The organism is Microbacterium sp. sgz311019 (assembly GCF_056135325.1).
In genome coordinates this window covers 287577-345247 of sequence record NZ_JBWAXO010000003.1, presented here as the reverse complement: position 1 = coordinate 345247, position 57671 = coordinate 287577, and the positions used below count along the sequence as shown (strand labels likewise).

Below are 57671 nucleotides of genomic sequence, written 5' to 3'. Positions count from 1 at the left end.
CAGTCCGGGACAGGCCCAACTGTCGTGGAGTGGTGGAAGGGTGTGTCGACGATCTCCGCAGCGACGCCGATCGCCCTCAAGACCGGTCAGATGGTCCGGAATGTCGATGTGAACCTCTCCCCTGCTGGCGGGGGCGTTGCAGAGGCCTGGAACGCATCGATCTCGGGTGTTCTGACGGACGGGCTCGGGCATCCGATCGCCGGGGCTGCGGTCATCGCCGCGTCCTCCTACATGGGTGATATCGCCCAGACGGATGCCAACGGCGCCTGGTCCATCACGAGCCTGGCGGCGGGCGACTACCGCGTCTCCTTCACCGCGGACGTGGGCGGCGCGCACATCGTTCAATGGTGGAACGGCGCCTCGAGCCGCGACACGGCGACACCGGTTGCATTGGGAAGCGGTGAGCAGCGGACCGACATCAACGCGTCCCTCGGCGCCGGAGCTCTGCCGGCCCTGCGCTCGGCGCAGCCGAAGATCACAGGACCCATTCGGGTCGGCGCGCTGCTCAAGGCGAACGCGGGATCGTGGACGAATGGCACGCAGTTCGCGTACCAGTGGTTCGCCGACGGCACGGCGATCGGTGGTCAGACCGCTGCATCCCTCTCGGTCACTCCCGATCTCGTGCACAAGCAGCTGACGGTCCTGGTGACCGGCACGTTGGCCGGGTATCAGAGCGTCTCGCGGTCTTCGGCCCCGACCTCACCGGTGCCGGCTCCGTAGCGGAGACAGAGAAGGGGCCGGCTCATCGCGTCAAGATGAGCCGGCCCTTTTTCGGGGCGTGCCCCCCGTGACCCCCTGACGAGCCACCTCCACGCGGCGGTTAGGCTCGACGCATGGCCCTTTTCTCGCGTCGTCCGAAGCCGTCCTCTGAGCAGGACGCGGACACTCGCGATGTCGCGGCCGCCGAAGAAGCCGCCGTCGAGGAGGCCGCTCCGGTCGAGGACGCGCCGCAGGTCGGCATCTCGGTCTCGTCGTTCGCGGGCCTCGGCGCCACCGCGCCGGCCGCCGCGGCTCCGACCACCGAAGAGCCCGGCATCCCGGGGCTCACCGACAATGTCCTGCTCCGCGACGCGATCGCGGCCCTCCCCGAGGATGCCAACGGCACGCAGGTCGTCGGCGTCGCCCGGCAGATCCTGCAGGGCCAGCTCTTCCTGCGCGTCCGTGGCGATGCCCGTGCGCTCGCGGCCGAGGGCAAGGAGCTCCCGCTGGCGGTCGCATCCATCGAGGACACGCCGTTCGTTCTCGTCTTCAGCGGCGGTTCGGCGCTCCAGGCTGCGGTGCGCCTCGACGGGCAGGTCGACTCGTCCGTGATGGCCCAGGAGGCAGGGATCGTGCTCCGCTCGGTCCTTGCCGGGCCGTACGGCGGCATCATCCTCGACCACGCATCGCGCCAGACGCCCGTCGTGCTGCCCCGTCCCCTCATCGAGCGCGCCCTGGAGGAGGGGGACGACGAGTTCACCGTCAAGAACCTGCTGGCCGCCGAGCGCACTCCGGATACCCCCGCGCTCGTGGCCGCGGCGCTGCCGAACGTCCCCCTCTGGCTTGCGGCCAACCGCGCGAGCGAGGCCGACGACTGGGGCCTGGCAGAGTCGCGCAACGCAGCGGGTGAGCGTTTCCTGGAGGTCTTCACGCACCCGCTCGAGGTGCTCGCGATGGGGCGCGGCGATCAGCCGATGCCGATCCGTGTCGATCAGCTCGTCTCGGGCTTCGAGGGCGACGATGGCCTCACGGGCATCGTCGTCGACCCCGGCGGTCCCTGGATCCAGCTGTCGCGCGCCGACCTCGCTCCCGTGTTCGCCGCGGCAGGCGAGTGATATATGCAGGCTGACTGCGCAGTTAGCCTGTAGAAGTGTTACGCTCGGTCCATGGCCGAGATCGATGACATCGCCGCTGCGGTGCGCTCGTCCGCGTCGCGCCTCGCGCGCCGGCTGAGGGCCGAGGCGGGGCACGCCGAATACACCACCGCGCAGGTCGCCGTCATCCGCACCCTGCTCGAACGGGGCTCCGCGACGACCTCGGAGCTGGCCCGGATCGAAGGCGTTCGCCCGCAGTCGATGAGCGCGACCGTCGCCTCGCTCGAGAACATGGGCGTGGTCGACCGGCGGCCCGACCCCTCGGACGCGCGAGCATCCCGTGTGTTCCTCACTCCCGAGGGGGAGCAGGCCATCATCGCCGGACGCGCCGCCAAGCAGAGCTGGCTCATCGAGACCATGTCGGAGCGGCTCACCCCCGAGGAGCAGCAGATCCTGGGCCAAGCCGCCCTCCTCATCGAGCGGATGCTGCAGCCCCGTCTCACCGAAAGGGCATCATGACCGTCACCGCCCTCGACCCGCAGTCCGCGCTCGTCGTGATCGACCTCCAGCAGGGCATCGCGGGCATCCCCGCGGCTGCGCCGGTCGTCGCACAGGCGGTGCGGCTCGCGGAGGCCTTCCGCGCAGCGAGCCTGCCCGTCGTGCTCGTGAACGTGACCGGGGGAGCGCCGGGGCGCGTCGAGCGCCCGCGGCCCAGCAGCTCACGGCCGGAGAACTGGGCCGAGCTGCTGCCGGAGCTCCGCCCGGCGGCACCCGGGACGATCCTCGTGACGAAGCAGACGTGGGGCGCGTTCCACGGCACCGACCTCGACGAGCGGCTGCAGGATGCGGGTGTGACCCAGGTCGTCCTGGCGGGCATCGCCACGAGCGCGGGCGTCGAGTCGACCGCGCGTGCAGCCCATGAGCACGGCTACAACGTCACGATTGCGACGGATGCCGTGGCCGACATGGACCCTGTGAACCACGAGCACGCGTTGACCCGCATCCTTCCCCGCATCAGCGAGACGGGCTCGACCGACGAGATCCTCGAGTTCCTGGCGGCGAACGTCCGGTGACCACGCGGAGCGCTGACGCGCGAACGCGAGGCGAGGGCACGCCGCATCCCTTCGGGGCGCGCTTCGTCACGCCGCTCCTGTGGGGCACGTCGCTCAACCCGATCAACTCGTCGATCCTCGCGACTTCGCTCGTCGCGATCGGCACTGCCTTCGGCGTCGGCGCCGGGCAGACCGCGGTGCTCGTGGCGGCGGTCTACGTCGCGAGCGCCGTCGCGCAGCCCGCGATGGGGCGGCTCGGGGAGCAGTTCGGCGCGCGCCGGGTGTTCATCGCCGGACTCGTCGTGCTCACGATCGCCGGCATCGTCGGGACGTTCGCCCCGTCGTTCGCGTGGCTGATCGTCTCGCGGGCGCTCATCGGGGTCGGCACGGCGGCGGGCTATCCCACGGCGATGGCGATGATCCGCCGTCGCGCGGACTCCGCGAAGGTCGGCATTCCCGGCGGGGTGCTCGGCGGCGTCTCGATCGCGGCCCAGTCGTCCGCCGCGCTCGGACTCCCGCTCGGCGGCGTGCTGGTCGGCGTGTGGGGCTGGCCCGCGGCATTCGCGGTCAACATCCCGCTGGGGCTCGTCGGTCTCGCGATGGCCCTCATCTGGCTGCCGAAGGATGCCGCGCTCCCACGCCGGGGCGGGCGTGAGCTCGCGCGGGTTCTGGATCCGCTCGGCATGCTGCTGTTCGCAGCATCCGTCGTCGCGCTCATCGCCGTGCTCTCCGACGTACGCGAGCTCGCATGGTGGCTCGTCGCAGTCTTCGTCGTCGCGGTCGCCGCATTGATCCTCTGGGAGCTGCGCGCGTCGCAGCCCTTCATCGACGTCCGGATGCTGCGCCGCAACGGACCCCTCTCGCGCACGTACCTGCGCCAGACCATCGCGCTCGCCGCCGCGTACACCGTGCTGTACGGCTACGTGCAGTGGCTCGAGGACAGCCACGGCTACCCGGCGAGTGTGAGCGGACTGATCATGCTGCCGATGTCTGTGGTCGCCGCCCTGGGCGCCGCCCTGATCGCGCGTCGGGCGCTCATCCGCGGTCCGTTGACCATCAGCGCGGTCGCCCTCATCGGCGGCGGCGTCGCGATGATGTTCGTCACGAGCACCACGAACATCGTCCTGCTCGTCGCACTCAGTCTGCTGTTCGGCGTCGCGCTCGGCTTCACCGGCACGAGCAACCAGGCCGCGCTCTACACGCAGACGACGGCCGATCAGATCGGCGTCGCCTCCGGCCTGGCGCGCACCGCGTCGTACCTCGGCGCGATCTTCGCGTCGGCCCTGATCGCACTCGCGTATCCGGGGCGGGCGACGGATGCGGGTCTCCACGTGTCCGCACTCGTCGTACTGGTCGCCGGTATCGCGGTTCTCGCCCTCGTGCTGCTCGACCGACGGCTGCCCTGGCGCGGGCACTGATCCGCCGCGCGAGTCGCGAGACGTGGTCCGTCACCTTCGGCGGCCCTGGCGTCGTGTCCGATCCGATCGATAGCGTGAACGGGTGGCTACCGAGCGCATCACTCTGACCGTCCCCGGCCCGCACGGCGATCGAGAGGTCGGGGTGTCGAACCCGAACCGGGTGATCTGGCCCGAGCAGGGGATCACGAAGCAGGAGCTGGCTGAGTACCTCATCGCCGTGTCCGGCCCGTTCCTCGCAGCGAACGGCGACCGGCCGGTGTCGCTCGAGCGCTTCCCCGAGGGCGTCGGCGGCGAGAGCTTCTTCTCGAAGAATCCGCCCAAGGGCGCGCCCGCATTCGTCGAGGCGGTGACCGTGACCTACAACAGCGGTCGCCGGCATCCACAGCTCGTCCTCACCGAGACCGCCGCCGCAGTCTGGGCCGTACAGATGAACACGATCGTCTTCCACCCGTGGGCGTCGCTCACGTCGAACACCGACAACCCCGTCGAGCTCCGCATCGACCTCGACCCGCAGCCGGGCACCGGATTCGCCGAGGCCGCCGCTGTCGCCCCCGCGCTGCGCGAGGTGCTGGCAGAGGCGGGGCTCGAGGCGTGGATCAAGACGAGCGGCAGCCGCGGCATCCATGTCTTCTGTCCGATCGAGCCGACGCACGAGTTCCTCGACGTCCGCCACGCGGTGATCGCCGCCGGGCGCGAACTCGAGCGGCGGCTGCCCGACAGAGTCACGATGAACTGGTGGAAGGAGGAGCGCGGCGACCGCATGTTCGTCGACTTCAACCAGGCGAACCGCGATCGAACGATGGCCGGCGCCTACAGCCCGCGCGCATTGCCCGGAGCGACCGTGTCGACCCCGCTCTCATGGGACGAGCTGGATGCGGCGGACCCGGCGTCGTTCACCGTGCGATCGGTTCCGCAGCGGCTGGCGGACACGGGCGATCCCTGGGCCGAGTTCGGCGCGAAGCCCGGGCGCATCGACACCCTGCTCGAGTGGTGGCAGCGCGACCTGGAGAACGGACTCGGCGAGCTGCCGTTCCCGCCCGAGTTCCCGAAGATGCCGGGGGAGCCGCCGCGCGTGCAGCCGAGCCGCATCAACCCGGAGAACTGGCCGAAGGGCGAGTGATTCAGCCCTCGAGGACGTCGGCGAGGTCGTAGGCGGCCACCACTTCGAGCTGGTCGTACGTGCAGGAGCGCGCGTCGCGGTCGGGGCGCCACCGCTCGAACTGCACGGTGTGACGGAACCGCCATCCCTCCAGCTGGTCGTAGCGCACCTCGAGCACCTTCTCGGGGCGGAGCCGGACGAACGACGAGTCTGCCCGACCCGCCTGGAATCGGGACTTCTCGCCCTCGCCACGGATCGCCTCGCCGGACTCGTCGCGTTCGACGAGCGGCGCGAGCTCGTCGATGAGCTCGAGGCGCCGCTTGTCGCTCCATGCGGCCACGCCGCCGACGGGATACAGGGTTCCGTCTTCGCTGTAGAGCCCGACGAGCAGTGAGCCGACGCCCTGACCGGACTTGTGGATGCGGTAGCCCAGCGCGACGACGTCGGCCGTGCGAGCGTGCTTGATCTTGAACATCGTGCGCTTGCCCGGCGCGTACGGCTGCGCGAGCGGCTTCGCGACGACGCCGTCGAGCCCGGCGCCCTCGAACTCCGCGAGCCACTGGCGGGCGAGCTCGGCGTCATCCGTGGCCCGCGTCAGATGGATGGGCGAGGGCACCTCGCGGAGCAGGTCGACCAGGGCCGCGCGGCGCACGGCGAACGGCTCGCCCTGGAGGTCCCGGTCGCCGACGGCGAGGAGGTCGAAGGCGATGAACATCGCGGGCGTCTCCTGCGCGAGCTTGTTGACCCGCGAGGCCGCAGGATGGATGCGCTGCGACAGCGCCTCCCAGTCCAGTCGCCGCCGTCCGCCGCGATCGACGGGCACGACGATCTCTCCGTCGAGGAGGCACGGCTCGGGCAGCAGGCGAGCGAACGCCTCGACGAGCTCCGGAAAGTAGCGGGTCAGCGGCTTCGCGCCCCGCGACCCGATCTCGACGTCCGTGCCGTCCCAGGAGATGAGCGCGCGGAACCCGTCCCACTTCGGCTCGAAGCTCAGGCCTTCGTTGCGGGGGATGTCGGCGACGGCCTTGGCGAGCATCGGCGCGGGGATGGCGTACGGCATGGCTCCATCCTGCCGGGCGCCGCCGACAAAGGGGAGGTCGGCGTGATGCGCCGGGCCGGCTGCTGTTCGCAGCGAAGAGTCAGGCGAACGCGCTCATCCCGGTGATGTCGCGGCCGATGAGCAGCGCCTGGATGCTCTCCGTCCCCTCGTAGGTGTGGATCGCCTCGATGTCGGCCATGTGCTGCATGACCCCGTTCTCGAGCAGGATCCCGTTCCCGCCGAGCATGTCGCGGGCGACGTTCGCAATGCGGCGCGCGGCCCGCGTGTTGTGGTGCTTCGCGAGCGACGCCTGCGTCGGACGCAGCTCGCCGCGGGCGTCGAGGTCGGCCATCCACCGGCAGTAGAGCTGCATCGCGGTCAGCTCCTCGAGCATCTGCGCGAGCCGCTCCTGCACCATCTGGAACCTCGCGAGCGGCTTGCCGAACTGCACCCGCTGCTGCGAGTACGCGAGCGCCGCCTCGTAGCAGGCCGTGGCGTGTCCGAGTGCGGACCACGCGACACCGGAGCGCGTCGCGTACAGCACGGTCGACGCATCCTTGAAGGAATGCGAGCCGGGGAGCGCGGCGGACAGCGGCACGCGCACGTGGTCGAGCACGATGTGTGCCTGATGGATGCCGCGCAGCGACGCCTTCCCGCGGATCACGGTGCCGAGATATCCAGGGGTCGACTGCTCCACGAGGAAGCACCGCACCGCACCGTCGTCCGGATCACCCTCCGCCTGGACGCGGGCCCACACGAAGGTGATCCCGCCGGATGCGCCGTTGCCGATCCACTTCTTCGTGCCGTCGATGACCCACTCGTCGCCTTCCCGGCGCGCGATGGTCTCGAGGGAGACCGAGTCGGATCCGTGGTCGGGTTCGGTGAGGGCGAAGGATGCGGGGACCTCCCCGCGAGCGACCGGCACGACCCACCGCGCCTGCTGCTCGTCGCTGCCGAAGAGCGCGAGGGTGCGCAGCGCCAGTCCTCCTTGGACGGCGAGCACCGTGCCGAGTGATCCGTCGCCGCGGGAGATCTCCATGTTGACGAGGCCTGCGGCCAGCGGCGAGAAGCGCGTCAGCGCCGGGTGGTCGATGCCGTCGTTGAAGAGGTCGAGCTCGCCGGCGCGCATCGCGATGTCGAGCGGATAGTCGCCGGTGTCCCAGGCATCCTGCATCCGCGTGCCGACTTCGTCGATGTACGCCTGTGCGCGCTCCCATGCCGCGCGGTCCTCGTCGGGGATGTCGGCGAAGACCCGGTAGTAGTCCGTGCCGCGTCGCTGGGTGACGGCGTAGCCGTCGACGCTCTGGCCGAGGCGGGGGAGTGTGAGGTCGGTCACGGCGGACTCCTGATGCGAGGGTGAGGGGCGCGGGATCCGGATCCGCGGCGAGAAGCGTGGAACTGAATCCCACGTTTCATAGTACTCAGTCTCACTGTGCAAGCTGAATACGGCGAACGCGCGCAACCCACGAGGGATGGCGCGCGTTCGGAATGCGCTCGGACGACCTCAGTGCGCGGCGCGGCGTGTCCGCGCGCGACGGATCCACTTCAGGAGCTCGATCACGACGGGCACGATGAGCGCGAGCCCGAGCGCTCCGAGCCACTCGTTCCCCGTGAGGGCGGTCGTCCCGACGAGGCGCTGCATGAACCCGACCTCGACGGCCACGACCGTGAGGAGAGAGGGGATGGCGAGCCACTTGATCGCGACGACGATCGGAGCCGAGAGCCCCGACTCGGGGTCGCGCCGCATGACGAGCCCGCCGAAGATCGACCCGAAGGCCGCGACGACGAATGTCATGGTGACCGGCACGTTCGGCTGTGTGGAGCTGAGCTGACCGGGGAAGAGCAGCAGCGGCACCAGCGACGTGAGGAAGATGAGGCCGCCGTAGACGAACCACAGGATCACCGCGCCGACGTTCGCGATGGGCTTCTTCGGGTCGCGCGGCGGCTTCAGCATGATGTCGTCTGCCACCGGGTCGAGCATGATCACGATCACGGGGAAGATCGTGATGAAGAAGTTCAGGAACAGCACCATGATCGGCGTCAGAGGTACACCGTTGTTGATGTCGAAGATGGTCGCGACGAGGAACAGCAGCACCAGCGAGAACAGCTGCGCCATCTGGTACCGGACGTAGCTCACGATCTTCTCGTAGATGGAGCGTCCGAGCCGGACGGCGGTCACCAGCGTGCCGAAGTTGTCGTCGACGAGGATCATCTTCCCCGCCTGCTTCGTCACGTCGCTGCCCGAGCCCATCGCCACGCCGATGTCCGCCTGCTTGAGGGCGGCGGCGTCGTTGACCGCGTCGCCGGTCATGGCGACCACCGCACCCTGCTCCTGCATGAGTCGGGCGAGACGCAGCTTGTCTTCGGGGGTGACGCGACCGAACACGTGGAGCCTCGGCAGTGCGGCCTTCAGCTCGTCGTCGCTCATGGCCTGGATCTCGGCGCCGCTCGCGGCGCCCTCGCCGAGGCCGAGCTTGGCACCGATGGCAGCGGCGGTGATGGCGTGGTCGCCCGTGATCATCCGCACCTCGATGCCGGCCTGGCGGGCGATGTGCACAGCATCCCTCGACGAGGGCCGGAGCGGGTCGATGATGCCGACGAGGCCCACGAACGTCAGGTCGACGATGGATGCCATCGGATCGGCGGGGGTCGGAACGCCCGGGTCGAAGCGACGGAACGCGAACGCGAGCACGCGCAGGCCCTGCTCGGACAGCGACCGGTTCGCATCCAGCACGGCATCGCGCGCCTGGGCGATCGGCACCGGGCCGTCGGCGGTCAGCACGGATCCGCAGCGGTCGAGCACCACGTCGGGGCCGCCCTTGACGAGCGCCACCAGCTGGGTCGCGCCGTCGCGCGTCACGTCGTGGTAGGTCGCCATGAACTTGTAGGCCGAGTCGAACGGCACTTCCGCCACCCGCGGGTGGGCGGCGCGGGTCAGCTCGGCGTCCGCTCCCATCTTGGCGGCCAGCACCACGAGCGCGGCCTCGGTCGGGTCGCCGATCACCGCCCCGTCGTTGGACACGGTGGCGTCGCCGCACAGCGAGAGGGCGAGGGCGAACTGGGTGAAATCGGGCGTCGCGCCTCCGGCCACTCCCCGGATGTCGCCGGCCTTCTCATACCCGCTGCCGCCGACCGTGTACCAGTCGCCCGCGAAGTAGAGCGACTCCACCGTCATCTCGTTCATCGTGAGAGTGCCGGTCTTGTCGGAGTTGATGGCGCTCGTCGCGCCGAGCGTCTCGACGTCGGTCAGGTTCTTGACGACGGCCTTGTGCTCGGCCAGCTGGCGCGAGCCGTAGGAGAGCATGGCCTGCACGAACGACGGCATACCGGTCGGGATGGCCGAGATCGCCATGGAGATGCCGAGCAGGATCACCGCGGAGATCTCCTGGCCGCGCAGCAGGCCGGCGACGATGATGATGGCGACGGCGCCCCACGCGATCCATCCGAGCACCCCGGTCAGGGAGTCGAGCTCGCGCTGGAGGGGAGACTTCGCGGGCTTGACGGCGGACAGCATGGATGCGATGCGACCCATCTGGGTCTGCATCCCCGTGTCGGTGATGATCACGCTCGCGGTGCCGCGCGTGACCTGCGTGTTCTGGAAGACCATGTCGGTGCGATCGCCGAGCGTCGTGCTGGGGTCGGTGAGGGTGCCCGGATCCTTCGCGATCGGCGCGCTCTCCCCGGTCAGCGCGGCCTCCTGCGTCTCGAGGGTCGCCGAGCGGATGATGCGGGCGTCGGCCGGCACGATGTCGCCGGCCTCGAGCGCGACGAGGTCGCCGGGCACGAGGCTCGTGGCATCCACCTCCAGCAGCGATCCGTCGCGGATCACCTTCGCCTGCGGGATCTGCATCTTCGCGAGCGCGTCCACCGACGCCTTGGCCTTGAGCTCCTGGCGACTGCCGAGCACCACGTTGAGGATGACAAGAGCGCCGACCAGGATGCCGACGCTCACCTGGTGGATGACGAGGCTGATGACCGCGACGGCGACGAGCATGACGTTCATCGGATCGGCGAGCTGTCGCAGGGCGACCTGCCAGACCGAGGGCGGCTTCTCGGCGGCGATGGAGTTCGGCCCGTGCTCCGCAAGCCGCTGGGCGGCCTCGGCGGCGGTCAGCCCGCGCTCGCGGTCGCTTCTGAGGGCGGCGACGACGGCATCGGGATCCTGGGTGTACCACGGGGTGTCCGCGGGCTTGTTGGCGGGGGCCCCGGCGGTTGTGTCCACAGCGCTCATGGGGTCAACATACAGCCGCCCGGTGGCGGGGGCGGGACCTTTTTCCGGTCAGTCGTCGAGGTGCTCGCGCAGCCGGCGGGCCAGCTCGGCCGTCGGCATCCTGCGGGGGAAGACTGCCACCACGACCTCGTCCTCGGCGGGGCCGTTCTCGCCGTCGGGGAGCACGCCGAAGCGACGTCGCGCATCGTCGAGGGCTCCGCGGAGGACGGCGATCGGGACCTTCTTCGATCCGCGCAGCAGCGACCGCAGCACATGATTGTGGATCGCCGTCACGAGCGCGGCGAAGCCGACGGCGTCGACCGGGTCCAGACCGGGAAGGGAGGCGCGGAGGTACTCGTCGAAGAGCCGCTCGTATCGGAAGACCGTGATGATCTCGCGGTCGCGCAGCGCCGGCACTCCCCGCACGACGGCATACCGACGCCGCGCGAGCTCGGGGTCGGCCGCGAAGTGCGCGTAGACGAAGAGGGATGCCTCGCAGATGGCGGCCCATGGATCGGGATGCGGCTCGGCGAGGAACTCCCGCAACCGGTCGAGCAGCACCTCGTGGTCGGTGAAGACGACGTCGTCCTTGCCGCCGAACTGGCGGAAGAACGTCGAGCGCGAGACTCCCGCGGCCTGCGCGATCTGCTCCACCGAGGTCTGGTCGAAGCCCTGCTCGGCGAAGAGCTCGAGCGCGGCGGCGACCACGGCGGCGCGCGAGGCGGCCGGGCTTGGCGAGACAGGGCTCGGGGAGGCGGCAGCGGTGTCGGACATCTCGGAGAGAGCCTAATGCGCGGCTTTCGTGGATGCCGCATCCCGGCCGCGCCTCGCCGGAAAGGGCCTCGTCGAGCAGATCCTGGCGCGTCGCTGCCGTCAGGTGGGCATGGCGACCGGTAGTAGGCTGAGGGACTGGTCGATCTCTCGACAAGGCGCTATTCTGCGCCATCTTCCGCCCAGTCGCCCCCCTGCAAAGGAATCACTGTGGATCTGTACGAGTACCAGGCACGAGACCTTTTCGAGAAGTACGAGGTGCCGGTGCTCCCGGGCATCATCGCCGACACTCCTGAGGAGGCGAAGGCGGCGGCGGAGAAGATCGGCGGCGTCGTCGTCGTGAAGGCCCAGGTGAAGGTCGGCGGCCGCGGCAAGGCCGGCGGCGTGAAGGTCGCGAAGACGGCGGACGAGGCGTACGAGGCGGCGCAGGCGATCCTGGGCCTGGACATCAAGGGGCACGTCGTCAAGCGCGTCATGGTCGCCGCCGGTGCCCGCATCGCCCGCGAGTTCTACTTCTCGGTGCTGCTGGACCGCGCCAACCGCTCCTACCTCTCGCTGACGAGCGTCGAGGGCGGCATGGAGATCGAGCAGCTCGCCGTCGAGAAGCCCGAGGCTCTGGCCCGCATCGAGGTCGACCCGGCCGCCGGCATCGATCTGGACAAGGCGACCGAGATCGCCCGGGCCGCGAACTTCCCCGCCGAGCTCGTCGACAAGGTCGCGCCGGTGTTCGTCAGGCTCTACGACGTCTACAAGGGCGAGGATGCCACGCTCGTCGAGGTCAACCCCCTCGTGCTGACCGACGACGGCGAGATCATCGCCCTCGACGGCAAGGTCTCGCTCGACGAGAACGCCGAGTTCCGTCACCCCGGCCACGTCAAGCTCGAGGACAAGGCTGCGGCCGACCCGCTCGAGGCCAAGGCCAAGGAGCTCGATCTCAACTACGTCAAGCTCGACGGCGCGGTCGGCATCATCGGCAACGGCGCGGGCCTCGTCATGTCGACCCTCGACGTCGTCGCGTACGCCGGCGAGAACCACGGCGGCGTGAAGCCCGCCAACTTCCTCGACATCGGCGGCGGCGCCTCGGCCGAGGTCATGGCCAACGGCCTGGGCATCATCCTCGGCGACCCGCAGGTGAAGGCGGTCTTCGTCAACGTCTTCGGCGGCATCACCGCGTGCGACCAGGTCGCCAAGGGCATCGTCGGCGCGCTCGCCGAGCTCGGCTCGACGGCGAACAAGCCGATCGTGGTGCGCCTGGACGGCAACAACGTGGCGGAGGGCCGCCGCATCCTCGAGGAGGCGGCGCATCCGCTCGTCACCCTCGCCGAGAACATGGACCAGGGCGCCGACAAGGCCGCCGAGCTCGCGAACGCGTAAGGGACACAGTCATGACGATCTTCCTCAACAAGGACTCCAAGGTCATCGTCCAGGGCATCACCGGCGGCGAAGGCTCGAAGCACACCGCCCGCATGCTGGCGGCAGGCACGCAGGTCGTGGGCGGCGTGAACGCCCGCAAGGCGGGCACGACCGTGCTGCACAAGGCCAAGGACGGCTCGGATGTCGAGCTGCCCGTGTTCGCCTCGGTCGCCGAGGCCATGGCCGCCACCGGCGCGGACGTGTCGATCGCGTTCGTCCCGCCGGCCTTCACGAAGGACGCCGTGGTCGAGGCCATCGAGGCCGAGATCCCGCTCCTCGTCATCATCACCGAGGGCGTCCCGGTGCAGGACTCGGCCGAGTTCTGGGCACTCGCGAAGGCCAAGGGCGGCACGACCCGCATCATCGGCCCGAACTGCCCCGGCATCATCAGCCCGGAGGAGTCGCTCGTGGGCATCACCCCGGCGAACATCACCGGCAAGGGCCCGATCGGCCTCGTGTCGAAGTCAGGCACCCTGACCTACCAGATGATGTACGAGCTGCGTGACTTCGGCTTCTCCACCGCCATCGGCATCGGCGGCGACCCGGTCATCGGCACGACGCACATCGACGCGCTGGCCGCGTTCGAAGCCGACCCCGAGACCAAGGCCATCGTCATGATCGGCGAGATCGGCGGCGACGCCGAGGAGCGCGCGGCCGAGTTCATCAAGGCCCACGTCACGAAGCCGGTCGTCGGCTACGTCGCCGGCTTCACCGCGCCCGAGGGCAAGACGATGGGTCACGCCGGTGCGATCGTGTCCGGCTCGGCCGGCACCGCGCAGGCGAAGAAGGAGGCCCTCGAGGCCGCCGGGGTCAAGGTAGGCAAGACGCCCTCCGAGACCGCCGACCTCATGCGCGAGATCATCAAGGGTCTCTGACCCGGTTCGAACGAGGGGCGGATGCTGCGGCATCCGCCCCTCGTCGCATCCGGCGCCAGGTCTCGCCCGCGACAGTAGCGTGGAGGCCATGCCACTGAACGGGGAGTACCGCCCGAGCACCGCGGAATGGGCCCGCACGCAAGCCGAGTCCTTCGAGGCCTCGCAGGGCGCCGAGGCCAACACGCTGCGCGGCAAGCCGATCATCGTCCTGACCACCGTGGGTGCGAAGACGGGCGCGCTGCGCAAGACGGCGCTCATGCGCGTCGAGCACGAGGGCGAGTACGCCGTCGTCGCATCCAAGGGCGGGGCGCCCGACGAGCCCAAGTGGGCCGAGAACATGCGCAGGCATCCGCATGTCGAGCTGCAGGACGGCGACGTGAAGCGCGACTACACGGCGCGCGAGCTGTCGGGCGACGAGCGCGCCGAGTGGTGGGCACGGGCCGCGCAGGCGTGGCCGGACTACGACACCTACCAGACGCGGACCGATCGGCAGATCGCGATCTTCGTGCTCGAGCCGCGCGACGCGTGACACCTCCCGCGTGAGGGACATCGAGCTGGCCCGCATCGGCGCGGGCACGGTCACGCTGCACGACGCGCGCCGCAAGGTGCGGTGGGACGTCGAGTTGGAGCCGTTCGAGATCGGCGTCTTCGCGGTGACCGAGGAGCAGCTCGGCGAGCTGCTCGGGATCACCGCGACGCATCCGAGGCGCCCCGCGACCGACGTCAGCTGGCAGCGGGCGATCCGGTTCTGCAACGCCGCCTCGGAGTGGGAGGGCCTCGATCCGGCCTACTCGTTCGACGGCGAGGACGTCACGTGGCACGTCGACGCGGACGGCTACCGCCTTCCGACCGAGGCCGAATGGGAGTTCGCGTGCCGCGCCGGTTCGACCGGCCCCCACTACGGCGCGCTCGGCGAGATCGCGTGGACGAGCGCCGACGGCCTGTCGGCGCCGGCTGACGTCGGCGGCAGGCTGCCCAACCTCAACGGCCTCTTCGACACGCTCGGCAACGTGTGGGAGTGGTGCTGGGACCTCCTGGATCCGGCCCGCTATCGCGACTACCGCGTGTTCCGCGGCGGAGGGTTCGCGGACGATGCGTTCAGCGTGCGTGCATCCACCCGGCGAGGGGGCGCGCCGCGCATGCACCATGACGACGTCGGCTTCCGCGTCGCCCGAGGGGCGTTCGACGGCGTCGACGAAGCGCAGGGCTGGTCTGCGCGAGTGGATGCCGAGCGCGCCGACCTCGATGGCCCACTCCCTCCCGGCTGGACGCCGCTGCGCTGACACCTACTCCGGCGGCAGCCCGGCGAGGGTCAGCAGCTCCGTCCGGAACTGCGGGGTGCGGTAGTACACGCGGTGCCCGTCGACAGCGACCATGTAACCCGTCAGGTCCAGTTCGTCCGCCCGCACGTCGACGGAGTTGGGATGCGGGCCGTCGGCGACGAAGCCGAGGATGTCCGTCAGACGCCACAGGCTTCGCCAGGGCACGCCGTAGCCGGCCAGCAGGGTTCCCGACAGCCGGCCGCCCGCGCGATCGACGAGCCCGGTCTGCGCGATGTCGACCGACCAGGGGTCGGAGGCCGGGGCGAAGGCCCGGGGTGCGCGAGACGGCTCCGTGCCGAGCACCTCGGGACCGTGCAGCTCGGGGAACATGCGCCCGAAGAACGACCGCAGCTGCACGCCCATCGTCAGCAGCGAGATGCGCTGCAGCACCGGTCGCGTCTGCGGGCTCGAAGCGAGCAGCGCGAGCGCCGACACGGAGAGGACGGCGCCCATGCTGTGGCCGACGAGCACCGCGCGCCGGTGCTCGATGAGACGGAGGCGGTCCGGGTCGGTCTCGCCGCCGGCATCCAGCCATTCGAAGAGCCGGCCCGCGATCTCCGGCACGGCGCGCTCGGCGTACGCCGGTGGCCCGAACGGGTGGCCCGTGCGCGGCAGGTAGCAGACGACGTCCCACACGACGGCGATCGGGCGGACAGCTCCGCTGGAGGCGCCCGCGACGAGCAGCGCCAGGAGCGCCAGTCCGATCCACGCCAGGGCGAGCATCCCGACGTCGATCAACGGCTGCAGGATCGTCGGCCACCATCCACCGGTCAGAGCCGGATCCCACAAGGGTGCGCCCGGATGCGCGTAGGTCACCCACGACCACGCGGCCCCGCCCGCGACACCGAGACCGAGCGTCACCGCCGCCGCAGCGCCGAGGGGCTCGGCCAGCTGGACACGCGCGGCCATCGAGCGCCGTGCCTCGATCGCGGAGAGGAGCGTCTTCGGCGACGGCGGCAGCACGCTGCGCGGGGGAGCGGGGATGTCGGCGACGGTCGTGGGCGCTCCCCACGCCTTCGCGCGGCGATCCACGTTGCGCGGACGCGCGAGCATCGCCGCCGCGATCACCACGAGAAGGACGGTTCCGACCAGGATCCCGAAGCCCAGGGCGATGTAGCTGCTCGAGATGTAGACGGTCGACGGCGGGACGCCGGGGACGACCCGCCCACGGGCGAGGGCGGATGCGGGCAGCACCCCGTTGAGCCAGTCGCCGACCGTCGTCGTGACGATGGCGCTCATCGCGACCGCGATGGCAAGGGCGAACGACATGAAGCCCGCGGGCCCGCACCCGTGCCACAGCGTGGCGCGCCGGCCGGCCCGCGGCCGCCAGAAGACGCCGGACACCGCGATCACCGCGGCCGCGCTGACGATGAGGAGCGGCGCGGTTCCGGCGCCGTAGAGCCGGCTGGGGAGCTGCGGGCCGGTCCCGAACAGCAGGACGATCTCGAACGCCGCGAAGACGACCATCGCGCCGACGAGCAGTCCGTCGGCCCACCGGACGGCTGCCCGCGGAAGTCGCTCCTCCGTGGCCGGGACGGTCGTCGGCAGGACGAATGCGACCACGAGGACGGCGACGAGGCCGACGCATCCGAGCGCGAGGAAGCCGACGGCGGTGTCGAAGTCAGCCCGCGCCCACGCCCGCCCGATGCAGTGCTCGTAGCCGCCGAGTCCGCTGCAGGTCGTGTGCCAGCCGAAGGACGCCTGCGCGGCGGTGAGGACCAACGTGAAGAAGATCGCCCCGGCGAAATGGGCGTGCGCGAGGTGGCGCGTCACCCGGTTCGACCAGAAGCCCGGGCTCGTCAACGGGGCGGTCGGCTGGGGCGGAGCGCCGCCGTCGGCCAGTTCACGCGCGAGCCCCGCACGCGCCGCGCGATGGGCGCCCATGCCGGGCAGCACGTCGTAGCGCAGGCGCGACAGGGCGGACAGCATCCAGATGCCACCGACGGCGATGACGGGTGCGAGGGCGAACAGCGCCAGCCGCTGGCCGGCGGTCCAGGTCGCGAACATCGAGAAGACGTCCTTCGCCGGCACGCACAGCGAGGCGGCTGCCGCGCACTGGGCGGCCCCGAGATCGACCGCGAGCGTCACGGCCGTGCTCGTGAGGAGCAGCGTGAGGAGCATGCCGAACAGGCGCGCGAGGCCCGCCGTGATCCGGCCGCCGCGCTCGGTGACCGGCGCGTCATCCGTCGGCTCAGACAGTGCCGGGGGCAGGCGGCGCATCCACTGCGCGACGTTCCCCAGCGCGAACGGCAGAAGCAGTGCGTAGCCGATGCGGGCCAGCACGCTCGCGATGATGCCACCGGTGCTGGTGCCGCCGAGATCCGGCATGGTGCGCACCATCCCGCCCCAGGAATAGGCCTCGCGGCGGATTCCGGGCGGAACGTACCCCTGCTCGCCGGACTCGAGCTTCGCGATCGCCTTGCGCTTCGGCCGCCAGAAGCTGCCGAGCTTGTCGCCCATCACGAGCCGGATGTCGTCGGACTGCAGGTCGAGCAACGCGGCCGGCGTGGTGTTGTTCATCCCGTGCACGCGCAGTTCGAGGACGGGGTCTTCGGGCGCAACGCCCATGGCGCACCTCCTGCCGGGCCGCCATCCGACGGTGTGTCGACAGTGCGCGCCGCGGGCGCTTCCACCCTAGGGCCGCCTCCGATTCCCGGCGGGATGCGCGCGCCGACGGGGAGCCTCGCCCGTCGCTGGGTAGGGTCGATGAGGCATGCACCGCCTCGTCGTCGCCCTCCTCGCAGCTCTGGACGCCGCTCTCGCGGCGGTCGTCGGCGTTGCCGCCGCACTCGCGCCCCTCGCGCTGCTGTGGCTCATCGGCGGGACGACGCCGTGGAACGCCCTCTGGCCGACGGCGGTGTCGGTGTGGCAGCTCGGCCACCTCGTGCCGCTGCACATCCACCTGCCCGCCGAATACCTCGCCGTGACGGGAATCGACCCGTCCGCGGCATCCTTCGTCATCTCCCTCGCGCCCCTCGCCTTCGCCTCGTTCACGGCGATCTTCGCGGCCCGCTCGGGGGTGCGCGCAGCGCAGGCGGATGCGGCGGCCACGGGCCCGATCGCCGGAACGGTCGTCTTCGCCGCCCTGGCGACCCTGGCCGGACTGACCGCCCGCAATCCGATCGCCGCGATCCACCTGTGGCAGGGGGTCCTCTTCCCGGCCGCGATCTATGCGGTCGGCGTGGCCGCCGGAGCCCTGGTGGCGGGATGGATGCGCGCCGACCCCGGCGGCCACGGCGTTCTCGACGGCATGCGCTGGAGGGTGCAGCGCTGGCGGCACGGCTGGGATCAGGTCGTCGACCAGATCGCCCGTGGGACGGGAATCGCGCTCGCGGGGCTCATCGGCCTGGGGGCGCTCGCGGTCGCCGTGGCGATGGTCGTCCGCGGCGGGAACGTCATCGCGCTCTTCGAGGCGGGACACGTCGACCTCCTCGGCGCGACCGTGGTCGCGCTCGGACAGCTCGCGTACCTGCCGACCCTCGTCGTGTGGGGTCTCTCGTTCGTCGTGGGTCCCGGCTTCTCGGTCGGCGTCGGCACGACGGTGTCGCCGGCGGGCACGCAGCTCGGGGTCGTGCCCGGCATCCCGGCGCTCGGCGCCCTGCCCGAGTCGACGTCGCCGTTCCTGCTCGTCGTGGTGCTGCTGCCGGTCGGTGTGGGCGCGCTCGCGGGGTGGGCTGTGCGCTCACGCCTGGCGGACCGGGATGCGCAGACCCACGACGCTGTCCACGCGGGCTCCGGCCTGCGGGCGACGATCGCGGTCGGCATCGCGGTGCTGACGGCGGCAGGTGCCGCGCTGCTGTGCGCTGCGGCTTCCGGATCGCTCGGGCCTGCCCGACTGGCTCAGACCGGTCCCGAGCCGGGGCCGGTGGGGCTCGCAGTGGGGATCGAGGTGCTGATCGGCGCGGCGATCATGCTGCTGTCGCCCGCATCGGAGGTCGACGCCGAACATGAGCGGACCGCCGTGCCGGCGGCGATGCCCGACCAGGTGACGGCGCCGGTGGAGCCGCATCCCGATCCGTTCGTGCGATTCCCGGTGTCGGTCGCGCCCGAACTGGAGCTCGAACTGGAGCCCGAGCCCGAGCCCAAGCCCAAGCCCAAGCCCAAGCCCGAGCCAGAGCCCAAGCCCAAGCCCGAGCCCGAGCCCGAGCCCGAGCCCAAGCCCAAGCCCAAGCCCAAGCCCGAGCCAGAGCCCGAGCCGGAGGCACCGAAGCCGCCGCCGCCCGCGGCATCCCGCCCCGAACTCGGACCGAAACGGCCGAAACCGCTGCCGCCGATAGACTGACCGGGTGCTCTCGGTCGCCGTCCTCATCTCCGGCACCGGCTCGAATCTGCGAGCCCTCCTGGAAGCCGCTGAGGACCCCGATTACCCGGCGCGCGTCGTCGTCGTCGGAGCGGACAGGGAGGCCGACGGGCTCGCACACGCGGAGGATTTCGGCATCCCGAGCTTCACGGTGCCGTACGCGCACTACGCGACCCGCGAGGAGTGGGGCGCGGAGCTGTCCGCGCAGCTCGCGGTCTGGCAGCCCGACCTCGTCGTCCTGAGCGGTCTCATGCGGCTGCTTCCCGCCGAGGTCGTCGAGGAGTGGGCGCCGAACCTCGTGAACACGCACCCGGCATACCTGCCCGAGTTCCCCGGCGCGCATGCGGTGCGCGACGCGATCGAGGCCGGCGTTCCGCAGACCGGAGCGAGCGTCATCGTCGTCGACACCGGTGTCGACAGCGGTCCCATCGTCGCCCAGGAGCGCGTCCCCGTGCTCGACGGCGACGACGAGCACGCGCTGCACGAGCGCATCAAGCCCGTCGAGCGCCGCCTGCTGATCGACGTCGTGCGTCGCATCGCAACGGGCGACCTCGACCTCACGTCCCCCTGAGTCCCGACACCCCAGCCCCGAACCGGAGGAATCCATGGCCGGCCCCCGCCACGACCCGTCCCTGTACCGTGACCGCGATGTCGTGCCGGTTCGCCGAGCCCTGGTGTCGGTGAGCGACAAGACCGACCTGCTCCGCCTCGCCGAGGCGCTCTCGGCCGCCGGCGTCGAGATCGTGTCGACCGGCTCGACGGCGGCGACGATCCGCGACGCGGGTCACACCGTGACCGATGTGTCGGCGGTCACGGGCTTCCCGGAGTCCCTCGACGGCCGCGTCAAGACGCTGCACCCGGCGGTGCACGCCGGCCTCCTCGCCGACCTGCGCCTCGAGGACCACGAGGGGCAGCTGCAGCACCTCGGCATCGAGCCCTTCGAGCTCGTGGTCGTGAATCTCTACCCGTTCGTTGAGACCGTGGCATCCGGCGCCCAGGGCGACGACGTGGTCGAGCAGATCGACATCGGCGGCCCGGCGATGGTGCGCGCATCCGCCAAGAACTACGCCAACGTGGCGATCGTCGTCTCGCCGCAGTCCTACCCCGCGATCATCGAGGCTGTCGGCCAGGGCGGCACCAGCCTCGCCCAGCGCAAGGAGCTCGCGGCGCGCGCCTTCGCGCACACGGCCGAGTACGACCGCGCCGTCGCGGCCTGGTTCGCCGAGGGCACCCTCGTCGAGGGTGCCGACCTTCCGCAGCACCTGACGGTCCGCGCCGAGCGAATCGCGACGCTGCGCTACGGCGAGAACTCGCACCAACGCGCCGCCCTCTACTCGCGCACCGGCGGCCACGGCATCGCCCAGGCGACCCAGCTGCAGGGCAAGGAGATGTCGTACAACAACTACGTCGACGCCGACGCCGCCCTGCGCGCCGCGTTCGACATGGTCCTGCCTGCCGTCGCGATCATCAAGCACGCCAACCCGTGCGGCATCGCGGTGACGGCGCCGAACGCGCTCGACCCCATCGCGTCCGCGCACCTGCGCGCCCACGAGTGCGACCCGGTGTCCGCCTTCGGGGGCGTGATCGCCGCCAACCGCACGGTGACCCTCAAGATGGCCGAGAACCTGCGCGACATCTTCACCGAGGTCATCATCGCACCGGACTTCGAGCCCGAGGCCCTCGAGGTCTTCCGACTGAAGAAGAACCTCCGTGTGCTGCAGCTTCCCGCCGACTGGCGCCAGGAGCCGATGGACGTCCGGCTGGTCTCGGGCGGCCTTCTGCTCCAAGATGCCGACCGCTTCCCCGACGACATCGAGTCGGTCGCGAAGAACTGGGACCTCGTGGCGGGGGAACGCCCGTCCGAGGAGGAGATGCAGAACCTCATCTTCGCCTGGAAGGCCTGCCGTGCCGTCAAGTCGAACGCGATCGTCCTGGCGAAGGACTCGGCCACCGTCGGCATCGGCATGGGCCAGGTCAACCGCGTCGACTCGTGCCGTCTCGCGGTCGAGCGCGCGGGGTCGCGAGCGGCGGGGTCGGTCGCGGCATCCGACGCCTTCTTCCCGTTCTCGGACGGACCGCAGGTGCTGATGGATGCCGGGATCTCGGCGATCGTGCAGCCCGGCGGCTCGGTGCGCGACGACGAGACCATCGCCCTGGCGCGCGAGCGCGGCGTGACGATGTTCTTCACGGGGGAGCGGCACTTCTTCCACTGAGCGCGCGCCCCGCACTCGCGCTCGGCAGCGCCCGGCCGTCGTACGCGCATCCTGAGCGCCTGTCCAGGGGGTGGCAGTGCCGGCTCGAGCACGCCAGACTTCCGCCATGACCTATGACTACGATGCGGTCGTCCTCGGAGCCGGATCTCCGGGGGAGCATTGCGCAGACGCGATCGCCTCGGGAGGCAGGCGCGTCGCCATCGTGGAGCGGGAGCTCCTCGGCGGCGAATGCTCGTACTGGGCGTGCATCCCGTCGAAGACCCTGCTGCGGCCGGGTGAGGCGGTCGCTGCCGCGCGAACCGTGCCCGGCGCGCGCGAGGCCGTGACCGGGAGCATCGACGTGGCGCAGGCGCTCGCGTGGCGCGACTTCCAGGTCTCGGGCTACGACGACGGCGGCCAGGAGAAGTGGGCGGCAGGCGCAGGCATCGACGTCGTGCGCGGCCACGGACGGCTCGCCGGTCCCCACACGGTGGCCGTCGGCGATCGCACGCTCACCGCCGAGCACATCGTGATCGCGACGGGCTCCACCGCCGCCATCCCACCGGTGGAGGGGCTGCGCGAGCTTCCGGGCCTGTGGACGAACCGCGAGGTCACGGGCATGAAGGAGGTGCCGGCGCGCGTCATCGTCCTGGGTGCGGGCCCCGTCGGCGTCGAGATGAGCCAGGCCCTCGCCCGCTTCGGCTCGTCGGTCGTGCTCGTCGGTCACGGCGATCGAGTGCTGCCGCACGAGGCGCCGCCGGTGAGCGATCGTGTCCTCGCGGCGTTGGAGGCGGACGGCATCGATGTCCGCTTCGGGGATGCCGTGCACGCGGCGCTCGACGGCGAGGAGTACGTCCTGACGCTCTCGGACGGCACCGAGCTGCGCGCCGACCGGCTGCTGGCGGCCACCGGCCGTGCGCCCCGCATCCACGACATCGGCCTCGAGACGGTCGGCATCGAGCCGACGAAGAAGGGGATCCCCGTCGACGAGCGGCTCTCGGCCGGCGAGGGCCTCTGGGCGATCGGCGACGTGACCGGGCTGTGGGACCTCACCCACGTGGGCAAGTACCAGGGCCGGGTCGTCGCCGACAACATCCTCGGCCGCCCCCGCGTCGCGGACTACACCGCGGTTCCCCGCGTGGTCTTCAGCGATCCGGAGGTCGCCGCGGTCGGCGTGACCGAGGGCGCGTACGTCAGCACCACGGATCTCGCCGGGGTGCCGCGCACGTCCACCTACACGCGCGACTACGAGGATGCAGGGTTCCTCACCCTCGTGTCGGACGGACGCGTGCTGACCGGCGCCTTCGCGGTCGGTCCGGAGGCAGGGGAGTGGCTGCAGCAGGCGACCCTCGCCGTTCGTGCGAAGACACCGCTGGACGTGCTGCTGGACGTCATCCAGCCGTTCCCGACCTTCTCCGAGGCCTACCTCACCGGGCTCCGCGACCTCGACGCGCAGATCCGGGGGTGAGGCCACCGCAGCCGCGCCCGGGCAGCCGCCCCCGCGGAGAGTGAGCTCCCGGCGGTAGGCGACGGCAGCCGGATGCGACCGTCACCCGAGCCGGAATGTGGATCGAGGGATGTCGTCGACAAGCCTCCGGGCGACTGCGAAGGCATCCTCCTCCGAGATCTGATGGGTGACCACGAGGGAGGCCAGGAACGCGGCATCCACCCGGCGCGACATGTCGTGACGCGCCGGGATCGAGCAGAACGCGCGGGTGTCGTCGATGAATCCGCTCGTCTTGGTGAAGCCGGCGCTGTCCGTGATCGCGCGCCGGTACCGCAGGATCGCCGCGGGTGTGTCGAGGAACCACCACGGAGCGCCGGCGTAGACCGAAGGATAGAACCCTGCCAGCGGCGCGATCTCGCGTGAGAAGGTCGTCTCGTCGACGGTGAAGAGCACCAGTCGGAATGTCGGGTTCGTCCCGAAGTCGCGCAGGATCGGCATCAGCGGTTCGGTGAACGCGCCGACCGCGGGAAGGTCGTGCCCGGTGTCGGGACCGTGGGTCTCGAACGTCGGCCGGTGGTGGTTGCGGTGCACACCGGGGTGCAGCTGCATCACGAGGCCGTCTTCCGCGGCCATCTCAGCGAGGCGGTAGAGCATGTTGCGGCGGTAGGCGACGGCCTCCGCAGCCGTCACCGAGCCGTCGAGTGCCGCACGGTGGATGCGGGAGGCCTCCCTCTCATCCAGCGGCTCGCTCCCGGCATCGATCACACCCGTGTCCGTGGCTGTGCCGCCCGCCGTGGCGAACGCACCGCGGCGCGCCCGCAGCGCATCGAGGAGCCCGGTGTAGCTCGAGGTGTCGATGCCCGCACGCTCCGCCAGCGTGTGGAGCCGGCCGGCCCAGCCCGGCTCGTCGGGGTGCATGTAGCGGTCGGCGCGGAACGTCGGAATCACGCGGCCCCTGAACGTCGGATCCGCGGCGAGGCGGGCGTGCGCCTCGAGATCGTCCGCCGGGTCGTCTGTCGTGGCGAGCACGGCGATCCGGAAGCGATCGAACAGGGCACGCGGCCGGAACTCCGGGGAGGCGAGCGTGGCCTCCAGCTGGTCGTAGAGCGCGTCCGCGTTGGCGGGGGATGGCTGCTCGGTGAGTCCGAACACGTCGCTGAACTCCGACTCGAACCAGAATCGGACAGGAGTGGCGAGGAAGAGGTCCCAGTGCTCGCAGAGCGTGCGCCAGATCGCGCGACCCGAGACCGGAGAGGACACGTCGTCGCGGGCGAGGCCGAGCGCGTCGAGCGGAACGCCGGCGGCGTGCAGCATCCGGGTGACGTAGTGGTCCGGCGTGATGAGCAGCGCGGCGGGGTCGGGAAACGGCTCGTCGTCGGCCAGCATCGACGCGGGCACGTGTCCGTGCGGCGAGTAGATCGCGGCATCGGCGACCGCCGCGTGGAGGCGGCGCGCGAGGTCGCGTTCGGCCGGATCGGCGGGAAAGAGGCGGTCGGGGTGCGGTCTGAGCGCGGTCATCCGCGTCCTTTCGTCGGTGCGGTATCGGTGTCGGTGTCGTCCCGCTCCACAGAACGCTCACGGCGGCGGGACGGGGCCACCCCCGTCGACGCGCGGACCGTGAGGTGGGTGGGAAGCGTGGTCGTCTGCCGTGTGATGGGCGCCGTACCGCCCTCCAGTCGGGCGAGAAGCATCGCGACGGCAGTGCGGCCGGCCTGCTCGATCGGCGCCGTCAGCGTGGTCAACGGCGGGTTGCAGAAGTCCGCGCCGAAGATGTCATCGCAGCCGACCAGGGAGACCTCGCCCGGCACATCGACCCCGCGCTCGCGGAAGCGCGCCAGCATGCCGATCGCGAGGAGATCGTTGAACGCGATGCACGCCGTCGAGCCGGCATTCAGCACGGCGTCCGCGGCCGCAGCCCCGGCATACTGTCTCGGAGCGAACGGCCCGACGCGCACCGGCTTCACGCCGTAGCCCTCGGCGGCGCGGACCATAGCGCGCCAGCGGCGTTCGTTCGACCAGGAGGTCTCCGGCCCCGATGCGTAGACGATGTCCCGATGGCCGAGGGACACGAGATGACCGACGGCCTGCTCCACACCGTTCGGTGTGTCGATGAACACGTTGGCGACACCGCGGGTCTGTCTGTTGATCGCCACGAGCGGGACCTCGTCGGCCAGCGCGGTCAGCCGGCGGTCGGTGAGGCGAGACGCCGCGAGGATCGCGCCGTCGAACGAGGCGTGCAGCTTGTGCAGCATCCCGTCCTCCAGCTCGTCGGACTCCTCGGTGTCGACCAGGATCTGCGTGTAGCCGGCGGCTTTCAGCTGCTGCTGCGTACCGCGGATGATCCCGAAGAAGAACGGGTTCGTGACGTCGGAGACGAACACGGCGATGGCCCGTGTGCGCCCGCTGATGAGCGCTTGGGCGTGCGAGTTGGGGGTGTAGTTGAGCTCTCGGGCGGCCCGCTCGATCCGCTCCCGTGTGATGGCGTTCACGCGCCCCGGGTTGGAGAGCGCACGTGACACGGTCGAGACCGCGACACCGCTCGCCGCAGCGATGTCCGCGAGGGTGGCGGGACGGTCCTGGGCGGACGCATACCCGCGCAGCTGAGGGCTCATGCCCTCATCCCAGCACAGGATGGCAATTTTTGGCAATCGTTTGCAGTGTGTTGCCGGGCTCCTTAGGCTCGGCCTCACTCCTCCGACGTGCATCGCAGTCGGGGGACGCGATCCTCACGAACACCGTCCTCAAAGGAGAGTCACACGATGAGATCACGTTTCGCGCTGGCCGCGACCGCGGGCATCGCCGCGGCAGGTCTGGTCCTGACCGGGTGCTCGGGCACCAGCAGTGCCGGCAGCACCGCGAGCAGCGGGAAGGTCGACGGCACCGGCAAGACCCTCGACGTCATGATCGCCGCCAACGCCCTGTATCCGACCCAGCAGAAGCAGTGGTTCGAAGACGTCTCGGCGCAGTTCAAGAAGGAGACCGGCGCCACCGTCACGTTCGAGACGTTCGCCTCGGCCAACGACGAGCTGACGAAGATCCAGACCTCGGTGCTGAGCGGCCAGGGGCCGGACATCTACGACCTGGGCACGACCTTCACCCCGACCGCGTACTCCACCGGCGCCTTCGTCAAGCTGACCGATGCCGACTGGGCGAAGGTCGGGGGCCGCGACCGCTTCGTCCCCGCCACCCTGGGCATCTCGGGGGTCGACGAGAAGAACGAGGTCGGAATCCCGTTCCTCAGCCGCCCGTTCGTCATGGCCTACAACAAGGACCTGCTGGCAGCCGCCGGCATCGACAAGCCGGCCACCAGCTGGGACGGCCTCGCCGCGCAGGCCAAGAAGCTCACCTCCGGCGACGTGCACGGCATGGCGATCGGCTACGCCGACGGCTACGACCCGTGGAAGTTCGTCTGGGGGATGTCGATGCAGCAGGGCAACACCATCCTCGATGTGAAGAGCAAGAAGGCGACCATCGACGACGCCGCGGTCAAGAAGGCCTACGAGACGTACTTCGGCTGGCTGACCGACGACAAGGTGGTCGATCCGGCCGCCATCGGGTGGAAGAACGCGCAGGCTGTCGCCGCCTTCGCCAACGGCAAGGCCGCGTTCCTGCCCATGGTCTCCTCGTCGTCGCAGGTGACGCTCGACAAGTCCCCGGTGGCGGGCAAGTACGCCTACGCCGTCATGCCGACCGTGCCTCCGGGAGCCGCCAAGCTGCCGAGCGGCGGCAAGGCCGCGGCCACGATCATCTCGGGCGACAACATCGTGGTCGCCAAGTACTCCAAGAACCGGGACCTTGCGTTCGCTCTGGTGAAGATGCTCACGAGCACCGCGAACCAGGTCGCCTACACCAAGACCTTCGGCGACCTCCCGACCAATGCCGACGCCGCCAAGCAGGTCGAGGAGGGCAACGATCTGATCGCCCCGATCCTCGCCGCCGGAACGAAGGCGTACGGCACGCCGTTCTCGGGAGCCTGGGGCGACACCCAGCTGGCCCTGGTCAATGTGGTCGTGCAGTCGATCCCCGCGCTGTCATCCGGGAAGGTGTCCTCCTCCGACCTGGAGGCGAAGCTGAAGACCGCTCAGGCCACCGCCCAGAACGCCCTCAGCAAGTCGAAGTGACGCGAGGCCGGGCATGTCCAACTCAACCCTGATGTCGCCCGCGGGCGCTGTCGTGACGGGCGCGTCGCCCGCGGGAACAACTCCCGCGGGCGGCCGCCCGGCCCGGCGCCGGCGACGCGGCGAGCGCAACCGGCCGCTCTGGATGCTGCTGCCCGGCGGCATCCTGATGATCATCATCATCGTGGTGCCGCTGATCGTCGCCGTGGTGATGTCGACGCTCGACCTCGACCAGTACACGCTCCAGAGCTGGCTGCAGGCCCCGTTCGTCGGCCTGGGCAACTACGTCGAGGCCGTCACGGCGTCCCCGTTGCTGCGCTCCATCGGGATCAGCGTGTCGTTCGCCCTGATCGCGGCGGTGGTGACCATGCCGATCGGCCTGGCCGCGGCGCTGGCCACTCAGAACCGCTTCCGCGGCCGCGCTCTGGTGCGCTCGCTGTTCCTCATCCCCTACGTGCTGCCCGCGTTCGTGGTCGGCACCCTCTGGCGCACGATGCTGCAGCCGGGAGGCGTGGTCGATTCGATGCTCGGCGCCGTCGGCATCCACGCCGGTTTGTTCCTCAACGGTCCACTGAGCTATTGGTCGCTCATCGTCGTGCAGATCTGGACGACGTGGCCGTTCTTCTACCTCCTCGTGCTCGCGGGCCTGCAGTCCGTAGACCACGAGGTCCACGAGGCGGCTGCGCTCGACGGCGCCCGCTGGTGGATCAAGCTGCGCTTCGTCGTGCTGCCCTATCTGCGTGGCCCGATCTTCCTCGCGCTCATCATCGCGTTCCTGCACAACATCAACGCGTTCACCCTGCCGTTCGTGCTCTTCGGCGTGCCCGCCCCCCAGGATGTCGAGGTTCTGCCCGTGCTCACCTACGTCACCAGCTTCCAGAGCTTCCGCTTCGGGCTGAGCGCGGCGATGGCCATCTGCTCACTCGTCCTGATCGCCATCCCGCTGTACGTCTACCTGCGGGCCGTGAAGCTCGATTCCGGAGAGGCGGAGCAGCGATGACCACCCAGACCCGCGCCCTCCATGCCGTCTCGGCACCGAAGGTCGCTCGTTCGCCCCGGGCCGGCCGTGGGCCGGCCGCCGACGTCACGCGCCTGCTGCCGCGCCCGCTGCTGGTGGCGATCATCGCCGTCCTGCTGGTCGTCGTGCTCGGACCGGTCCTCTACATGCTGTTCGCGTCGGTCAATTCCGACGTGTCCGTGGCGTCCGGTGCGTTCCTGCCCACGGAGCTGCACTTCGACAACTACCTCAAGGTCTGGAGCACCGTCGACCTGGGCACCGGCCTCATGAACAGCGTCATCATCTGCGGTGCGGTGGCGGTCGTGTGCGCATTCCTGGCGGTCGCCACCGCGTATGTGCTCGTGCGGTACGAGTTCCGTGGCCGGCTCTCCTTCCTTCGCGGCCTGCTGGGCTTGCAGTCGATCCCCGGCACCCTGATGCTGCTGCCGGTCTTCGTGCTGTTCTCCTGGACGGCGGCGCTGCTCGGCGTGCAGATCATCGGCACCCGGTGGGCGGTGTTCATCACCTACCTCACGTTCGCGCTGCCCTTCTCGACCTGGGTCATGGTCACCTACCTGCGCGGCCTGCCGAAGGCCCTCGAGGAGGCGGCCCGCATCGACGGCGCATCCTCCTGGCGCATCCTCACCCAGATCGTGGTGCCGCTGAGCTGGCCGGGCATCGTCGTCTCCGGCATCTTCGCGTTCCTGCTCGGCTGGAACGACGTGCTGTTCGCCTCCGTGCTGACGAGCCCGGAGACGCGGACCGCCGCGGTGGAACTGCAAGTCTTCGGCGCCACCCAGGAGGGGGGAGCCGTTCCCCTGTACGGCCAGATGATGGCGGCATCGCTGATCTGCGCCGTGCCGGTCGTCGTCCTGTACCTCGTTTTCCAGCGCTACCTGATCGGTGGCCTGACCAGTGGAGGAGTGAAGTAGTGGCACAGGTGACATGGAAGTTGTCGGGCTTCGGCGACGAGATCGATCCGGACCCCGCCGTGCAGGTCGCCGTGCTGCAGGCGCTCGGAGCGAACCACATCGAAGTGCGCAGCGCGTGGGGGGTCAACATCGTCGACCTCGACGAGGCGGGACTCGATCGACTGGCGGCGGTGCTCTCCGAGCGTGGGATGGGCGTCTCGGCCATCGCGTCACCGGTCGGCAAGGTGGACATCTCGCTTCCGGTGGAGCACGAGGTCGAGCGGCTGAGGCGGGCCATCCGCGCAGCACACCGCCTGGGCACCCGATACATCCGCCTCTTCTCGTTCTTCCGAGAGGAGGGGATGCCGGTCGAGAGCATCCGCGACGACGTGCTCGAGCGGATGCGTGCCCTCGCCGAAGCGGCCGAGGCCGGCGATGTCGTCCTGCTCCATGAGAACGAGAAGGACATCTATGGCGACACCCCCGAGCGCTGCCTCGACATCCTCGAATCCGTCGGGTCCCCCGCCCTGCGCGCCGCGTGGGACAGCGCGAACTTCGTTCAGGTCGGCGTCGCGCATCCGTTCGACGACGGCTATGCGCGGTTGCGGCCGTACCTCGAGTACCTCCAGGTCAAGGACGCCCGCAGCGGCAGTGGCGAGGTCACGCCCGCCGGATCGGGTGACGGCCAGGTGCTCGAGACCCTCACGGCGCTCCGCGACGACGGCTACACCGGCTTCGCGTCGCTCGAGCCGCATCTGACAGACGTGAACGCCCTCGGCGGATTCTCCGGGCCGGCGGCGTTCGGCGTCGCCGGCCGCGCATTCCGCACCCTCACCGACCGGATCGGAGTCACCCTCGCATGAGCACCCCCCTGAACGCGGCCATCGTCGGCTGCGGGATCATCGGCCTCAATCACGCCCGCGCCATCCTGCGCCACCGCGACCTCGCCATATCGGCACTGGTCGATGCGGTGCCGGCGGCCGCGGCATCCCTCGCCGACCAGCTGGTGGCGGAGGCCGGGATCCCGCGGCCGGCGGAGTTCTCCGACCTCCGAGACGCCCTCGGAGCAGCCGAGCTCGATCTCGTCGTGATCTGCACGCCGAGCGGACTCCACGTCGCGATCGCCGAGGAGGCGCTCGTCGCCGGCAAGCACGTCGTCATCGAGAAGCCGCTCGATGTCTCGCTGCCTCGGGCGCGCAAGATCCTCGAGTTGGCACGCGGGGCCGAGCACGAGGGCCTGGTCGTCTCCGTGATCAGCCAGCATCGATTCGACCCGGCATCCCGGGTCGTCGCCGAGGCGGCCCACTCGGGTGCCTTCGGCCGGTTGACGAGCGGCGTCGCCTCCGTCGCGTGGTGGCGCAGCCAGGAGTACTACGACTCGGGGAAGTGGCGCGGGACCTGGGAACTCGACGGCGGCGGAGCCGTGATGAACCAGGGCGTGCACACGGTCGACCTGCTGGTGTGGTTCCTCGGCACTCCGCTCGAGATCGACGCGCGCACCGCGCTGCTGGCCCACGAGCGCGTAGAGGTCGAGGATGTCGCCGTGGCGACGATCCGGTTCGAGTCGGGCGCACTCGCCGTGGTGCACGCGACCACTGCGGCCTATCCCGGGCTGACGGTGCGCGTGCAGGTGCATGGCGATCGCGGGTCTGCGATCATCGACGACGACCAGCTCGAGTACTTCGGGACGGTCGAGTCGGACGGCAATCAGGCGCCCGCTCTCGTCCCTGCCGGCGAGCTGCGGGGCGTAGACCGCGGACCGGATCGGTTCGTCATCGGCCATCTCCGTCAGTACGAGGACATCATCGACGCCATCCGGACGCGGCGCCCTCCCGGCGTGACCGTCGCTGACGCCTTCCTGTCGCTGGCCGTGGTGCGGGGCGTGTATCTGTCGGCGACTCTCGGCCGCGCCGTGCGGATGGACGAGGTGCTCGACGGGTCGCTCGACGACCTGGTCGTATCGACAGGGGTGCACGCATGAAGTTCTCCGTCTTCACCGCCTCCACCCCCGACTGGACCCCGGAAGAGGCGGTTCGCATCGTCTCGGCTCAAGGCTGGGACGGGATCGAGTGGCGCATCGTCGATCAGGAGCCCGCGGCGGTCCCCGGCTTCTGGGCCGGCAACCGCTGCACATGGCCGCTCACCGGGCTGGAGGAGTCGTTGCCGGAGATCGCACGGCTGACCCGGGAGGCTGGTCTTGAGTTCTCGGGCATCGGCGGATACGCGCGATGCGACGATCACGAGAACGTCGACCGGATGCTGGCCGCGACGGCGGCGCTCGGCGCCGGCCGGGTCCGCGTCACGATGCCGCGCACGGATCGGGGTGAGTACCGCGACCTGTTCGCGCACGCCCGCCGCGACATCGAGCGCGCGGCGGCGGTCGCGGCCGCCCTCGGCGTCAAGGTGCTCGTCGAGTTGCATCACGAGACCATCACCGCCTCGGCCTCGGCCGCGTTCCGGCTTCTCGACGGGCTCGACCCCTCCGCGGTGGGTGTCATCCACGACCTCGGCAACCTGGTGATCGAGGGACAGGAACGAGTCCTCTCCGCTTTCGAACTCCTGGGCCCCTATCTGGCCCATGTCCATGTGAAGAACGTCGCGTGGCTGCCCGGAGAGCCGGCTCCTGACGGGACGATCCGCTGGAGCCACGAGTGGGCACCGCTCCGGGCCGGAGTCGGCGACGTCGACGCCTACTTCCGTGCCCTGCACGAGTTCGGCTACGACGGCTGGGTCACCAGCGAGGACTTCTCGACGGCGCTCCCGCTCGCGCGGCGCACACGCGAGGATCTGGACTACCTCCGCGCCGTCGAGGCGCGGACGCGCGGCGCGGTGTCGGTATGAGTCGTCCCGCCTCGATCGCCTCGGCGCGTGAGACGCGCCATCCGGTCCGGGTCGTGCATCTGGGGCTCGGAGCGTTTCACCGCTCTCACCAGGCGTGGTTCACCCAGCAGGCCAACGACGCAGCCCGAGCGAAGGGCTCCGGCGAGGGGTGGGGGATCGCCGCGTTCACCGGCCGGTCGCCCGAGGCGGCCCGCATCCTCGCGGCACAGGATGCGGTGTACACCGTCATCGAGAGGGCGCGCGACGGCGACGCCGCCGTCATCGTCGAGGCTCTGAGCAGCGTGCACGACGGAGGCGACTCCCGAGCCTGGCGGCGCCTGCTCTCGGACCCGCAGGTCGGCGTCCTCACCTTGACGGTGACGGAGGCCGGCTACCGGTCCGGCGAGACGGCGCCGGCACGCGTTCTCGACGGTCTCCGGGCGCGGTTCGAGGCGGGCGCAGGCGGCATGGCGGTCGTGAGCTGCGACAATCTCCCGCGCAACGGCGAGGTTCTCCGTGAGGCGGTTCTCGCGCTGGTCGAGCCCGAGTCCGAGCTGGATGCCTGGCTGCGCACGGAGATCTCCTTCGTGTCGTCGATGGTCGACCGGATCACCCCCGCCACGACGGATGCGGACCGACGAGTCGCGCTCGAGCTCACCGGCCTGGTCGATGCCGCTCCCGTGGTCGCCGAGCCGTTCGCGGAATGGGTGATCGCCGGGGACTTCCCCGCCGGACGGCCCACGTGGGAAGCGGGCGGAGCGCGTTTCGTCGACGATGTCGAGCCGTATGAGCGGCGCAAGCTGTGGCTGCTCAACGCGGGTCACTCCCTTCTCTCTTACTACGGCCTCGCCGCCGGAAACGCGACCGTGGCGGAGGCGGTCGCAAACCCCCTGATCGCCGCAGAACTGGAGCGGCTGTGGGAGGAACAGCGGATCGGACTGCCGTTCGATGACGCCGCGGTGGAGGAGACGCTCGCGGCGCTGCGCTCCCGTTTCGGCAACGGCCGCATCGAGCACCGATTGGCGCAGATCGCCACCGACGGCTCCCAGAAGCTCGGCCCGCGCATCATCGACCCCTTGCGGGCCCGACTCGCCGCCGGTCACGGCCCCGGGGCGGCGCAAGTCGGGGTTCTGGCGGCGTGGACGGCGTACCTCATCGGACCCGACGTTCGCGATCCGCGCGCCAGCGAACTGGTCGCACAGCTTCGGCGGCTGCGTGATCCCCGAGACCGTGCCGTCGCCGTGCTGCAGGCGATCGCCCCTGATCTGACCCAACTGACCGACCCGCTGGCCGCGCGCATCGCGTGCGGAGCCTTCCCGCACCAAGGAGCCACTGCATGAGAATCACCGCCGCCGAAGTCCTCGTCTCGAGTCCCGGGCGGAACTTCGTGACCCTGCGGATATCCACCGAGGACGGCTTCACCGGCCTCGGCGATGCGACGTTGAACGGGCGGGAGCTCGCGGTGGCCGCGTATCTGAGCGAGCACGTCGTCCCGCTTCTGATAGGTCGCGACGCGCACCGGATCGAGGACACCTGGCAGTACCTGTACCGGGGCGCGTACTGGCGGCGCGGCCCGGTGACCATGGCCGCGATCGCCGCCGTCGACAGCGCCCTGTGGGACATCAAGGCGAAGGCGGCCGGCCTCCCGCTGTACCAGTTGCTCGGCGGCCGCAGCCGCGACGGCCTCCTCACCTACGGGCATGCGTCGGGGGCCGATCTGCCCGAGCTGTTCGACTCGATCAACGAGCACCTCGAAGAGGGGTATCGCGCGGTGCGCGTGCAGACGGGCATCCCCGGCCTCCCGTCGGTCTACGGCGTCGCCTCCAGCCGCAACGCTTCGGCGGGTGCAGGCAGCGGCACCGACAGCCGCTACGACTACGAGCCCGCGCGGCGCAGTGCGGTCCCGGTCGAGGAGAGCTGGGACACCCGTGCCTACCTGCGGCATGCTCCGTCCGTCTTCGAGGCGGTGCGCAACGAGTTCGGGCCGGAACTCCCGCTCCTGCACGACGCGCACCACCGGCTCACCCCCATCCAGGCGGCGAAGCTCGGCAAGTCGCTCGAGCCGTATGACCTGTTCTGGCTGGAGGATGTCACGCCGGCCGAGAACCAGGCGGCGCTGCGCCGCGTGCGGGAACACACGACGACGCCGCTCGCCATCGGCGAGGTCTTCAACACCATCTGGGACTACCGGGAGCTCGTTGAGGAGCAGCTCATCGACTACGTCCGCTCACCCGTGACGCATGCCGGGGGCATCACCGGATTGCGGCGGATCTTCGACTACGCGGCGGTGTACCAGATCAAGTCGGGTGTCCACGGGCCCACCGACGTCTCGCCGGTGGGGCTCGCCGCGGCCATCCACCTCGGCATCGCCATCCCGAACTTCGGCATCCAGGAGTACATGCGCCACAGCGCCGACACGCACGAGGTGTTCCGCACGACGTACACGTTCGAGGACGGACTGCTGAAGCCGGGCGAGGTGGCCGGGCTCGGTGTCGACTACGACGACGCAGTGGCCGCGGCCTTCCCGTACGAGGCGGCGTATCTCCCGGTGAATCGTCTTCTCGACGGCTCCATGCACGACTGGTGAACGTGGGAGGCTCGGTCCCGTCCTCCGCGCGCATCGTGGTCATGGGAGTGTCCGGTGCGGGGAAGTCGACGGTCGGCCGGCTCGTTGCGACGGCTCTCGGCGCGGCGTTCCTCGACGGCGATGACCTGCATCCGCCGACGAACGTCGCGAAGATGAGTGCGGGAGTCCCTCTCACCGATGAGGACCGCGCGCCGTGGCTCCACAGGGTCGGCCGCGCCTTGGCCGGCGCGCGGGGGCAGGGAATCGTCGTCGCGTGCTCCGCGCTGAAGCGCTCGTATCGCGACCTGATCCGCTTCGAGGCGCCCGACGCGGTCCTCGCGGAGCTCCACGGCACGCGGACGCTCCTGAGCACGCGACTCGAGCGACCCGATCACTTCATGCCGGTCTCGCTGCTGGATTCGCAGCTCGAGACGCTCGAACCTCTCCAGGCCGACGAGACCGGACTGCGGCTCGATATCGGCAGGCCGGCCGTTGAGCTCGCTGCCGCCATCGCGGACATGGCGAACCCGACCGGATCCTCCCGGACCTGATCGTGGGGTTACCCGCCGGGATGGCGCTCGCCCGAATTTGACGTCCAGCGCGATGTCCGATTTCCGCGAGAGCGCGTCGGTGGGGCGTGGGATTCTGGATGCATGACCACGATCCCCGCTCGCACTCCACTCGCCGCTGGCGCGTCGCGCAGAGCCTCTGTGAGCATGGGCCCGGCCGCCATGACCTTCGACGAGCGCTACCGCGCGATCGAGTCGCGCGACGTGCGCTTCGACGGGCAGTTCGTGACGGCGGTGCGCTCCACCGGCATCTACTGCCGCCCGAGCTGCCCGGCGCGCACGCCGAAGCCCTCGAACGTCACGTTCTTCCCGACGTCGGCGGCCGCACACGAGGCGGGGTATCGCGCGTGCAAGCGGTGCCTGCCCGAGGCGGCGCCGGGCTCGTCCGCGTGGAACCTGCGCGGCGACGTCGCCGGGCGCGCAATGCGACTTATCGCCGACGGCGTGGTCGAGCGCGAGGGGGTTCCCGGACTCGCATCCCGACTCGGCTACTCTCCGCGCCATCTCACGCGCGTGCTCACCGCCGAGCTCGGCGCCGGACCGCTCGCCCTGGCCCGCGCGCAGCGCGCGCACACGGCTCGCATGCTCCTCGTCGGCACCGACATGACCGCGGCGGACGTGGCGTTCTCCGCCGGGTTCGCGAGCGTCCGGCAGTTCAACGACACCGTGCGCGAGGTGTTCGCCATGAGCCCGCTCGAGCTGCGGGCGCGGCGCCACACCACCCCGGATGCGACCGCGCTCGGCGAGATCGACCTCCTGCTGCCCGTCCGCGGGCCGTTCGACGGCGAGGGGCTGTTCGCCTGGATGGCGGCGCGCGCCGTGACGGACGTCGAGCAGGCAGGCCCCGCGTCATTCTCCCGCACCCTGCGGCTCCCCGGCGGACCGGCGTGGTTCGAGCTCCGCCAAGACGGGGAGCGCATCCGCCTTCGCGCACGCCTCGTCCACCTGGGCGATCTCTCGGTACTCGTCGCGAGGGCTCGCCGTCTGTTCGACCTCGATGCGGATCCGATGGCGGTGGATGCGGCGCTCGCCGCGCATCCCGAGCTGGCGACGTCGATCGCCGCGATCCCGGGCATCCGCGTGCCGGGAGCCGCCGATCCGCACGAGATGCTCATCCGGGCGATGATCGGCCAGCAGATCACGGTCGCGGCCGCCCGCACCGCGTTGAGCGCGCTCGCCGCGGCGCTCGGCGAGCGCACTCCCGACGGCGCACTGCTCTTTCCCAGCATGGAGGCCATCGCCGAGCGCGGCGCGGAGGTGCTGCGCGGGCCTGCCGCCCGCATCCGTGCCGTCAGGGGTGCCGCGGCCGCCGTCGCGAACGGCGACCTCCGGCTCTCGAGCGGCGACGACGCCCTCGCCCAGCGGGCGGCGCTCCTCGCGCTCCCCGGGGTCGGGCCGTGGACGGCCGACTACGTCCGGATGCGCGTGACAGGCGACCCGGACGTGCTGCTGCCCGGAGACGTCGCCGCCCGCGCCGGCGCCGCGGCCCTCGGCATCCCCTCCGATGCATCCGGACTCGTCGCCTGGGCGGCGCGGACCGCGCCGTGGCGCAGCTACCTCACCGCACACCTCTGGCGAGCGGTGCCCCCACGTCAGCGCAGGCAACCCACCGACATCTCGACCAAGGAGCTCTCATGACCGCCGTCATCCAGACCGCTGTTCTCCAGACCATTGCAACCCCCGACGGCCCGTTCACGATCGTCGCCGACGAGGCCGGCCGCGTCCTCGCCTCGGGATGGACGGCCGACCCCGACGCCGCGCTCGCCCGCATCCACCCCGCGCTTCGGCCCGACACCGTGGTGGAGGGCGAGACGGATGCCGCGGCCGCCGTCGCGGCGTACTACGCGGGCGATCTCGACGCCATCGCCGCGGTCGAGGTTCGCCAGCACGGGACCGCGATGCAGGAGACCGGATGGCGCGCCCTGCGCGAGATCCCGCCCGGGCGCCCGCTCACGTACACGGAGTTCGCCGTGCAGCTCGGGCAGCCGTCTGCCGTGCGGGCCGCCGCATCCGTCTGCGCACGCAACGCGCCCGCCCTCTTCGTGCCGTGCCACCGCGTGCTGCGTACGGACGGGACCCTCGGCGGATTCGCGTGGGGCGTCGACGTGAAGGAGAGCCTGCTGGCGCGGGAGGCTGCGGCCTGAGCACCATCCGCGAGGATGGATCCATGACGGAGACTGCTCTGCCGGATTCGATGCGCGCCGTGGTGTACGACGAGTACGGATCGACCCCGCGCATCGATCACGTCCCGGTCCCCGAGTGCCCGGCGGACGGCGCCGTCGTCCGCGTCGAGGCGACCGGCGTCTGCCGCTCCGACTGGCACGCCTGGCGCGGGCACGACCCCGTGCCGCTGCCGATGATCCCCGGGCACGAGTTCGCCGGCGTCGTCGCCCGGGTCGGCGCCGAGGTGCGCGGCTTCGCCCCCGGAGACCGCGTCACCGCACCCTTCGTCAACGGCTGCGGGGCCTGCCAGTGGTGCCGCAGCGGGCAGGCGCAGGTGTGCCCGAACCAGACCCAGCCCGGGTTCACGCACCACGGCTCGTTCGCGGAATACGTCGTGGTCCGCGTCGCGGACCTCAACCTCGTCCGGTTGCCTGACGCCATCGACGCCGTGACCGCGGCATCGCTCGGCTGTCGTTTCGCGACCGCCTTCCGGGCTGTCGTCGGCCAGACGGGCGTGCGCGAGGGGGAGGAGGTCGCGGTGTTCGGATGCGGCGGCGTCGGCCTCTCCGCGATCATGGTCGCCCGGGCGCTCGGCGCCCGTGTGACCGCGGTGGACCTCTCCGAGCAGGCGCTCGCACGTGCCCGTGAGCTGGGCGCATCCGCCACGGTGCTCTCGCGCCGCCCGGTCGACGACGTCGTCGCCGCGACCGGCGGGGGAGCGCACGTCACGATCGACGCGCTCGGCTCCGCGGCGACGGCGGATGCAGCGGTCCGCAGTCTGCGCCGTCAAGGCCGCCACGTGCAGGTCGGTCTCATGCTCGGCGCGGCGGCATCCGCCCCGCTTCCGTGGGATCGCGTGATCGCGTGGGAACTGGGGATCTTCGGCTCGCACGGCATGTCCGCCGCCGACTACCCGGCGATGCTGCAGCTGATCGTGGACGGCGCGCTCGACCCTGCGCGGCTCGTGGGCCGGGTCACCGACCTGCCCGGAGCGGTGGAGGCGCTCATCGCGATGGACGCGCCCGTCGGCGCGGGCATCGTCGTCGCCCGTCCCTGACCACGAATTCATCCAAGCCTTGCATTCAGCGTTCCTTCAGGTTTAGGCTGGAGGGCTGTCGCGTCCTCGACGTGGCCGCCACATTTCCGTGACACAAGGAGGAAGACATGTATCAGGCCGTCATCGCAGCCAAGTCGGTCGCCGTCCTCCCCGCTGTCCGCGGCCGGCACGTCTTCGAGGGATAACCGGACTTCTCCGTCCCGCGGCATTCGATCGCCGCACACCGCGTTACACCCCGCAGACCACTGCGTATCAGGCGCCTCGGGCGTCAGCATGCCCTGGCATGCCCTGCCGAAAACACCCGTCACCGACCCTCGCCAAGGACCATGACACTCTCTGCACCCCCCAAACTCAGCATTCTCCAGGCGCTCGGGCGCCTCTACCCGTTCGCCAGACCCGTCATGCCGCGCCTCGTCGGAGGCTTCTTCGTCGCGCTCGGCGCAGCCGTGGTCTCACTCGTCATCCCGCTCGTCCTGCAGGTCACGGTCGATGGACCGATCGCATCGGGCAACACCCAGCTCATCGTCCTCGCCGTCGCCGGCGTCCTCGTCCTCGGCATCCTCGAGGCCGTGTTCGTCTACCTGCGCCGGGCGCTCGTCCTCGCACCGGCGACGGGCGTGGAGTACACGATCCGTCAGACGTTCTACCAGCGCCTGCAGCGTCTGCCGGTGGCCTTCCACGACAAGTGGCAGTCCGGCCAGCTCCTGTCGCGCATGATGCAGGACATCAACATGATCCGCCGCTGGCTGGCGTTCGGGTCGATCCTGCTCGTGGTCAACGTCCTGACGGTGATCATCGGCACGTTCCTGCTCTTCCGCTGGCACTGGTCGCTCGGGGTGACGTTCCTCGTCGTGTCGATCCCGCTGTGGTTCTTCGGCTACCGCTTCGAGGAGCGCTACGGCGCGCTGACCCGCCGGAGTCAGGACCAGGCCGGCGACCTCGCGACTGCGGTCGAGGAGAGCGTGCACGGCATCCGTGTGCTGAAGGCCTTCGGCCGCGGCAAGCACGCGCTGCAGAAGTTCACCCGCCAGGTCGAGACGCTCCGCGGCACGGAGATGAACAAGGCGAAGGAGGTCGGCATCCTGTGGTTCTGGCTGGAGGCGGTGCCGATCGTCGCCTTCGGACTCTGCCTGCTCCTCGGCATCTGGCTCGTGAGCCAGGACCAGCTCACGGTCGGCGAGCTGTTCGCCTTCTTCGCGATGGCGACGGCCCTGCGCTGGCCGCTGGAGTCGCTCGGCTTCCTCTTCTCGTTCCTCGTCGACACCCGCACGGCCACCGACCGTGTGTTCGAGGTCCTCAATGAGGAGAACGCGATCGTCGACCCTGCAGAGCCGAAGACGATCGCCCAGCCGCGCGGCGAGCTCGCGTTCCGCGACGTGCACTTCCGGTACCCGGATGCCCCCGCGTCGGAGCGCGATCTCCTGGACGGCGTGGACCTCGTGCTCGAGCCGGGCGAGACCATGGCGCTCGTGGGCCTCACCGGATCGGGCAAGACGACCCTCACGACACTGCCGACGCGGCTGTACGACGTCACGCAGGGACGCCTCGAGCTCGACGGCGTCGACGTGCGCGATCTGCGCCTGGACGAGCTGCGCACGCACATCGCGATGGCGTTCGAGGATGCGACGCTGTTCTCGACCACCGTGCGCGAGAACGTGCTGATCGGGCGTGACGGCCTCGATCCGCGCAGTCCCGAGGCAGAGGCGGTGCTGAGCGAGGCGCTCGACATCGCCCAGGCCGGGTTCGCCTACGAGCTGCCGGAGGGCGTCGACACGATGGTCGGCGAGGAGGGCCTGAGCCTGTCCGGCGGCCAGCGGCAGCGCCTCGCGCTCGCGCGCGCGGTGGCGGCGGCTCCGAAGGTGCTCGTGCTCGACGACCCGCTGTCGGCGCTCGACGTCGACACCGAGGCGCTGGTGGAGGCAGCCCTTCGCCGCGTGCTCGCGACGACGACGGCGCTCATCGTCGCCCACCGCCCCTCGACTGTGGCGCTCGCCGACCGCGTCGCCGTACTCGAGGACGGCCGCATCACGGCCGTCGGCACGCACTCGCAGCTGCTGCGCGACAGCGCGCACTACCGGCATGTGATCTCGAGCCTCGAGGCCGCCGCCGCCGACGAGCAGCGGCCGAGACCCGAACCCGTTCGACACGAGATGGAGGTGAACCTGTGACCACCGTTCTGGGCACCCGTGGCGAGGACCGCCACGATTACACCAAGGCCGAGAGCCGCGTCATCCGTCGCCGCTCGCTGAAGCTGCTGGGTACGCTCATCCGCCCGATGCGCCGACTGCTGGTCCTGACGGCGCTCGTCATCGTCGCCTCCACGGGGCTGCGCGTGCTCGGGCCTGCGCTCATCGCGTGGGGCATCGACCAGGCGCTTCCGCAGGCCGTGCAGTACGCGAACTGGATGCCGGCCTTCATGGTGTCGGCGCTGTACATCGCGACCGGCGGCATCGGCGCGGGGCTTCTCGCGTGGTACGTCACCCTCTCGGCGCGGCTGACGCAGGGGGTCCTCATGGACCTCCGCACGCGCATCTTCCGGCACACGCAGCGGCTGAGCCTGGAGTTCCACGAGAGCTACACGTCGGGACGCATCATCTCGCGGCAGACGAGCGACCTGGAGTCGATCCGCGAGCTGCTGGACGGGGGTCTCAACCAGCTCGTGCAGGGCGCCCTGTACGGGGTCTTCACGCTCGTGGCGCTGTTCCTGCTCGACTGGCAGAGCGGCCTCGTCCTCGTGCTGATGGGCATCCCCCTGTCGGTCCTGATGCGCTGGTTCTACATCGAGTCGCAGAAGGGCTTCCGCGCGTCGCGTGTCGTGAGCGCGAAGCTGATCGTGCAGTTCGTCGAGACGATGACGGGCGTGCGGGCCGTCAAGGCGTTCCGCAAGGAGACGCGCAACGACGCCGAGTTCGGACAGATCTCCGCCGACTACCGTGCGGTGAATCTGCGGCTCGTGAGGCTGTACGGCGTGCTCGATCCGGGCATGATCCTGCTCGCCAACATCACGCTCTCGGTCGTGTTGCTGTGGGGCGCCTTCCGCGTGGCCGACGGCCAGCTGGCCGTAGGCGTGCTGCTCGGCGCGCTGCTGTACGTGCGGAACTTCTTCTCGCCGCTGGAGGAAGTGGCGATGTTCCTGAACTCGTACCAGTCCGCCACGGCCGCGCTCGAGAAGGTGTCGGGCGTGCTGGAGGAGGAGCCGTCGGTGCCGGACCCGATCACGCCCGTCGACCTGTGGACCTCGACGGGTCACGTGCGGTTCGACGACGTCGAGTTCGGCTACGCCTCGGGGCGCACGATCCTGCCCGATTTCACGCTGGACATCCCGGCAGGCCAGACGATCGCCCTCGTCGGGACGACGGGTGCGGGCAAGTCGACGCTCGCGAAGCTCGTGTCGCGGTTCTACGACCCGACGCGGGGCAGCGTGACGCTCGACGGCGTGGACCTGCGGGACCTGCACCCGAAGGATCTGCGGCGCGCGATCGTGATGGTGACGCAGGAGGCGTACCTGTTCAGCGGCACCGTCGCGGACAACATCGCCTTCGGCAAGCCGGATGCGACGCTCGACGAGATCCGCGCGGCCGCCCGCGCGGTGGGCGCCGACGCCTTCATCCAGGCGCTGCCCGACGGCTACGACACCGACGTGAACAAGCGCGGTGGACGTGTGTCGGCGGGCCAGCGCCAGCTGATCTCGTTCGCGCGCGCGTTCCTCGCCGACCCCGCGGTGCTGATCCTGGACGAGGCGACGGCGTCGCTCGACATCCCGTCGGAGCGGCTGATCCAGGAGGCCCTGCAGACGCTGCTCGCCGATCGCACGGCGATCATCATCGCGCACCGTCTGTCGACGGTGGCGATCGCCGACCGGGTGCTCGTGATGGAGCACGGTCGCATCATCGAGGACGACGAGCCCGAGACCCTCATCGCGGGCACGGGCAAGTTCGCCCAGCTGCACTCCGCCTGGAGGGCTTCGCTCGTGTAAGCCGGACGCCCTACGTGTAGGGGCGCCCCTACGTGTGGGGGGCGCCCCTACGTGTGGGGGCGCCCGCCGCCCTCTTCCGCGAGCCCGCATTCGTTTGTCGAGCCCGCATCCATTTCACGCGAATCGGATGCGGGCTCGGGAAATGAGTGCGGGCTCGCGGAGATGTTGGGGGATGCGTCGCCGCGAACGCGATTCCTCCACAGGAAGAGGAATGCGACAAGGACGCTCTCGTCGACCGCGCGAGGAAGATCGGGGTCGGGCGGATGCCGCAGGGTGGGGCGATGCGTGTGGACGAGGCGAGACGCGAGCTCCTGTCACGATCCGACCTCGAAGCACAGGGTCTGTCCGGGCGCGGGCTCGAGCGTGTGCTCGCCGACGGGCGCCTTCGACGCGTCGATCACGGATGGTACGTAGCGAGCGACGTCTGGGATGCGGAGCACACCGAAGGTCGGCACCTGCTTCGCATCGTCGCGACGGACCTGCGTCGCCGCGGCTCCTCGGACGTCGTGTCCCATCATTCCGCGGCCGTGTTGCACGGGCTGCCCCTCATTCGACATGCCGCCGAGCGAGTCCACCTGAGCGGGATCGCGGCCAACGGCCGCGTTCGAGCGAGCGAGCCGATGGTCGCCCGACACGAGCTCGTCGTGTCCGCAGCCGAGCGTGCCGAGATCGACGGGATCGCGTGCACATCCCTCGCCCGCACCGCGGCCGACGTCATCCGCTCGTCAACGCGCGAGACAGCGATTGCCGTGCTGGATGCGGCCTTCCGGCAGGTCGCCTGGGACGACGCCTCCCACTCCTATGACCCCGACGCGGCGGCGGCCTTCCGGAGCGAGATCGCGCAGCGGCTTCCGCGCGGTGGGCGGGGTGTCAAGCAGGCTCGGTGCATCCTGGAACTCGCGGACGGACGGGCGCAGCTGCCCGGCGAGAGCGTCGGCCGGCACTATCTCCTGGAGTTGGGGTTCGCCGCGCCGCGCTTGCAGGTCGCCGTGGACGGCCCGGACGGCCGCGCCTTCTACGTGGATTTCGGGCTTGACGATGTCAATGCGTGGGGCGAGTTCGATGGGCGCCGCAAGTACGTCGATCCTGGTGTGCGCAACGGCGCGGACATCGAAGACGTCGTCCTGAAGGAGAAGATGCGCGAGGACTGGATCCGCGGCACGACGAATCGCCGCTTCGCTCGCTGGGGTTCGGAGCACACCCGCAGCGCTGGCGCGCTCGGCCGACGCCTCTCCCAATTCGGCATCCACCCCCGTTGACCGGCCCGGCACCTCCATGCCGCGAGCCCGCACTCAAATGTCGAACCCGCATCCGATTCGCGTGAAGAGGATGCGGGTTCGCAAAACGAGTGCGGGCTCGCGGCAACTCCAGCAAGCGGGGGCTACAGGCCGATCTCGGCGATGACCTCGCCGTACTCGGTCTCGCCGACGGGCGTGAAGCCGACGCGCTCGAAGAACGCCGCGGGTCCCGCCTCGCCGGCCTCGTAGATGACGTTGACGTGGTCCATGCCGCGCTCGCGCGCCTCGGCCAGGAGCGACTCGACCGCGAAGCGGCCGATGCCTTTGCCCTGGTCCTCCGCGTCGACGTTGATGCGCCACAGCACGGAGCGGAAGTGCTCCTGCGGGAAGTCGGGGTCGAAGTTCGCGCTGATGAAGCCCACGATGGAGTCGCCCTCCAGGACGACGCGCTGCCAGGACGTCTGAGGATTCACGACGGTTGCGGCGATGCCGTAGCTCACCGGCGAGAGGAACTCCTCCTGCCCGGGCTTCAGCGACATGTTGTTGACCGCCACGATGGTCGAGGCGGACAGTTCTTCCAGCCGAAGTTCTGCCATACGCACAGGCTAATGCCCACGCTGCTCGCCGAGGCAAGCTTGATCAGGCATCCACAGCGAGATATCTCGATGTCGAGATACTTTCCTGGGTGCGATAGTCTGGCGGATGCGTCGCTGCGTACGGTGAACCGGCGTGCGGCGGCCGCATCCGACGCCCCCCACGGCCACGCCCGCAAGGGCTCCTCCCTTCCAGAGAGAGACGACTCGTGCCCGATTCGACCATCATCTACACCCACACCGACGAGGCACCGGCGCTCGCGACCGCCTCCTTCCTCCCCATCGTGCAGGCCGTGACCCGGCAGGCCGGGGTCGAGGTCGAGACACGCGACATCTCGCTGGCCGGCCGCATCCTGGCCGCCTTCCCGCAGAAGCTCACGCCCGCCCAGCAGGTGGGCGACGCGCTCGCCGAGCTCGGCGGCCTCGCGACGCTTCCCGAGGCGAACATCATCAAGCTGCCCAACATCTCGGCGTCCATCCCGCAGCTGAAGGCGGCCATCGCCGAGCTGCAGGGCCAGGGCTACGACATCCCCGACTATCCGGACGAGCCGCAGTCGCTCGACGACAAGGACGTCCGCGCCCGCTACGACCGCATCAAGGGATCCGCCGTGAACCCGGTCCTGCGCGAGGGCAACAGCGACCGTCGCGCCCCTCTGTCGGTGAAGAACTACGCGCGCAAGCACCCGCACCGCAACAAGGCGTTCGCCGCGGGCTCGAAGACGCGCGTCGCGACGATGGGCCACGACGACTTCCGCTCGAACGAGAAGTCGGTCGTGATCCCGAGCGACGACGTGCTCACGATCCAGCACGTCGCCGAAGACGGCACGGTGACGACGCTCAAGAGCGGCCTCAAGGTCCTGCCCGGCGAGATCGTCGACGCGACCTTCCTCTCGGCCGCGGCACTCGACGCCTTCCTCGCCGAGACGCTCCAGACGGCCAAGGCGGAGGACCTCCTGTACTCCGTGCACCTGAAGGCCACGATGATGAAGGTCAGCGACCCGATCATCTTCGGCCACGTCGTCAAGGCCTACTTCGCCGACGTCTTCGACCGCAACGGCGACCTCCTCGCGCGCGAGGGGCTGAGCGCCAACAACGGCCTCGGCGCGATCCTCGACGGCCTCGCGCGTGTGGAGGGCGGAGCCGAGATCGCCGAGGAGATCGCGGCCGACCTCGACCGCGGCCCGCGCCTGTCGTACGTCAACTCCGACAAGGGCATCACAAACCTGCACGTCCCGTCGGACGTCATCGTGGATGCATCCATGCCTGCACTCATCCGCAACGGCGGCAAGCTGTGGGGCGCCGACGGCGGAGAGGACGACACGCTCGCCGTCATCCCGGACTCCTCCTACGCGGGGGTCTACCAGGCGACGATCGATGACGTCATCGCCAACGGCCCGCTCGACCCCGCGACGATCGGCACCGTCCCGAACGTCGGTCTCATGGCGCAGGCTGCGGAGGAATACGGCAGCCACGACAAGACCTTCGAGATCGAGACGGCCGGCCGCATGCAGATCGTCGACTCCGAGGGCGAGGTGCTCATCGAGCACGAGGTCGAGGCCGGCGACATCTGGCGGGCGACCCAGACCAAGGACATCCCGGTCCGCGACTGGGTGAAGCTCGCCGTGGGCCGTGCCCGTGCGACCGGCGTCCCGGCGGTGTTCTGGCTCGACGCCAATCGCGCGCACGATGCCCAGCTCATCGCCAAGGTCCAGACATACCTCGGCAAGCTCGACACCAAGGGCATCACGACGACGATCCTGCCGCCGGCGGAGGCGACCCGGTACTCGCTCGCCCGGATGCGCCAGGGTCTCGACACGATCTCGGTGACGGGCAACGTCCTGCGCGACTACCTCACCGACCTCTTCCCGATCCTCGAAGTCGGCACGTCGGCGAAGATGCTGAGCATCGTCCCGCTGCTCGCGGGCGGCGGCCTGTTCGAGACCGGCGCCGGCGGCTCGGCGCCGAAGCACGTGCAGCAGCTGCTCGCCGAGGACTACCTGCGCTGGGACTCCCTGGGCGAGTTCTTCGCGCTGGCCGCGTCGTTCGAGCACTACGCCGCATACACGGGCAACGCGAAGGCGCAGGTTCTCGCCGACACGCTGGATGCCGCCACCGGCACGTTCCTCGAGAACGACAGGTCGCCCGGCCGCGCCCTCGGCACGATCGACAACCGCGGCAGCCACTTCTACCTGGCGCTGTACTGGGTGCAGGAGCTCGCGGCGCAGACGGCGGATGCCGAGCTGGCGGCCGCGTTCGCCCCGGTCGCCGAGGCGCTCACGGCCAACGAGGACGCGATCGTCGCGGAGCTCCTCGCCGTGCAGGGCTCGAAGGTCGACATCGGCGGCTATTACCACCCGGATCAGGAGCTCGTGTCGCAGGTCATGCGTCCGTCCGCGACGCTGAACGGCATCGTCGACGGCATCTGAGTCGACGCGATCCGAGACGATCACTGCAGGCGGGCCGGCGGGGGAGACCTCGCCGGCCCGTCGCATGAAGGAGACGACAGATGACTGACGGAGCAGCGCTGGCGATCGACGCGGGACAGACCGGGATGAAGATCCGGATGACGCTCCCCGGCGCCGCCCCGCGGGAGACGATTCTCCCGGGCGTGCGCACGCATGAGGAGCTCATCCCGCAGCTCGCCTCCGCCGCCCGCGCAGCGGCCGCCGGCATGCCGATAGCCGAGGTGTCGGCGGGTGTCTCGGGGCTGACCCGTCGTGAGGCGGATGCGACGGCGCTGCTGGATGCGACGCGCGACCTCGGCACGTCCGTCGCCCGCCTCACGCACGACTCGATCACCTCGTTCCTCGGCACCCTCGGCGGCGATCGCGGCGCGGTGGTCGCGGCGGGCACCGGGGTCGTCACCCTCGCGGTCGGCCGCAAGCGCGTCGCACGAGTCGACGGCTGGGGCCACATCATGGGCGATGCGGGCAGCGGCTACTGGATCGGGCGCGAGGCGCTGGACGCCGGGATGCGCGCCTACGACGGGCGCGGTCCGCTCACCCCATTGACCGATGCCATGCGGGAGCGGTGGCCCGACCTCGACGAGGCGTACATCGACCTGCAGGCTGACCCCGATCGCATCCGGATCGTCGCATCCTTCGCCCGTGCCGTCGCCGAGCTCGCGGATTCGGATCCGGTCGCGGAGCGCATCTGCCTCCGCGCGGCCGAGGAGCTCGCGCGATCGGTGACGGCGGGGCTCGAACGGGTGGCGGAGGGCGTGGATGACGGCCCCTGGGCGGTCGGGGCCGTGGGCGGGGTGTTCGGTTCCACGCTCATCCGCGCGCGCTTCGAGCAGCTCCTGTCCGAAGCGCCGGTGGCGGTGCGCCTCGTCGGCCCGCGCGGCACCGGCCTCGACGGCGCCGCCGCACTGCCGGACGTCGGGCCCGAGCATCCGCTCCGCGCCTTCGTCTCGATCGCGTCGCGCTGAACCGGGCGGGACCGACCACGCTCAGGCGTGGGTCAGCCGTGGACCCACACGTCCGTGCCGCTCGGCGTCCAGTCGTAGAGCTGCTTGGCGCGCGAGATCGGCATGCCGACGCAGCCGTGGCTCATCGGGTGGCCGAAGTTGTGGTGCCAGTAGACGCCGTGGAAGCCCTGGTCGCCGTTGAAGTACATGACCCACGGGACGTCCGGCTGCGAGTACGTCGTGCCGTCGGGGTTGGGGCCCTTCATCGTCATCGACGGGATGTGCGAGTTGATCCGGAAGTGGCCGGTCTTCGTGGGGTACGTGCGTCCGCTGGAGACGAGCCAGGAGTCCACGACCTTGCCGTTCTCCTTGAGATAGAGCGTCTGCGTCGTGAGGTTGACCTCGAGCAGACGCTGCGCTGTCGCCATCTTCGCCGGGGTCTCGGAGACCGTCAGCTTGTATGCGCCATCGAGGTTCGCGAGCTGCTTCGCGAAGGCGTCGGCGACGCCCGCGGTCTCGCCGAGCGTGCGGCCGCTGTGGCCGGCGGCGATGGTGCGCAGGACCGTGCCGGAGGAGTTCGTGATGACGGAGCCGTCCGCCGGCGCACGGTTGACGGATGCGGAGAGCGAATCGACGACGGTCTGGATCTTGGATGCGTCGGCGCTCACGCCGATGGTGCCGTCCGGCTTGTCGGTCAGGGTGATCCAGGATGCGGCGGTCGCCCGGTCGACCGGCGCCGTCCGCTCGTCGCCCACGTAGAACCCGACGGTGTCGAGCATCTTGTTGAGCTTCCCGGCGACCTCCTGCGCGTGCGCGGTCGTCGTGGCAGCGGCCACCGGGGTCGTCGACACCGACACCGCCTTGCCCGTCGCGCCGGCGGCGAAGGCGTTCTGGATGGCGGTCTGCACGGCATCCACATCCACGCTCGTTCCGTCGACCGCCGGAGCGGCGGTGTACGAGCCGGTGGCGCCGTCGAAGGAGACGGTCGCGTCGACGGGAGCGACGAAGAGGGAGGGGAAGACGGTGTGCAGCTTCGCGGCGACGGCGGCGTGATCCACCTTGACGTCGGCCTTGCGCGACGACGGGAACCAGCCCGCGACGTTCCAGAGCGGATGGTCGGCGTAGGTGTCCTGCGCGAGCGTGCTCGCGTCGACGCTGGCGCCGAGGTCGGCGCCGGTCAGCGTGACCGTGCGGCCGTCGGGCCCCGACAGCGTCACCGGGGTCGCGGCGAGCTTCGCCGTGATGGCGTCGGCGGCGGCCCCCGCGGTCATGCCGCCGACGGGCACACTGGCGACGGATGCGCCGGGTGCGATGAGCACGAGCGAGACCGCCACGACGGCCGCCGCCACGATGCCCGTGGGCACGCCGATCCATGCGCCGAGATGGCGCTTGCGGTGCGCCGGCTCCGCCGGTGCCCACGCGTATGACGTGTCCGTACCGGTGGCCTGGTCGGCCCCGGTCGTCCCGACATCCCGCTGCTCGTCCGTGTCAGCCACTGTCAAACCCCCGAATTGCCCAGGGTTTATTGTACCGGGGGCGGCCTGAAGACCGGATCCACGCCGATGACGGTTGGATCTCGATGTCGAGTGGGTCGAGAAGCAGGTACGTAACGAATTCGTAAACCGGCCCAACAAAAGCGCGCTCAGGGCTTGCGGTTCTTATGTTCGTAAGGTCTACTAACAAACATGACTTCGCCCGAAGCGCAGCGCGGCTCTTCCACCATCGATTCCGCGCCCACGACCCACGGAGACGAGAACCCGTACGGGCCCCGCCGTGCGCTCCGGCAGGGATCCAAGGTGCTTCCGGAGCATGCTCGCGGGCACAACCGAGCGCTGCTGCTGCAGACCCTCTTCCACGAGGGGGCGATGAGCCGCGCCGACCTGTCGCGCGAGACCGGTCTCACCCGCGTCACGATCTCCGACCTCGTCTCCGAGCTCATCGCCGACGGCTTCATCGTCGAGGTCGGTGTGCGCGAGGCCTCCGGCCCGGGCAAGCCCGCGATCCTCATCGATCTCGACCGCACGGGGCACCGCATCCTCGCCCTCGACCTCTCCGCGAGCGACCGCTTCGTGGGCGCGGTCCTCACCCTCGACGGCCGGATCATCAGCCGTCGCGTGGTCGACCACGTCGAGCACCTCGACGACGCGGCCGGCATCGTCATCGGGCTCGCCCGCGAGCTCGCCGCGGAGTCCGACATGCCGATCCTCGGCATGGGCGTCGGAACACCCGGCGTCGTGGACGACGCGGGCGTGGTCCTCACCGCCCCCAACTTCGGCTGGCGCGACTACGACCTCAAGTCGGCGCTGCGTGCGGCCGTCGACATCCCGGTGATCGTCGCCAACGACGCGAACGCGGCCGTCCTCGCGGAGTACACCTTCGGCGGCGCGGACGACGTCCTGCTCGTGAAGATCGGCCGCGGCGTCGGCTCAGGCCTCGTCATCGACGGACGCCCGGTGCGCGGCAGCCACTCGGCCGCGGGCGAGATCGGCCACGTCACCGTCGGCACCGATGGCGGCCCGCTGTGCGCGTGCGGCCGCTCGGGCTGCCTCGAGGCCTGGCTCTCGGCCCCGGCGCTCACAGCCCGCATCGCCGATGCCGACCCCGCCGACCGCGACGGCATCCTGTACGACGCCGGCGAGCGCCTCGGCATCGCGCTGGCACCGGTCGTGGGTGCGCTCGACCTGTCGGAGGTCGTCCTCTCCGGCCCCCCTGAACTTCTCGACGGACCGCTCGCCCGGGCGACCCTCGAGACGCTCCGCTCCCGGATCCTCACCGTCCTGCACGACGGCATCCGGGTGCGGATGACGGCCCAAGGCCAGGACATCGTCCTGCGTGGCGCGGCCGTCATGGTCCTCTCCGGACAGCTGGGCGTGTCCTAGGACGCGCCATCCCCCCTGATGGAGCCGGAGGCTCCGTCGCACACCAAGAGAAACCAACACGAGGAGAAAAATTGCGCACTTCACGCATCGTCGCTGTCGGCGCTGTCGGCGTCGCTGCCGCCCTGGCGCTGAGCGCCTGCGGAAGCAGTTCCGGGTCCGGCTCCACCGGTGGAGCGGTCGACGGCAAGGGCAAGACGCTCACCGTCTGGGCCATGACCGGCGACCTGTCGGACACGACGCTCAAGGCGATCAACGACGAGTTCACCAAGCAGACCGGTGCCAAGGTCAAGGTCGAGACCCAGCAGTGGACCGACATCGCGACCAAGATCACCACCGCGCTCGCGACGAGCACCCCGCCGGACGTGCTCGACCTCGGCAACACGCAGGTCGCCACCTTCGCGTCGAGCGGCGGCCTCGCCGACCTGACGAAGTACAAGAGCGACTTCCAGCAGGGCCAGACCTGGCTCGGCGGCCTGCAGGACCCGGCCACGATCGACGGCAAGCTGTACGCGGTCCCGTCGTTCGCGGGCGCGCGTGCGGTCCTCTACAACAAGACGGTCTGGGCGGATGCGGGCATCACCGCCGCTCCCACCACGTATGACGAGCTCAAGGCCGACCTCGACAAGCTGAAGGCCAAGAACGCCGGCACCGACTTCTCCGCCTTCTACCTGCCCGGCCAGTACTGGTACGCGGGGATGCAGTGGGTCTGGGACCAGGGCGGCGACATCGCCACGCAGAAGAACGGCAAGTGGACCGCCGGCTTCTCGACCCCGCAGGCGCAGAAGGGCCTGAACGACTTCAAGGCCTTCCAGAACGCGTACTCGTCGGCGGCCAGCCAGACGCTCAACACCGACAAGCCCGACCAGGACCAGGTGTTCGCCGACGGCAAGGCCGGCGCGATCATCGCCAACGGCTGGGAGATCGGCGTGGTCCAGAAGGACAACCCGAAGCTGACGAACGACGTCCTCGGCTCCTTCCCGATGCCCGGTGTCTCGGGCAAGAACCAGCCGGTGAACCTCGGCGGCTCGGACTGGGGCATCGCGACCAAGAGCAAGAACCAGGACCTCGCTCGCGCGTGGGTCAAGATCGCGGCCAGCCCGGACATCCAGAACACCTACGTGTTCGGCAAGGACGGCTGGATCCCGAACAGCGTCGAGGGCTCGAAGGCCGCGGTCGACGGCGGCACGCTGTCCGAGCTGCAGAAGGCGTTCTTCACGTCGGCTCAGGACTCGAAGGCGACCCCCGCCTCGGGCAGCTGGGCGTCGCTGGAGGACCCGGGCATGAAGCAGTTCTTCCAGTCGGTGACCTCCGGCAGCCAGTCGACGTCCGACGCGGCGAAGACCTGGGACGCCACGGTCAACTCGACCCTCAACCAGTGATCGGCCTCTAGCAGGATCGGACACACAGGAACACTGAGAAGATGACCATCGCCTCGACCGCGACGAACGTCGCAGGCGAGGGTGTGGCCGCCGCCCGACCCGGGCGGCGGCCACGGCACCCTCGCCGCTACTCCAAGCAGGCGCGCTTCGCGCCCCTCTGGCTGCTGACACCGGCCGGAATCGTGATCGCCGCACTCATCCTGGCGCCGATCGTCTTCCTCGTCTTCACGTCCTTCACGGACTTCAACCAGCGGACCCTCTTCACCGGGGAGTTCAGCTTCGTCGGGCTCGACCAGTACACGAAGACCATCGCGAGCCCGCAGTTCTGGTGGTCCACGCTGCTGACGCTCGGCTTCACGGCCGCCCTCGTCATCGGCAGCCTCGTCATCGGAGTCGGCGTCGCCGAGCTGATGATGCGCCTCGGCACGGTCATGCGATACGTCATCACCATCGTGCTGATCTTCGCCTGGGGCATGCCGAACGTGGCGTCGTCGCAGGTGTGGAACTGGCTGTTCCAACCCGGATACGGCGTCATCAACTGGATGCTCACACAGCTGCGCATCTTCGGCGACGTCACCAACCTCTCGTGGGCCAACAACACGTTCCTCGCACTGCTGTGCATCTGGATGCTCGTCGTGTGGCAGGCGGTGCCGTTCATCGCGCTGACCACCTACGCGGCGCAGACCCAGATCGACACGTCGATGCTCGAGGCGGCGCGGATCGACGGCGCGAGCGAGCCCCGCATCTACTTCACGCTCGTCCTCAACTACCTGAAGCCGACGATCCTGCTCGTCACGGTGCTGTCGATCATCTGGGACTTCAACGTCTTCAACCAGATCTGGCTCGTCACCCAGGGCGGACCCAACAACACGACGGCCACCCTCGGCATCTGGACCTACCTGACCGCCTTCAACACCTTCAAGATCGGAACAGGCGCCGCGATCTCCGTGATCACCACGATCATGCTCATGATCATCAGCGGCTTCTACATCCGCAGCCTGCTTCGCTCGGGGGAGGACCTGTGAGCACCATCACCACCGAGTCGTCCACGGCCTCGGCCGGGGCGACGACCGCGGGAGCGCCGCCGGCGCGCCCTCCGCGCCGGCGCCGTCAGCGTCACCCGTGGGCGACCGCCATCGCCATCGTCTTCAGCGTCATCTGGATCTTCCCCGTCTACTGGATGGTCAACACGGCATTCAAGCCGCGTCCCGAGGTCATGACCTCGACACCTCACTTCCTGCCGCTGAACCCCACGTTCGACAACTTCATCGTCGCGATCACGCAGACGTCGTTCCTGACGAATCTCCAGAACAGCGTCATCGTCGTCGTGAGCGCCGTGGTGTTCGCACTCGCCCTCTCGCTGTTCGCGTCGGCGGCTCTCAGCCGGTTCCGCTTCCGCGGGCGCCGCACGATCATGGTGCTGATCCTCGCCGTCCAGATGCTTCCCGGCACGGCGCTGCTCATCCCGCAGTTCCTCATCTTCAATAACCTGGGTCTGCTGAACTCGTTCTTCGGACTTTCGCTCGCGTATGTGGCGGCCGTGCTGCCGTTCGCGATCTGGACCCTGCGCGGATTCTTCATCACCATCCCGGTCGAGCTCGAAGAGGCCGCGATGATGGACGGCGCGGGCACCTGGCGCATCCTGCGCAGCATCCTGTTCCCGCTCGTCGTCCCGGGCGTGATCTCGACGAGCATCTTCGCCTTCATCTCCGCGTGGAACGAGTACATCCTCGCGTACACGTTCATGAAGGAGCAGGCGATGTACACGCTGCCGATCTGGCTGGTGTCGTTCTCGTCCCCTGTCACCGGCACCGACTACGGCGGGCAGATGGCGGCCTCGGTGCTCTTCGCACTCCCGGTCGTCGTTTTCTTCCTCATCATCCAGCGCCACCTTGTGGCCGGGATGTCGGCCGGGGCGGTCAAGGGCTGATGCCGGCGCAGGCTGCAGCCGCCTCCCGTCGGGAGAGCGGCTCATGAGAGTGGGTCTGGACGTCGGGGGGACCAAGACGGACGCCGTCGCGATCGACGGGGCCGGGATCGTCCGGGCGCGCGTGCGACGCGCGACGGGATGGGGGCCGGATGCGGTCGTCCGCACGGTGGTGGACGCGGTGTCCGCGCTCGCGGCCGAGCTGGGACTGCCCGTCGCCGCGTTCGCCTCCGTGGGCATCGGCATCCCGGGACGCATCGAACCGGGCTCCACACGTGTGCGGCACGCCGTGAACCTCGGCATCGAGGAACTCGACCTCGCCGCCGCCGTCGGGCCCGAGCTCGGGCTCCCCGTCGCGGTGGAGAACGACGTCAAGGCCGCCGCGCTCGGTGCCGCGGCCATCCAGGGCGCGAGCGGCACTCTCGCATACCTGAACTTCGGCACGGGCGTCGCGGCGGGCATCGTCGTGGACGGCCGACTCTGGGCCGGCTCGTCGGGCACGGCGGGCGAGGTCGGCCACCTGTCGATCGACGCGAACGGGCCGCTGTGCACGTGCGGCCAGCATGGCTGCATCGAGGCGTTCTCAGGCGGCGGCACGGTCGCGCGGCGCTGGGGGCGCCCTGGTGAGCTGCCGATCCGCGACATCTTCGACGCCGCCGACGCGGGCGACCCGACAGCGATCGAGCTGCGGGACGGCATCGGCTACGGCGTGAGTGCCGCCATCCGCGCCCTTGTGCTGACGGTGGATGCCGGTACCGTCGTCCTCGGGGGCGGCATCACGATGCTCGGCGATCGGCTGATGGCCGTCGTCGCAGCGGAGCTGACGCGCAGCGCCGACGCATCCCCGTTCATCCGTTCGCTCCGCCTCGACGAGCGTGTGCGCGTGCTTCCGGCAGGCTCGCCCGTCGCGGCGATCGGTGCGGCGCTCGTCGGCGCCGATCATGATACTGAGGAGGTCCTGGCCCATGGCTGAAGTGGTCATCGTCGAGAACGCCGCCGCGGGGGGCGCGCTCGTCGCCGACGAGATCGTGCGGCTGATCCGCGCCGACCCGGCCGTTGTGCTGGGGCTCGCGACGGGGTCTACGCCCCTGCCCGTGTACGAGGCGCTGCGTCCGCGCATCGCCGGCGTCGACGTGTCGCAGGTGCGCGGTTTCGCCCTCGATGAGTACGTCGGCATCGACCCGGCGCATCCCGAGAGCTACCGCTCCGTCATCACGCGCGAGGTCGTGGAGCCCCTCGGGCTCGACCCGGCGCGCATCCGCGTGCCCGACGGTCGCTCCGACGGCATCGAGCACGCCGGCGCCGACTACGAGGCCGCGATCGACGCGGCCGGGGGGGTCGCCCTTCAGATCCTCGGCATCGGGACCGACGGGCACATCGGCTTCAACGAGCCCGGGTCGTCGTTCGCCTCGCACACGCGCGTGAAGACGCTCACGGAGCAGACGCGCGAAGACAACGCGCGCTTCTTCCCGAGCATCGACGACGTGCCGATGCACTGCATCACGCAGGGACTCGGCACGATCCTGCGTGCGAAGCACCTCGTGCTCCTCGCGTTCGGCGAAGGCAAGGCTGAGGCCGTGGCCGGTGCCGTCGAAGGTCCGGTGACGGCGTCACTGCCGGGCTCGGCGATCCAGCTGCACCCGCACGCGACGGTCGTGGTCGACGAGGCCGCGGCGGCGCGCCTGCGCTTCGCGGACTACTACCGCTACACCTACGCGAACAAGCCCGCCTGGCAGGGCCTGTAACTCACCGCCAGACGAGAGGCAGCAGCTGATTGCGGCTGAGCGGTGCCAGGGGAGTTGCCTCCAGGTCGCGCGGCGTGATCCAACGCAGTTCGGCGATCTCCGCGCCCGCCAGCGCCTCGGGATCGCCGAGGGTCAGCGTGAAGGCATCAGCGACCACGGTGTGATCGGGCTCGTTCGCAGCGGCATCCCGGAACATCCCGAGCGGGGTGAGCGATCCAGCATCGGCGACGATCCCCGTCTCTTCGAAGAGTTCCCGGACCGCTGCGTCGAGCGCCGACTCACCCGGATCGGGCTTGCCCCCGGGCTGCTGGAAGACCGCGGTGCCGTGCTTGCGAACCACGAGCGCGCGGCCAGATGGATCCGTCACGACAACCGCGCTGACGCGGATCACGCGAGCGGTGGGCACGGCGCTCACGCGAAGACCTTGCCGGGATTGAGGATGCCCTGGGGGTCGAAGACGCGGGTGATGTCGCGCTGCAGGCGCCACTGATCGTCGCCGAGCTCGTCGACGAGCCACCGGCGCTTCAGCACGCCGATGCCGTGCTCTCCGGTCAGCGTGCCGCCCAGGCGCAAGGCGGCGCGGAACAGGTCGTCCGCGGCGGCCCAGATCCGATCCGGCACGTCGGCCTCGCCGTCCGGGATGACGAAGTTCGGATGCAGGTTGCCGTCGCCGGCATGCGCGACCGTGGGGATCGCGATGCCGTACTGCCGCTCCACCCGCGCGATCTCGTCGAACATCGCGGGCATCGCGCTGCGGGGAACGCTGACGTCCTCGATGAGCGTGCGGCCGAGCGATTCCATCGCGGGATGCATCGACCGACGGATCGCGAGCAGCCGCTCGCCCTCGGCCCGGTCGTGCGAGATCGCGACCGTGCCGCCGGCCGTGCGCAGGATCGCCGCGATCTCGTCCGCCTCTGCTGTCGCCGCAGGCCCGTCGGTCTGGATCGTCACCTGCGCGGCCCCCGTGGGAGGGGCGTCCAGGCCGAGCAGGGCGTGCACAGCCGACAGGGACTGCCCATCCATCAATTCCATGATGGCGGGCTGGATGCCGGCCGCCGTGACGGCTGCACAGGCCTGCGCGGCGGCCCGCACGCCGTGGGAGAAGGCCGCTGCGATGGTGCGGGGGTCTCCCGGCACGAGCCGACGCAGCTTCAGCGTCGCGCCGACGACGATGCCGAGTGTGCCCTCCGAGCCGATGAACAGCGACGTGAGGTCCAGGCCGGTGACACCCTTGACCGAGCGGTGCCCGACGTGGATCAGCGAGCCGTCGGCGAGGACGACATCGAGGGCGAGCACGGCGTCGCGCACGACCCCGTACTTGGCGCAGAGGAGGCCGCCGGCACCCGTGGCGATGTTGCCGCCGACCGTGGAGATGGCGCGGCTGGCGGGGTCGGGTGCCCACCACAGCCCGTGTGGCGCGAGAGCCTCGTTGAGGTCGCCGTTGAGGATGCCGGGCTCGACGGTGGCCAGCAGGTCCTCGGGGCGCACTTCGAGGATGCGCGTCATGCCCCGCAGTGAGAGGGCGATCTCGCCCGCGCCCGCGTTGGCGCCGCCGGCGAGGCCCGTTCCGGCGCCGCGCGGGACGACTGGGGTGCCGGTCGCGCTCGCGATGCGCATCACCTCCTGGACGTCGGCCACGGATGCGGCGTGCACGACGGCGAGCGGTGGGGCGGATGCCACGTGTCCGGACTTGTCGGCGCGCGCATCGTCCAGCGCTCGCGGCGTCGTGTCGACGCGATCGCCGAGCGCCGCGCGCAGCTGCGCAAGGACGTCCGAAGTCACGGTCTCAGCCTAGAGAGGCGTTTCCCGAGCCCGCACTCGATTCCCGAGCCCGCACCGGAATCACGCGAATCGCGTGCGGGCTCGGGAAATGGATGCGGGTTCGCGAGAGGTGGGGAGGCGTCACTCCGCGACCCGGACGTCGTAGCCGCGCTCGACGAGCTCCGCGCGCTGCTCGGGCGTGATGCCCGCGTCGGTGAGGAGGATCGGGAACCGCTCGGGGCCGCCCATCACGGCGAACGCGGTGCGCCCGATCTTGCTCGAGTCGGCGACGATCACCGCCTGTCGCGCGCGTGCGGCCATGAGCCGGTTGGCGGCGGCCTCGCGCTCGTCGTGCGTGGTGGCCCCGACCTCCGCGTCGATGCCGTTGACCCCGATGAACGCGACGTCGATGGTGAGCCCGCGCAGCACCTGCTCCGCGTAGCCGCCGACGAGCTCGTACGAGCGGGCGTTGAGCACACCGCCCGTGACGACGATCTTGAGCGCGGGCCGCGTCGCCAGCTGCGCGGCGATGTTCACCGAGTTCGTGACGACGGTGAAGGCGTAGAGCGCGGAGGCCGGCGCAGCATCCGTCCGCATCGCGAGAGCCGCCGCGATCGCGGTCGTGGTGGTCC

General features: G+C 70.3%; 50 protein-coding genes (2 of these 50 cut by a window edge). 37 read left to right on the top strand and 13 right to left on the bottom strand.

The window, feature by feature from the left end; translation table 11 throughout:
* The 6 genes from AC0NZN_RS06915 to ligD all read left to right on the top strand — a co-directional run.
* Window positions 1-720, top strand: the 3' portion of a protein-coding gene (locus AC0NZN_RS06915) for a carboxypeptidase regulatory-like domain-containing protein (protein ID WP_474591544.1). 1362 nt of this gene lie to the left of the window's left edge; 720 of the gene's 2082 nt are visible here — the last part of the coding sequence; its start codon lies beyond the left edge, outside the window; the stop codon is at window positions 718-720.
* Between the two features lie 113 nt (window positions 721-833).
* Entirely contained in the window at window positions 834-1814 is a 981-nt protein-coding gene (locus AC0NZN_RS06910) for an SseB family protein (protein ID WP_474591543.1), read from the top strand.
* 51 nt (window positions 1815-1865) lie between these two features.
* The gene (locus tag AC0NZN_RS06905; protein ID WP_474591542.1) at window positions 1866-2312 is read left to right on the top strand and encodes a MarR family winged helix-turn-helix transcriptional regulator; all 447 of its coding nucleotides are present in this window, start codon (window positions 1866-1868) and stop codon (window positions 2310-2312) included.
* Window positions 2309-2866: an isochorismatase family protein gene (locus AC0NZN_RS06900; protein ID WP_474591541.1), complete on the top strand. Its 558-nt coding sequence runs from the start codon at window positions 2309-2311 to the stop codon at window positions 2864-2866. Before AC0NZN_RS06905 ends, AC0NZN_RS06900 begins: the two co-directional genes overlap by 4 nt.
* Complete coding sequence (locus AC0NZN_RS06895; protein ID WP_474591540.1) at window positions 2863-4263, top strand: MFS transporter; 1401 nt, start codon at window positions 2863-2865, stop codon at window positions 4261-4263. The genes AC0NZN_RS06900 and AC0NZN_RS06895 overlap by 4 nt, the downstream gene beginning before the upstream one ends.
* A gap of 82 nt (window positions 4264-4345) precedes the next feature.
* On the top strand, window positions 4346-5383 hold the full coding sequence (gene ligD, locus AC0NZN_RS06890) for a non-homologous end-joining DNA ligase (RefSeq protein ID WP_474591539.1): 1038 nt from the start codon (window positions 4346-4348) through the stop codon (window positions 5381-5383).
* Window position 5384: 1 nt separating this feature from the next.
* Here the strand turns inward: ligD and AC0NZN_RS06885 are convergent, their stop codons facing one another.
* From AC0NZN_RS06885 to AC0NZN_RS06870, 4 genes are all read right to left on the bottom strand, one after another.
* Complete coding sequence (locus AC0NZN_RS06885; RefSeq protein ID WP_474591538.1) at window positions 5385-6422, bottom strand: ATP-dependent DNA ligase; 1038 nt, start codon at window positions 6420-6422, stop codon at window positions 5385-5387.
* Between the two features lie 79 nt (window positions 6423-6501).
* Entirely contained in the window at window positions 6502-7737 is a 1236-nt protein-coding gene (locus tag AC0NZN_RS06880) for an acyl-CoA dehydrogenase family protein (RefSeq protein WP_474591537.1), read from the bottom strand.
* A 168-nt stretch (window positions 7738-7905) separates the two neighbouring features.
* Entirely contained in the window at window positions 7906-10632 is a 2727-nt protein-coding gene (locus AC0NZN_RS06875) for a cation-translocating P-type ATPase (protein ID WP_474591536.1), read from the bottom strand.
* A 48-nt stretch (window positions 10633-10680) separates the two neighbouring features.
* Window positions 10681-11385, bottom strand: a complete 705-nt coding sequence (locus tag AC0NZN_RS06870) for a TetR family transcriptional regulator (protein ID WP_474591535.1) — start codon at window positions 11383-11385, stop codon at window positions 10681-10683.
* 207 nt (window positions 11386-11592) lie between these two features.
* Between AC0NZN_RS06870 and sucC the strand changes: the two genes are divergently transcribed.
* From sucC to AC0NZN_RS06850, 4 genes are all read left to right on the top strand, one after another.
* Entirely contained in the window at window positions 11593-12756 is a 1164-nt protein-coding gene (sucC, locus tag AC0NZN_RS06865) for an ADP-forming succinate--CoA ligase subunit beta (protein WP_474591534.1), read from the top strand.
* Between the two features lie 11 nt (window positions 12757-12767).
* Window positions 12768-13670 carry a succinate--CoA ligase subunit alpha gene (sucD, locus tag AC0NZN_RS06860; protein ID WP_474591533.1) on the top strand — a complete coding sequence of 301 codons (903 nt, stop codon included), beginning with the start codon at window positions 12768-12770 and terminating at the stop codon, window positions 13668-13670.
* A gap of 88 nt (window positions 13671-13758) precedes the next feature.
* Window positions 13759-14199, top strand: coding sequence for a nitroreductase family deazaflavin-dependent oxidoreductase (locus AC0NZN_RS06855; RefSeq protein WP_474591532.1), 441 nt, complete (start codon window positions 13759-13761; stop codon window positions 14197-14199).
* A 10-nt stretch (window positions 14200-14209) separates the two neighbouring features.
* Window positions 14210-14953, top strand: a complete 744-nt coding sequence (locus AC0NZN_RS06850) for a formylglycine-generating enzyme family protein (RefSeq protein WP_474591531.1) — start codon at window positions 14210-14212, stop codon at window positions 14951-14953.
* Between the two features lie 3 nt (window positions 14954-14956).
* Here AC0NZN_RS06850 and AC0NZN_RS06845 read toward each other — a convergent pair whose 3' ends face one another.
* Window positions 14957-17560, bottom strand: a complete 2604-nt coding sequence (locus AC0NZN_RS06845; RefSeq protein ID WP_474591530.1) for a hypothetical protein — start codon at window positions 17558-17560, stop codon at window positions 14957-14959.
* A gap of 145 nt (window positions 17561-17705) precedes the next feature.
* Between AC0NZN_RS06845 and AC0NZN_RS06840 the strand changes: the two genes are divergently transcribed.
* The 4 genes from AC0NZN_RS06840 to AC0NZN_RS06825 all read left to right on the top strand — a co-directional run bounded on the left by AC0NZN_RS06840 (window position 17706) and on the right by AC0NZN_RS06825 (window position 22952).
* Entirely contained in the window at window positions 17706-19274 is a 1569-nt protein-coding gene (locus AC0NZN_RS06840) for a cell division protein PerM (RefSeq protein WP_474591529.1), read from the top strand.
* Between the two features lie 4 nt (window positions 19275-19278).
* Entirely contained in the window at window positions 19279-19863 is a 585-nt protein-coding gene (purN, locus tag AC0NZN_RS06835) for a phosphoribosylglycinamide formyltransferase (RefSeq protein WP_474591528.1), read from the top strand.
* A gap of 34 nt (window positions 19864-19897) precedes the next feature.
* Window positions 19898-21505 carry a bifunctional phosphoribosylaminoimidazolecarboxamide formyltransferase/IMP cyclohydrolase gene (purH, locus tag AC0NZN_RS06830; protein ID WP_474591527.1) on the top strand — a complete coding sequence of 536 codons (1608 nt, stop codon included), beginning with the start codon at window positions 19898-19900 and terminating at the stop codon, window positions 21503-21505.
* Window positions 21506-21611: 106 nt separating this feature from the next.
* Entirely contained in the window at window positions 21612-22952 is a 1341-nt protein-coding gene (locus tag AC0NZN_RS06825) for a dihydrolipoyl dehydrogenase family protein (protein ID WP_474591526.1), read from the top strand.
* Between the two features lie 81 nt (window positions 22953-23033).
* Here AC0NZN_RS06825 and uxaC read toward each other — a convergent pair whose 3' ends face one another.
* On the bottom strand, window positions 23034-24449 hold the full coding sequence (gene uxaC, locus AC0NZN_RS06820; protein ID WP_474591525.1) for a glucuronate isomerase: 1416 nt from the start codon (window positions 24447-24449) through the stop codon (window positions 23034-23036).
* A complete protein-coding gene (locus AC0NZN_RS06815; protein WP_474591524.1) occupies window positions 24446-25543 on the bottom strand; it encodes a LacI family DNA-binding transcriptional regulator in 1098 nt (365 codons plus the stop codon). The genes uxaC and AC0NZN_RS06815 overlap by 4 nt, the downstream gene beginning before the upstream one ends.
* Before the next feature lie 147 nt (window positions 25544-25690).
* Here AC0NZN_RS06815 and AC0NZN_RS06810 point away from each other — a divergent pair, with 147 nt between their 5' ends.
* The 14 genes from AC0NZN_RS06810 to AC0NZN_RS06745 all read left to right on the top strand — a co-directional run bounded on the left by AC0NZN_RS06810 (window position 25691) and on the right by AC0NZN_RS06745 (window position 42108).
* Entirely contained in the window at window positions 25691-27052 is a 1362-nt protein-coding gene (locus AC0NZN_RS06810; protein WP_474591523.1) for an ABC transporter substrate-binding protein, read from the top strand.
* Window positions 27053-27065: 13 nt separating this feature from the next.
* On the top strand, window positions 27066-28049 hold the full coding sequence (locus AC0NZN_RS06805; protein ID WP_474591522.1) for a carbohydrate ABC transporter permease: 984 nt from the start codon (window positions 27066-27068) through the stop codon (window positions 28047-28049).
* Window positions 28046-28978: a carbohydrate ABC transporter permease gene (locus AC0NZN_RS06800; protein WP_474591521.1), complete on the top strand. Its 933-nt coding sequence runs from the start codon at window positions 28046-28048 to the stop codon at window positions 28976-28978. Before AC0NZN_RS06805 ends, AC0NZN_RS06800 begins: the two co-directional genes overlap by 4 nt.
* A gap of 8 nt (window positions 28979-28986) precedes the next feature.
* Window positions 28987-29820: a sugar phosphate isomerase/epimerase family protein gene (locus tag AC0NZN_RS06795; protein WP_474591620.1), complete on the top strand. Its 834-nt coding sequence runs from the start codon at window positions 28987-28989 to the stop codon at window positions 29818-29820.
* A complete protein-coding gene (locus tag AC0NZN_RS06790) occupies window positions 29817-30938 on the top strand; it encodes a Gfo/Idh/MocA family protein (protein WP_474591520.1) in 1122 nt (373 codons plus the stop codon). The genes AC0NZN_RS06795 and AC0NZN_RS06790 overlap by 4 nt, the downstream gene beginning before the upstream one ends.
* Window positions 30935-31798, top strand: coding sequence for a sugar phosphate isomerase/epimerase family protein (locus AC0NZN_RS06785; RefSeq protein WP_474591519.1), 864 nt, complete (start codon window positions 30935-30937; stop codon window positions 31796-31798). The genes AC0NZN_RS06790 and AC0NZN_RS06785 overlap by 4 nt, the downstream gene beginning before the upstream one ends.
* Window positions 31795-33117 (top strand): mannitol dehydrogenase family protein, encoded by a 1323-nt coding sequence (locus AC0NZN_RS06780; RefSeq protein WP_474591518.1) that lies wholly within the window; start codon window positions 31795-31797, stop codon window positions 33115-33117. Before AC0NZN_RS06785 ends, AC0NZN_RS06780 begins: the two co-directional genes overlap by 4 nt.
* On the top strand, window positions 33114-34364 hold the full coding sequence (gene manD, locus AC0NZN_RS06775) for a D-mannonate dehydratase ManD (RefSeq protein WP_474591517.1): 1251 nt from the start codon (window positions 33114-33116) through the stop codon (window positions 34362-34364). Before AC0NZN_RS06780 ends, manD begins: the two co-directional genes overlap by 4 nt.
* A complete protein-coding gene (locus AC0NZN_RS06770) occupies window positions 34361-34894 on the top strand; it encodes a gluconokinase (RefSeq protein ID WP_474591516.1) in 534 nt (177 codons plus the stop codon). The genes manD and AC0NZN_RS06770 overlap by 4 nt, the downstream gene beginning before the upstream one ends.
* Before the next feature lie 165 nt (window positions 34895-35059).
* Window positions 35060-36550: a bifunctional transcriptional activator/DNA repair enzyme AdaA gene (locus AC0NZN_RS06765; RefSeq protein ID WP_474591619.1), complete on the top strand. Its 1491-nt coding sequence runs from the start codon at window positions 35060-35062 to the stop codon at window positions 36548-36550.
* Complete coding sequence (locus AC0NZN_RS06760; protein WP_474591515.1) at window positions 36547-37056, top strand: methylated-DNA--[protein]-cysteine S-methyltransferase; 510 nt, start codon at window positions 36547-36549, stop codon at window positions 37054-37056. Before AC0NZN_RS06765 ends, AC0NZN_RS06760 begins: the two co-directional genes overlap by 4 nt.
* Before the next feature lie 50 nt (window positions 37057-37106).
* Complete coding sequence (locus tag AC0NZN_RS06755) at window positions 37107-38132, top strand: zinc-dependent alcohol dehydrogenase family protein (RefSeq protein WP_474591618.1); 1026 nt, start codon at window positions 37107-37109, stop codon at window positions 38130-38132.
* A 326-nt stretch (window positions 38133-38458) separates the two neighbouring features.
* Window positions 38459-40300 carry an ABC transporter ATP-binding protein gene (locus AC0NZN_RS06750; protein WP_474591514.1) on the top strand — a complete coding sequence of 614 codons (1842 nt, stop codon included), beginning with the start codon at window positions 38459-38461 and terminating at the stop codon, window positions 40298-40300.
* Window positions 40297-42108, top strand: coding sequence for an ABC transporter ATP-binding protein (locus AC0NZN_RS06745; RefSeq protein ID WP_474591513.1), 1812 nt, complete (start codon window positions 40297-40299; stop codon window positions 42106-42108). Before AC0NZN_RS06750 ends, AC0NZN_RS06745 begins: the two co-directional genes overlap by 4 nt.
* A 314-nt stretch (window positions 42109-42422) precedes the next feature.
* Here AC0NZN_RS06745 and AC0NZN_RS06740 read toward each other — a convergent pair whose 3' ends face one another.
* Window positions 42423-42644, bottom strand: a complete 222-nt coding sequence (locus AC0NZN_RS06740) for a hypothetical protein (RefSeq protein ID WP_474591512.1) — start codon at window positions 42642-42644, stop codon at window positions 42423-42425.
* Between the two features lie 84 nt (window positions 42645-42728).
* On the opposite strand from AC0NZN_RS06740, the gene AC0NZN_RS06735 reads away from it, so the two are divergent.
* Window positions 42729-43367 (top strand): hypothetical protein, encoded by a 639-nt coding sequence (locus AC0NZN_RS06735; protein WP_474591511.1) that lies wholly within the window; start codon window positions 42729-42731, stop codon window positions 43365-43367.
* A gap of 122 nt (window positions 43368-43489) precedes the next feature.
* Here the strand turns inward: AC0NZN_RS06735 and AC0NZN_RS06730 are convergent, their stop codons facing one another.
* The gene (locus tag AC0NZN_RS06730; protein WP_474591510.1) at window positions 43490-43942 is read right to left on the bottom strand and encodes a GNAT family N-acetyltransferase; all 453 of its coding nucleotides are present in this window, start codon (window positions 43940-43942) and stop codon (window positions 43490-43492) included.
* A 206-nt stretch (window positions 43943-44148) separates the two neighbouring features.
* On the opposite strand from AC0NZN_RS06730, the gene AC0NZN_RS06725 reads away from it, so the two are divergent.
* Complete coding sequence (locus AC0NZN_RS06725) at window positions 44149-46365, top strand: NADP-dependent isocitrate dehydrogenase (protein ID WP_474591509.1); 2217 nt, start codon at window positions 44149-44151, stop codon at window positions 46363-46365.
* Between the two features lie 80 nt (window positions 46366-46445).
* Window positions 46446-47369, top strand: a complete 924-nt coding sequence (locus AC0NZN_RS06720; protein ID WP_474591508.1) for an N-acetylglucosamine kinase — start codon at window positions 46446-46448, stop codon at window positions 47367-47369.
* Between the two features lie 32 nt (window positions 47370-47401).
* On the opposite strand, the gene AC0NZN_RS06715 is transcribed toward AC0NZN_RS06720, so the two are convergent.
* Window positions 47402-48844 carry a L,D-transpeptidase family protein gene (locus AC0NZN_RS06715; protein WP_474591507.1) on the bottom strand — a complete coding sequence of 481 codons (1443 nt, stop codon included), beginning with the start codon at window positions 48842-48844 and terminating at the stop codon, window positions 47402-47404.
* A 189-nt stretch (window positions 48845-49033) separates the two neighbouring features.
* Here AC0NZN_RS06715 and AC0NZN_RS06710 point away from each other — a divergent pair, with 189 nt between their 5' ends.
* The 6 genes from AC0NZN_RS06710 (at window position 49034) to AC0NZN_RS06685 (ending at window position 55278) form a co-directional block, all read left to right on the top strand.
* On the top strand, window positions 49034-50227 hold the full coding sequence (locus AC0NZN_RS06710; protein WP_474591506.1) for an ROK family transcriptional regulator: 1194 nt from the start codon (window positions 49034-49036) through the stop codon (window positions 50225-50227).
* A gap of 71 nt (window positions 50228-50298) precedes the next feature.
* Entirely contained in the window at window positions 50299-51606 is a 1308-nt protein-coding gene (locus AC0NZN_RS06705) for a sugar ABC transporter substrate-binding protein (RefSeq protein ID WP_474591505.1), read from the top strand.
* A gap of 41 nt (window positions 51607-51647) precedes the next feature.
* Window positions 51648-52631 carry a carbohydrate ABC transporter permease gene (locus tag AC0NZN_RS06700; protein ID WP_474591504.1) on the top strand — a complete coding sequence of 328 codons (984 nt, stop codon included), beginning with the start codon at window positions 51648-51650 and terminating at the stop codon, window positions 52629-52631.
* Complete coding sequence (locus AC0NZN_RS06695) at window positions 52628-53536, top strand: carbohydrate ABC transporter permease (RefSeq protein ID WP_474591503.1); 909 nt, start codon at window positions 52628-52630, stop codon at window positions 53534-53536. Before AC0NZN_RS06700 ends, AC0NZN_RS06695 begins: the two co-directional genes overlap by 4 nt.
* A gap of 43 nt (window positions 53537-53579) precedes the next feature.
* Window positions 53580-54506 carry an ROK family protein gene (locus tag AC0NZN_RS06690; RefSeq protein WP_474591502.1) on the top strand — a complete coding sequence of 309 codons (927 nt, stop codon included), beginning with the start codon at window positions 53580-53582 and terminating at the stop codon, window positions 54504-54506.
* Window positions 54499-55278, top strand: a complete 780-nt coding sequence (locus AC0NZN_RS06685; protein WP_474591501.1) for a glucosamine-6-phosphate deaminase — start codon at window positions 54499-54501, stop codon at window positions 55276-55278. The genes AC0NZN_RS06690 and AC0NZN_RS06685 overlap by 8 nt, the downstream gene beginning before the upstream one ends.
* A gap of 1 nt (window position 55279) precedes the next feature.
* Here AC0NZN_RS06685 and AC0NZN_RS06680 read toward each other — a convergent pair whose 3' ends face one another.
* The 3 genes from AC0NZN_RS06680 to AC0NZN_RS06670 form a co-directional block, all read right to left on the bottom strand.
* On the bottom strand, window positions 55280-55693 hold the full coding sequence (locus AC0NZN_RS06680) for an NUDIX hydrolase (protein ID WP_474591500.1): 414 nt from the start codon (window positions 55691-55693) through the stop codon (window positions 55280-55282).
* Window positions 55690-57060, bottom strand: a complete 1371-nt coding sequence (locus AC0NZN_RS06675; protein ID WP_474591499.1) for an FAD-binding oxidoreductase — start codon at window positions 57058-57060, stop codon at window positions 55690-55692. The genes AC0NZN_RS06680 and AC0NZN_RS06675 overlap by 4 nt, the downstream gene beginning before the upstream one ends.
* A gap of 120 nt (window positions 57061-57180) precedes the next feature.
* Window positions 57181-57671: the 3' portion of a DeoR/GlpR family DNA-binding transcription regulator gene (locus AC0NZN_RS06670; protein WP_474591498.1), read on the bottom strand. The gene runs 298 nt beyond the window's last position; the window shows 491 of its 789 coding nt (coding positions 299-789); its start codon lies off the right edge, out of view; the stop codon is at window positions 57181-57183.

Coding starts and splice junctions, on each gene's coding strand:
- AC0NZN_RS06910 (WP_474591543.1), top strand. CDS start 834: ATGGCCCTTTTCTCGCGTCGTCCGAAGCCGTCCTCTGAGCAGGACGCG.
- AC0NZN_RS06905 (WP_474591542.1), top strand. CDS start 1,866: ATGGCCGAGATCGATGACATCGCCGCTGCGGTGCGCTCGTCCGCGTCG.
- AC0NZN_RS06900 (WP_474591541.1), top strand. CDS start 2,309: ATGACCGTCACCGCCCTCGACCCGCAGTCCGCGCTCGTCGTGATCGAC.
- AC0NZN_RS06885 (WP_474591538.1), bottom strand. CDS start 6,422: ATGCCGTACGCCATCCCCGCGCCGATGCTCGCCAAGGCCGTCGCCGAC.
- AC0NZN_RS06875 (WP_474591536.1), bottom strand. CDS start 10,632: ATGAGCGCTGTGGACACAACCGCCGGGGCCCCCGCCAACAAGCCCGCG.
- AC0NZN_RS06870 (WP_474591535.1), bottom strand. CDS start 11,385: ATGTCCGACACCGCTGCCGCCTCCCCGAGCCCTGTCTCGCCAAGCCCG.
- sucD (WP_474591533.1), top strand. CDS start 12,768: ATGACGATCTTCCTCAACAAGGACTCCAAGGTCATCGTCCAGGGCATC.
- AC0NZN_RS06855 (WP_474591532.1), top strand. CDS start 13,759: ATGCCACTGAACGGGGAGTACCGCCCGAGCACCGCGGAATGGGCCCGC.
- AC0NZN_RS06845 (WP_474591530.1), bottom strand. CDS start 17,560: ATGGGCGTTGCGCCCGAAGACCCCGTCCTCGAACTGCGCGTGCACGGG.
- AC0NZN_RS06840 (WP_474591529.1), top strand. CDS start 17,706: ATGCACCGCCTCGTCGTCGCCCTCCTCGCAGCTCTGGACGCCGCTCTC.
- purH (WP_474591527.1), top strand. CDS start 19,898: ATGGCCGGCCCCCGCCACGACCCGTCCCTGTACCGTGACCGCGATGTC.
- AC0NZN_RS06825 (WP_474591526.1), top strand. CDS start 21,612: ATGACCTATGACTACGATGCGGTCGTCCTCGGAGCCGGATCTCCGGGG.
- uxaC (WP_474591525.1), bottom strand. CDS start 24,449: ATGACCGCGCTCAGACCGCACCCCGACCGCCTCTTTCCCGCCGATCCG.
- AC0NZN_RS06815 (WP_474591524.1), bottom strand. CDS start 25,543: ATGAGCCCTCAGCTGCGCGGGTATGCGTCCGCCCAGGACCGTCCCGCC.
- AC0NZN_RS06810 (WP_474591523.1), top strand. CDS start 25,691: ATGAGATCACGTTTCGCGCTGGCCGCGACCGCGGGCATCGCCGCGGCA.
- AC0NZN_RS06805 (WP_474591522.1), top strand. CDS start 27,066: ATGTCCAACTCAACCCTGATGTCGCCCGCGGGCGCTGTCGTGACGGGC.
- AC0NZN_RS06800 (WP_474591521.1), top strand. CDS start 28,046: ATGACCACCCAGACCCGCGCCCTCCATGCCGTCTCGGCACCGAAGGTC.
- AC0NZN_RS06790 (WP_474591520.1), top strand. CDS start 29,817: ATGAGCACCCCCCTGAACGCGGCCATCGTCGGCTGCGGGATCATCGGC.
- AC0NZN_RS06785 (WP_474591519.1), top strand. CDS start 30,935: ATGAAGTTCTCCGTCTTCACCGCCTCCACCCCCGACTGGACCCCGGAA.
- AC0NZN_RS06780 (WP_474591518.1), top strand. CDS start 31,795: ATGAGTCGTCCCGCCTCGATCGCCTCGGCGCGTGAGACGCGCCATCCG.
- manD (WP_474591517.1), top strand. CDS start 33,114: ATGAGAATCACCGCCGCCGAAGTCCTCGTCTCGAGTCCCGGGCGGAAC.
- AC0NZN_RS06765 (WP_474591619.1), top strand. CDS start 35,060: ATGGGCCCGGCCGCCATGACCTTCGACGAGCGCTACCGCGCGATCGAG.
- AC0NZN_RS06760 (WP_474591515.1), top strand. CDS start 36,547: ATGACCGCCGTCATCCAGACCGCTGTTCTCCAGACCATTGCAACCCCC.
- AC0NZN_RS06755 (WP_474591618.1), top strand. CDS start 37,107: ATGCGCGCCGTGGTGTACGACGAGTACGGATCGACCCCGCGCATCGAT.
- AC0NZN_RS06750 (WP_474591514.1), top strand. CDS start 38,459: ATGACACTCTCTGCACCCCCCAAACTCAGCATTCTCCAGGCGCTCGGG.
- AC0NZN_RS06735 (WP_474591511.1), top strand. CDS start 42,729: ATGGTCGCCCGACACGAGCTCGTCGTGTCCGCAGCCGAGCGTGCCGAG.
- AC0NZN_RS06730 (WP_474591510.1), bottom strand. CDS start 43,942: ATGGCAGAACTTCGGCTGGAAGAACTGTCCGCCTCGACCATCGTGGCG.
- AC0NZN_RS06720 (WP_474591508.1), top strand. CDS start 46,446: ATGACTGACGGAGCAGCGCTGGCGATCGACGCGGGACAGACCGGGATG.
- AC0NZN_RS06710 (WP_474591506.1), top strand. CDS start 49,034: ATGACTTCGCCCGAAGCGCAGCGCGGCTCTTCCACCATCGATTCCGCG.
- AC0NZN_RS06700 (WP_474591504.1), top strand. CDS start 51,648: ATGACCATCGCCTCGACCGCGACGAACGTCGCAGGCGAGGGTGTGGCC.
- AC0NZN_RS06690 (WP_474591502.1), top strand. CDS start 53,580: ATGAGAGTGGGTCTGGACGTCGGGGGGACCAAGACGGACGCCGTCGCG.
- AC0NZN_RS06685 (WP_474591501.1), top strand. CDS start 54,499: ATGGCTGAAGTGGTCATCGTCGAGAACGCCGCCGCGGGGGGCGCGCTC.